Source organism: Caulobacter sp. AP07 (assembly GCF_000281955.1).
Classification (GTDB): Bacteria; Pseudomonadota; Alphaproteobacteria; order Caulobacterales; family Caulobacteraceae; genus Caulobacter.
Window position 1 is genome coordinate 1 of record NZ_AKKF01000206.1, and the last position, 40,739, is coordinate 40,739.

The window sequence follows — 40,739 nt, forward strand, 5'->3', positions numbered from 1 at the left end:
CCCTTCGGCTCGTTCGGCGGCCTGCCGGTCAAGATCGCCTACGGGCTGCTGGGGATCGCCCTGTGCGTTGTGACCAGCAGCGGCGTGACCATCTGGCTGACCCGCCGCCGCGATCGCGGGCGTCCCGCGCCGCGCCTGGAGAAGGCCTGGACGGCGATCGCCTGGGGCGCGCCCGCGACCCTGGCCCTGTCGGCCGCCCTGTGGCTGGCGGTCAAGGCTCCGCCGGTCTGGGTGTTCTGGGCGCCGCTGGCCGTCGCGATCGCCGCCGCCGTGGCGGTCAAGGACGCGCGGTTCTGGACGGTGGGCCTGCGGACGGCGACCAGCCTGGCGCTGGCGGCGGTCGTGGCCGTTCACGCCGCGCGGTTCGGCGCGCTGGCGGTCAGCGCGACGGCGCTGGGGGTGAACCTGACGCTGCTGGCGCTGGCGGCGGTGATCGCGCCGTGGAGGGTCCGGACGGGGACACACACTCACTCCCACCACCTCGCCACCTAGACAAGGGCCTGGGGATGAGTGTGTGTCCCCAGCTCATCCACAGACCTACCCGTCGATCCAGTCCGTCAGCCCCTCGCGCGCATGCGCCTCGCGCAGCGACGGCATCGCCCGCATCCGCGACAGGTAGCGGGCGATATGCGGCCACGCCGTGGCGGGCCTGGGCATGTTGCGCGACCAGCGCATCAGCATGGTCGCCAGGAAATCGACGGCCGACAGCCGCTCGCCCAGCATGTAGGGACCCCGTCCGGCCAGTTGCGCGTCGAGGCGGTCCCAGACGGCCTCGATCCGCGCCTGGGCCACGGCCTGAACGGCCTGGGCCCCGGCCTCGCCGGCCGGCTCGTGCGAATAGAACCAGGCCCGGAAGCTCGGCAGCAGGGTGTTGGCCAGATAGACCATCCCCTGCAGATAGGCCGCGCGTTCAGGCGCGCCGACCGACGGGGCCAGGCCCTTGTCGGCGTGACGCTCGGCCAGCAGCATCAGGATCGCCGTGCTCTCGCACACCGGCGCGCCGTCGACGATCAGGGTGGGAACCACGCCGGCCGGATTGAGCTTGAGGTAGTCCGGCTGCTTGTGAGCGCCGGTCTTCGTATCGGTCAGCACCAGTTCGAACGGCGCGCCGATCTCGATCAGCATCCAGTGCACGGCCAGGCTGGCCGTGCTGGGGCTGTAGTAAAGCTGGTACATGGGAATCCCTCGCCCGCGATGGGCGAGGGATCGGTCGGCGAGGCCTGGCTGTCAATCGGCGTGCGACGAACGTCAGTGCTTCTCGCGCCAGCCCGCCTTGGCGGCGTCCCTGGTCAGGGTCAGGTGCACGCCCTCGTCGTCGACGTGGTCGACCCAGGTCATCGGGATCAGGTGATGCTTGAGGCCGCCGCCCAGGTCGAGCTTGGTCAGTTCGATCTCGCCGCCGACCACATGGTCCACGCGGCCGACATGGCCGCCGTCCGAACCGACCACTTCGAGGTGTTCCTGAATTCGCGAGGCGTCGATCATGATGTTCCTCCGGGTGTTGGTGACCGCCCGAAGGGCTAACGGGCGGGCGCCCGGCGCAGTTTCCGGAGCGCTTGCGCACGGCGAATGTTCGCTATATGTTCCCGTCAAGGTTGCGACTTTGCCGAGGCCGCGATCCTGGCTATCACTCACGGGTCGGACGCGTTCGCCGCAAGGGCGCGTCGATGGGGCCCGTCGATGGGGGAAAGACCGATGATCAAGCCGCTCGCCGCCGCCCTGTGCCTGCTGATCGGCGGGGCGACTTCGGCGGCCTGGGCCCAGCCCGCGCCGGCGACCGCCGAGACGCCAGCGCCGGCCGTCGCGCCCCCTCCCCCGGTCGCGCCCGCCGTTACGCCTCCCGTTACGCCCCTGGCCCGTGTCGACGCGGTGTTCGCCGACGACGGCGTCACCCTCACCGACGGCGGCAAGAGCGTGCTGTTCTACCGCACCGCCCCCGCCGATCCCCACGAGCCGGGCCGGCTGAACTATGTCCACCCGATCTACGCCCCCGACGGCACGGTGCTGACGCAGGACCGCCCGGCCGACCACCCGCACCAGCGCGGAGCCTTCTGGAGCTGGCACCAGGTGATCGTCGACGGCAAGACCGTCGCCGACGGCTGGTTCATGAAGGGCCTGACCTTCCATGTCCGCGAGAAACGCTTCAAGGGCGACAGCGCCGGCGGCGGGACCCTGGTGGTCAACGCCGACTGGATCGTCAATTCCGGACCGGAAGTGGCCTATGTGGCCCGCGAGACCACCAAGGTCCGGGTGTATCCGCTGAAGGCCGGCGCGCGGCGCATCGATTTCGACACCGTGATCACCGCCCGCGCGGGCGCCCTGTCCCTGGGCGGCAGCGACGACGTCAAGGGCTATGGCGGCTTCTCGGTGCGGCTGGTCATGCCCGACCGCCTGGCGTTCGGCTCGGACGGCAAGGCCGTGACCCCCGCGGTCGGACCGGTGGACGCCGGCAAGGCCATGGGCTTCGCCTGGCCGCAGGGCGTCGGCGCCCCGGCCTGGACCGTAGGCCTGGCCTGCAAGGCCAACGGAACGCCGATCACCCGCTGGATCCTGCGCAAGGAGCTGTCGATGCAGAACTGCGTGTTCCCCGGCCGCGCGCCGTTCGTGCTCAAGAAGGACCAGACCCTGCGCCTGCAATCGACCCTGATCCTCCGCCCGGCCACGCCGCCGAAACTGAAGAAGGGCTAGGCCGTGGCCGAGATCCTCAACCTCAACCGGGCCCGCAAGGCCAAGACCAAGGCGGACGCCAAGGTCCAGGCTGTCGAGAACCGCGCCAAGTTCGGCCGCACCAAGGGCGACAAGGCCCTGGAGACGGCGCGGGCGGAAAAGCTGAAGCGCGAGCTGGACGGCGCCCGACGGGAAAGCCAGGACGAGACCGGGGAGTAGAGGTGCCTATTTCGCCTCGGGTCCAAAGGCGTAGAGCGTGCCGTTCTCGGCCCCGACATAGGCGACGCCGCCCTCCAGCCAGGCCGTGCCGATCAGCCGCCCGTCGCTGCCGGCTCCGGAGACGATCTTTCCGTCGCCGAGCGCCAGTTGCTCGAGCAGGCCGCCCAGGGTGCCGATGACCAGGACATCCCCGGCCACGGCCGGCGAGGCGAAGGCCGCGCCGTTCAGCGTGGTCCGCCACAGTTCCTGCCCGGTCTTCAGGTCCACGCACTGGGCGATCTTCAGGTCCGAGCTGCCGACGCAGGCCTTGCCGGCGACGATCGCCGGCGAGCCGACCACCCACGAGCCCTTGTGCGGCGCGATCCAGGCCGGCTTGCCGGTCGCCGCGTCCAGGGCGTAGACGCGATAGTCCCGGCTGCCGAACACCACCAGGCCCTCCGCCACGGCGGCCGAGGACTGGATCGCGCCGATCTTGAAGTCGCTGTTGCCCTGGGTCTGGAACGACCAGGCCAACGTCCCGTCCGCCCGGTTCAGGGCGTACATCGCGCCGTCGAAGCTGCCGACATAGATCCGCGCGCCGTCGCTGGCCGGACTGGCCCGCACGCGGCCGCCGGTGGCATGGGTCCAGATCACCGCGCCCGTCCTGGCGTTCAGCGCCCGCACCACACCGTCCCCGCCGCCGACATAGATCACCCCGTCCAGATAGAGCGGCGACGAGGCCCAGTAGTCCCAGAAGTCCACGCCCGGCTTGTAGTTCATGAACGGCAGGTCCGGCCCGGTCGCGCGCTTCCAGGCCAGTCGCCCATCGGCGACACGGACGGCATGGATCGTGCCGGCGTCCGACTGGAAATAGGCCAGGCCCTCGGCGACCGCGGCGCTGGCGGTGATCGGCCCGTCGGCCTGGAAGCGCCAGCGCTGGCGGCCGTCGGCCGAATCCAGGGCGCGGAACCCGCCGTCCTTGGCGCCCAGATAGATCACCCCGTCACAGAGGACCGGGCTGGCGATCGCCGGCCCGCCCAGGGCGACCTTCCAGACCAGGCCGTCGACGCCGGCCGGCGCGGGGCCGGGATAGACGCCCAGATGCCGCGGCCCGGCCCGGAACTGGCAACCCTCGGTCCCGACCGGAGCCGCGCTCGACCTCGTCACGCCGACGCCCAAGGCCAGGGCCAAGCCGACCGCCACGACGGACAGGCCGGCGCGGCGGCGCGCGAAGATCGCGGTGCGTGTCATGATGCTTCCCCCGAGAGCCGGCGCGTCGTCAGTGGATTCGCGCCACGTCCGTCTCTCGGACCAAGCTATAGCAGACGCGCCTCACCGGGGCGCCAGATACCGCATGGGCTTGGCGAGCGTCGCGTCACGGATCACCGCCAGCCGGACCTCGTCCGCCAGGCGCCGAGCCGCCCGCCTGGCGGCCTGACGCTGACGAAACTCCTGCCACATCAGCATCCAGCCGAACGTGGTTTCCTTATGGGTCTTGATTGCTTCGTCCATCATCGTCGCCTTCCGTCCGCTGCGATGACGCGAAAATCCTCCTTTCGTCCCCGGGTGACAAACGCGGCCTCCTTGGCTATACATAAGTCACCCTTATGCCAGACATCCTCGCCACCCTGCCGCTCAGCGCCATCCGGATCTTCGAAGCGGCCGCGCGCCTGAAGAGCTTCACCCGGGCCGCCGACGAGCTGGGCGTCAGCCAGGCCGCCGTCAGCTGGCAGGTCAAGGCGCTGGAGCAGCGCCTTGACCAGTTGCTGTTCGTGCGCCGGCCACGCGAGGTGGACCTGACCCCGGCCGGGGAGCGCCTGTCGCGGGCGGCCACCGAGGCCATGGCCATCCTGCGCGCCGCCGTCTCCGACCTGGTCGAGGCCGAAGAGGGCGTGCTGTCGATCACCACCGTCCAGAGCCTCGGGGCCCAATGGCTGGCCCCGCGCCTGGGCGGTTTCCAGGTGGCCCACCCCCGGATCGCCGTGCGGCTGGAGACCTCCAGCCGCGTGGTCGACCTGACGCGCGAGACCTACGACCTGGCCCTGCGCGGCGGCCAGGGCCATTGGCCGGGCCTGGAAAGCCACTACCTGGCTCCCTCGATCCAGACCGCCCTGTGCACCCCGGCCTTCCTGGCGCGGATCGGCGGCCTGGCCACGCCCGCCGACCTGGTCGACGCGCCGCGCATCGGCTCGGCGGCCGAATGGGCGACCTGGTTCGACGCGGCCGGGGTCGCGCCCTGCGACGACCGCGCCGTGCCGCGCCTGATGGCCGACGCCCAGGCGCTGGAGGTGGCCTCGGCCCTGGCCGAACAGGGCGTGGCCCTGGGCTCGCCGATCTTCTACGCCCAGGACCTGGCCCAGGGCCGGCTGGTCGCGCCGTTCGACGTGGTCGCCCACTACGGCGGCGGCTACTGGATCACCTATCCGGCCGAACGTCGCCGCGTGCGCAAGATCGCCGCCTTCCGCGACTGGATCCTGGCCCAGGCGGCGGCCGATCCGCTGATCGCCCGCCATCGGACGTCATGAGGGATCAGGCCCCACCCCGCCTGGCCGGGCGGCCGCCGGCGCTGGCCCCTTCGCCCGATTTGGCGTAACGTCGTTCTCCCTGAAGGAGATCCGAAATGACACCTTGGGAATTCAAGGGTCGGGAACTCGTCAACTGCACGTGCGAGTACGGCTGCAACTGCCAGTTCAACGCCCTGCCCGACAAGGGACATTGCCACGCGGTCGCCGGGATCGTCATCGACGAGGGGCGTTTCGGCGACGCGCGCCTCGACGGCCTGAAGATCGCGGCGGTCTTCAAATGGCCCGGGCCGATCCACGAAGGCAACGGCGAGGCCATGGCCTTCGTCGATGAGCGAGCGGACGCGGCCCAGCGTGACGGCCTCCTGCGGATCATGAGCGGCCAGGACACCGCGCCGTTCGCCACGATGTTCGCGGTGTTCGCCTCGACGCTCTCCAAGATGCACGATCCGGTGTTCGCCAAGATCGACATCGACATCGACGTCGACGGGCGCCAGGGCCGCGTGCTCGTCCAGGACCATATCGACCTGACCGGCCGCCCGATCCGCAATCCCGTGACGGGGGCCGACACCCGCGCGCAGATCGTTCTGCCCGACGGCTTCGAGTACGAACTGGCGGAGATCGGCAGCGCCTCGAGCCGGACCGGCGGTCCCGTCCTGGTGCAGATCGACGACAAGTACGCGCAGTTCGCGCGGCTGCACCTGAACAACAACGGCGTCGTACGCTCACGGACGGCGTCCGCGGCCGCCTGACATGGCGGATGAGCGCGAAACGGCGGTGCTGGAGCGCGTGCTGAAGCATGAGCGCGTGATCACGTTGGTGGGGCTGGCCCTGCTCTGCGCGCTGGCGTGGGTCTACCTGCTGACCGGCGCCGGGCTCGGCATGAGCGTGTCGGATATGACCTCGCTCTCGCTCTTTCCGCACAAGGCGGCGCAGGCCTCGGCCGCGATGTCGATGTCGATGCCGATGTCCGCGGCGGAGATGCGGGACATGGCGATGGGGCCGCCGGCCTGGAGCCCCGGCCTTTGGGCGCTGACCACCGCCATGTGGTGGACCATGATGGTCGCGATGATGACGCCCAGCGCCGCCCCGACCATCCTGCTCTACGGACGCACTCACCGGCACGCGCTGGCCCATGGCCAGGCGACGGGCCTGGCGCCCGCGTGGGCGTTCGCGGCGGGCTACCTGCTGGTCTGGCTCGGCTTCTCGCTCGCGGCCGCGGGGCTGCACTGGGGCCTGGAGCGCGCCAGCCTGGTTTCGGCCGCGACAATGGGCTCGCGAAGCCGGTGGCTGTCCGGGGCGGTACTGATGGCCTCCGGGGCCTACCAGCTCTCGCCGCTGCAGCAGGCCTGCCTTGGTCATTGCCGCTCGCCCGCGGCGTTCCTCTCGCGCCACTGGCGGCCGGGAGCCCTGGGCGCCGTCCGGCTGGGCGTCCTGCACGGGACCTACTGCGTCGGCTGCTGCTGGATGCTGATGGCGCTGCTGTTCGTCGGCGGGGTGATGAACCTGGCCTGGATCGCCGCCCTGACACTGCTGGTCATGGCCGAAAAGGTGCTCCCAGGCGGGCCATGGGTCGCCCGTGTTTGCGGAGTCGTGATGCTTGCATGGGGCGCGGCCACGCTCCTGGTGTGACGCCGACGCCCCTACCCCCGCAGGAACTCGTCCACCAGCGCCTGGTCGCCGTCATAGACCCAGCACTCGGCCAGCAGGTCGCCCTCGATCCTGTAGACCAGCACCCGGTCCAGTTCGGTGACCACGCCGTCGCGCTCGAAGGCCTCGCGGGCGATGACCACCGCGCGTTCGGGGCCCGCCGTGACGTCGACGATCTTCACCAGCCTGCGGCGCGTGCGGCGGCTGACCTCGGCCAGGGTCGCCAGGGCCGCGGCCAGGCCGACATGGTCGCCGGTCAGCGGATGGTCGCCGAAATAGTGCAGGGTGAAGCCCGGATGGTAGCAGGCGCGCAGGGCCGTCAGGTCGCCGGCGGCCCAGGCGCCGGCGTAGCGCTGGGCGACGGCGCGGTTGGCGGCCGTCCGGTCGTCGGCGGTCATCGGGCCACGAACCGGTCGCGAAGGCTCTCCGGAATGCTCTGATAGACCGTGGCGGGCGGGATCTTCAGCCGGCGCCGGGCCTCGTCCAGCGGCAAGGCGAACAGGGCCGGATAGTCGACCTCGGGCAGCCAGGCCGCCTTGCGGCCGTTGCGCCAGGCCTGCCGGGCGGCCTGGTTGTAGGGCTGGCCGTTCTTCTGCTTGGCGAACTGGCTGGCCCCGGCCATGGCGATCACCGCGAAACCCAGGCTGCGGGTCTGGGCGTAGGAGAAGGCCACCACGCAGACCTCGCCCAGGGCGTCGGTGCCGTAGCCGGTCAGCACGTGCCAGACGTCGTGGATGTCGCGCATTCGCCGCGCGTACCAGGCCAGCGGGTGGGCGGCGTCGACGTCGGCTTCCGGAACCTTGCGGCTCTCCTCGGCCAATCCCTCGGCCGACAGGCCGCGCGGGGCGATGAAGTCGCGATAGGCCGCGCCCACCGTGCCGGGCGCGAAGCCGGCCAGCCAAGCGGGATCGGACAGCCGCTCGGCGAACTCGTCGCGCTCATAGGCGATGCGGCCGCCCTCCGGCGTGCTCAGCAGCCGGCGATAACCCTTGGGGATGGCCCTGCCCGACAGCGCCCGCATGATCTCGAACACCTGGCGGGTGTCCTCCTTGTCGGCGATCAGGCGCCGGACGGCCCGAAGCGCCCGCAAAGGCTGCAGATTGAACGCGTCGCGCTGGCGACGCATCGGCTGGCGGAGGTTTTGTTCGCCGAAGACTTGCGTGGCCGCGATCATAGGGCATTCTCCTGCTGGACCCCACAAAGATGACATCGCGTCATTTTTATTCAAGAGGGTTCAGCGACCCCTGCTATGTGAAAATGGGGACGACGAGATGGGCAGTCTTAAAAAACGTTCGATCAACCTGGCCGGCCACGCCACCTCGCTGGCCCTGGAGCCCGAATTCTGGGCCGTGCTGCAGCACGCCGCGACGGCCGACGCGATCAGCGTCGCCGGCCTGATCCAGCGCATCGACGCCGGGCGCGGCGACCGGCCGCTGGCCTCGGCCTGCCGGGTGTTCGCGCTACAGCACAATCAGGCGCGTTAGCTCTCGACGCCAGGCCCCGGCCTGGGGAGCGGCGGCGGCTGAGGATTGGGCGTAGGGCTCCGCGGCAGGGCCGGCGCGGCCGGCAGCCGCATCGCGAAATCGTCGGGCCGCACCGCCAGCAGGCCCGAACGCCAGCTGCCCCACACCAGGGCCCCGACGAACAGCAGAACGACCAGCAGGGCCAGTCCCACAAGTCCGATGTGCTGGGGATGCATGTCGTGACGGTACGCCACCTTGTCTCTCCCATGCGTTTCGTCCCGTCAGGAAAACGGCGGGGCGTGGTCGAGGTTCCTGTTTCGCGCAATCGGGCGCGAGGGCTTAAGCCCGGCGAACTTTGTGCTACATATGTTCCATGTCTCAAGGCTTCGACTCGACTGATTTCCCCGGCGACCTCCCCGCCCCGCGCATCTCCGACCTGGCCCGCCCGCGCGGACCGGAAGGCCCGACTCCGAACTATCTGGAGGGCCTGAACCCCGAACAGCGCGCCGCCGTCGAGGCGACCGAGGGCCCGGTCCTGGTGCTGGCCGGGGCCGGCACCGGCAAGACCCGGGTGCTGACCACCCGCCTGGCCCACATCCTGGCCACCGGCCGCGCCCGGCCGTGGGAGCTGCTGGTCGTCACCTTCACCAACAAGGCCGCGCGCGAGATGCGCGAGCGGATCACCCACATCATCGGCGACGAAGCCGAGGGCCTGCGCTGGCTGGGCACCTTCCACTCGGTGGCCGCCCAGATCCTGCGCCGCCACGCCGAGCTGGTGGGCCTGAAGTCCAGCTACACGATCATCGACACCGACGACCAGGAGCGGCTGCTCAAGCAGTTGATCGAGGCCGCCGACATCGACGCCAAGCGCTGGACGCCGCGCATCCTCGCCGGGCTGATCGACACCTGGAAGAACCGCGGCTGGACGCCCGACCGCGTCCCCGGCTCGGAGGCCGGCGAGTTCGCCAACGGTCGTGGGATCACCCTCTACCGCCAGTACCAGGAGCGCTTGCGCATCCTCAACGCCTGCGACTTCGGCGACCTGCTGCTGCACAACATCACCATCTTCACCGGCCATCCGGACGTGCTGGCCGACTTCCAGCGGCGCTTCCAGTACGTGATGGTCGACGAGTACCAGGACACCAACGTCGCCCAGTACCTGTGGCTGCGGCTGCTGGCCCAGGGTCGCCAGAACGTCTGCTGCGTGGGCGACGACGACCAGTCGATCTATGGCTGGCGCGGGGCCGAGGTCGACAACATCCTGCGCTTCGAGCGCGACTTCCCGGGCGCCAAGGTCATCAAGCTGGAGCGCAACTACCGCTCCACCGAGCACATCCTGGCCGCCGCCTCGGGCCTGATCGACGCCAACAAGAGCCGGCTGGGCAAGACCCTGTGGACCGAGATCACCGGCGGCGAGAAGGTCAAGGTCAGCGGCGTCTGGGACGGCGAGGCCGAGAGCCGGATGGTCGCCGACGAGATCGAGAAGGCCAAGCGGGCCGGCCGCAAATACAGCCACATGGCCATCCTGGTCCGCGCCTCGTTCCAGATGCGGGCCTTCGAAGAACGCTTCGTGATGCTGCAGATCCCCTACAAGGTGGTCGGCGGCCCGCGGTTCTTCGAGCGGGCCGAGATCCGCGACGCCCACGCCTACCTGCGCCTCATCCAGTCGCCGGACGACGACCTGGCCTTCGAGCGGATCGTCAACACCCCCAAGCGCGGCATCGGCGACACCTCGGTGCAGAAGCTGCTGCAGATCGCCCGGCTGGAGGGCATCTCCACGGTCGACGCGGCCCGGGTGATCATCGGCGGCGACGACCTGCCGGCCCGCACCCGCACGGCGCTGAGCAACTTCCTGCGCGACCTGGACCGCTGGCGCGCCCTGGCCGCCAACACCCCGCACCAGCGGGTGATGGAGGCGGTGCTGGAGGAGAGCGGCTATACCGACGCCCTGCGCCTCGACAAGGGTCCGACCAGCCAGACGCGGCTGGAGAACCTGAAGGAACTGGTCCAGTCGATGAGCGCCTTCGACACGCTGGAGGCCTATCTGGAGCACGTGTCGCTGGTCATGGACCTCGACAAGGGCGCCGGCGACGACGCCGTCTGGATCATGACCCTGCACTCGGCCAAGGGGCTGGAGTTCCCGCTGGTGTTCCTGCCCGGCTGGGAGGAAGGCGTGTTCCCCAGCCAGCGCAGCATGGACGACAAGGGCGAGAAGGGTCTCGAGGAAGAGCGCCGCCTGGCCTATGTGGGCATCACCCGGGCCCGCGAGGAGGCCCGGATCAGCTTCGTGGCCAACCGCCAGGTCTATGGCCGCTGGACCAGCCAGCTGCCCAGCCGCTTCGTCGACGAACTGCCCCTGGCCCACGTCGATGCGGCCTCCGAGACCGGCTATTACGGCGGCGGCCCCGGCATGCAGCAGACCGTCGCCTCGCGCTGGGACGACCCCGGGACCAGCACCTTCACCGCCGGCAGCTACGACAGCCCCGGCTGGAAGCGGGCCCAGGACCGGGCGTCGGGCTTCGGCGAGCGCGCGACGCCCAGCTGGCGCGCCGGCGGCTCGGCGTCCCGCTCGGCCCCGATCGAGGGCGAGGGCCGGCTGGTGGCGGTCTCGGCCAGTTCGGCGGCCGGCGCCCACAAGCGCGGCGACCGGGTGTTCCACGTCAAGTTCGGCTACGGCAAGATCACCGCCGTCGAGGGCAACAAGCTTTCGGTGTCGTTCGACAAGGCCGGCGACAAGAAGGTGATCGACAGCTTCGTGGAGAAGGCGTGAGGCCCTGATCCGCTGATCCCGGCGAATGCCAGGATGCGCGGATCAGGGGTCGCCCTTGGCCTTCCTCAGCAATCCCGATCAAATGCCCTTCTGACGAGCAGGCTATCCAAGCCCCACGCTTCGTCACGAGACCCGCCATGAACCCCGTCCAGAAAGCCATCTGGTTCATCGAAGGCCATTCCGCCCAGGACCTGGACCTGGACGCGATCGCCGAGGCCGGCGGGGTTTCGCGCTTCCACATGTCCCGCGCCTTCGTGGTCGCCACCGGCCTGCCGGTGATCGGCTATCTGCGCGCGCGGCGGCTGACGGAAGCGGCCCGGACCCTGGCCGACGGCGCGCCCGACATCCTGTCGGTGGCGCTGGAGGCCGGCTACGGCTCGCACGAGGCGTTCACCCGCGCGTTCCGCGACCAGTTCGGGATCACCCCCGAGCAGGTGCGGGCGGCGCGCGACCTCGAACCCCTCAAGCTCGTGGAGCCCCTCATGCTGGACTCATCGCCTCGAACCGACCTCGCCCCGCCGCGCATCGAACAGGGCCGCGCCCTGCTGATCGCCGGTCTCAGCGGCCGCTACGGCTGCGAAGGCCCCGGCGGCATCCCCGCCCAATGGCAGCGCTTCAACGAACATGCCGGCCACATCCCCGGCCAGATCGGCGACGTCGCCTACGGCCTGTGCCTGAACAGCGACGAGCTGGGCAATTTCGACTATGTCAGCGGCGTCGAAGTGGCCGACTTCTCCGACCTGCCGGAGGGCTTCGTCTCGGCGCGCGTCCCGGCCCACCTGTACGCGGTGTTCCGCCATGCCGAGCACATCTCGACCATTCGCCAGACCATGCACGCCATCTACACCGCGTGGCTGCCCAACTCGGACTACGAGGCCGCCGACGCCCCGTTCTTCGAGCGCTACGGGCCGGAGTTCGACCCGCGCACGGGCGAAGGCGGGCTGGAGGCGTGGATTCCGGTGACGCCGAAGAACTGATCGAGATCAGGAAACCCAAAACCGTTGTCATCCCGGAAGCCTCGCAGAGGCTGTCCGGGACCCAGGGGCCGGCGCACTACGGTTGCCCTGGGTCCTGGCTCTTCGCTTCGCTGCGGCCGGGATGACAACCGATGGGGAAGACTGAGGGCGGTCGCCCTACCCTCGCACCCGCGCCGGATTGCCCACCACCGTCGCGCCCGCCGGCACGTCGCGGGTGACCACGCTGCCGGCCCCGATGATAGCGTCGTCGCCGACCGTCACCCCCGGCACGATGATCGCCCCGCCGCCGATCCAGACGTTCGAGCCGATGACGACCGGCCGGGAGTATTCGATCCCCGTCCGGCGCTCCGCGTGGTCGCGCGGGTGCTCGGCGGTGTAGATCTGGACGTGCGGCCCGATCGTCGTCCGCGCCCCGATGGTGACGGTGGTCACGTCGAGGATCACGCAGTTGAAGTTGAGGAACACGCCCTCGCCGATGCTGATGTTGTAGCCGTAGTCGCAATGGAACGGCGGCCGGATGCTGGCGCGGTCGCCGACGCTGGCCAGCAGCTGGCGCAGCAGGGCGTGCCGCGCGCCGACCGGCAGGTCCAGGGCGTTGTAGCGCCCCATCCAGGCCACCGCCGCCTCGTGGTCGGCCTGGATCTCGGGATCGACGGGATCATAGAGGTCGCCGGCCAGCATGCGCTGCTTCTGGGTGCGGGCGTCGGTCACGCGAGGAGGCTCCTAACTGCGCCCCCTCCATGCCAGACGCGGCGGTGATCTCAAACCTTCCGGGGGAGCCTCTAGGTCAGCCGTCCCAGGCCTGGACGTTCGTCTGGTCGGTGATGAGACCGTTCGCCAGGGTGAGCATCGCCGTGGAGAACACGCGGGCGCCGTCGGGATAGGCGCACGCCTGGGTGAACGCCAGGTGCTCGTTGTCGGCGACCACGGAATCGACGTGGTGGGTCATCGCCCGGCCGCAGACGTCTTCATAGAAGGACCGGATCTCGCCCTTGCCGTGAAGTTCCAGGGGAGAGCTTGGCGGGTGGTCGCGGTCGATGATCCTCATCACCGCGTCGTCGGCGTAGAACCCCGTCAGGGCGCGCGCGTCGCGGCCTTCGATGGCCTGCTTCAGTTGGCTGGTCGTCACGGAGGTCATGGGACGGTCCTCCTCCAAGCCGGCGCCTCCCGGCGCCGCGAACGCGTGGCAGGCCGACGATCGGTCGCCTCATGGCTTGGCGACGGCAGTCTACGCTCGCGGGGACGAAAGGCGAACCGACTAAAAAACAGGCACATGGCGACACACGCTCCGTCGCCGCCCCTCGGGCCATGCGCGTCTCGCCGGCGGCGGACGACCAGGACCGCGCGACTCCGGACTGAGTCGGCCTTCACGCCCCTTGCGCACCGCCCATACCCCCCCTATTTCCGCGCCTCGCCCGACAACAGCCTTAACGCGGCCCTCGGGCGGATCACCGCTATCCCAAGCGGGAAGCCACTTTGCGCGGCGCCCCTGTGTTAAAGCGGCGCAGCGGCGCGTCAGCCTCTTCCAAAGCTGCCGCGTTTCCATATCTAATCTAACAAGGCGGGTGGTTCGGCTCGCCGGGAGAGAGTGGTCGATGGCCGAGCGAAAGCAAGGCGGACAAAACAACGGCGCGGGCTCTTCGGTCATCACGGAAGTGAAGCCGAAGACGCAGAAGCCTTCGCTGTATCGCGTACTGATCTTGAACGACGACTACACCCCTATGGAGTTCGTCGTTTACGTACTTGAACGTTTCTTCAACAAGTCGCGCGAAGATGCGACCCGGATCATGCTGCACGTTCATCAGCATGGCGTCGGCGTTTGCGGCGTTTTCACCTACGAAGTTGCCGAGACCAAGGTCGCGCAAGTGATCGACTCGGCGCGCAGGCATCAGCACCCACTGCAGTGCACCATGGAAAAGGATTGAGGAGCCTCCCCTTGCCCTCTTTTTCGCGCCCACTTGAAGAATCCCTGCATCGCGCCGTCGCTTACGCCAATCAGCGCAAGCACGAATACGCCACGCTTGAACACCTGCTGCTGTCGCTTACCGATGACGACGACGCGGCCGGGGTCATGCGGGCCTGCGATGTCGACCTCAACGCTCTGAAGAAGAGCCTCGTGAACTATCTCGACGTCGAACTGGCCTCGCTGGTCGTCGACGACGAGGATGACGCCAAGCCCACGGCGGGCTTCCAGCGCGTGATCCAGCGCGCCGTCATTCACGTGCAATCCTCCGGCCGCGAGGAAGTCACCGGCGCCAACGTGCTGGTGGCAATCTTCTCGGAACGGGAAAGCCACGCCGCCTACTTCCTGCAAGAGCAGGACATGACCCGCTACGACGCGGTGAACTTCATCGCCCACGGCATCGCCAAGAAGGCGGGCGCCTCCGAGCCGAAGACGGCCAAGGGCGCCACGGTCGAGGAAGACGTCGAGAAGCCCAACGCCAAGACCGGCGGCGAGGCCCTCGAAGCCTATTGCGTCGACCTCAACGAGAAGGCGCGCCAGGGCAAGGTCGATCCGCTGATCGGCCGCGCCAACGAGGTCGAGCGGGCGATCCAGATTCTCTGCCGCCGGACCAAGAACAACCCGCTGCTGGTCGGCGAGCCCGGCGTCGGCAAGACCGCCATCGCCGAAGGCCTGGCCCGCAAGATCATCACCAACCAGGTCCCCGAAGTCCTGGCCGGCGCCACCATCTTCTCGCTCGACATGGGCGCGCTGCTGGCCGGCACCCGCTATCGCGGCGACTTCGAGGAACGCGTCAAGCAGGTGGTCAAGGAACTGGAGAACCACCCCAACGCGGTGCTGTTCATCGACGAGATCCACACGGTGATCGGCGCGGGCGCCACCTCGGGCGGGGCCATGGACGCCTCCAACCTGCTCAAGCCGGCCCTGGCCTCGGGCACCCTGCGGTGCATGGGGTCGACCACCTACAAGGAGTTCCGTCAGCACTTCGAGAAGGATCGGGCCCTGGTCCGGCGCTTCCAGAAGATCGACGTCAACGAACCGACGGTGGAAGACACCATCAAGATCCTCAAGGGCCTGAAGACCTATTACGAGGACTTCCACAAGCTGAAGTACACCAACGAGGCCTTGAAGGTCGCGGTGGAGCTGTCGGCCAAGTACATCACCGACCGCAAGCTGCCCGACAAGGCGATCGACGTGATCGACGAGGCGGGCGCCGGCCAGATGCTGCTGCCCGAGAGCCGTCGCAAGAAGGTCCTGGGCGTCAAGGAGATCGAGGCCGTCGTGGCCAAGATCGCCCGCATCCCGCCCAAGTCGGTCAGCAAGTCGGACACCGAGTCGCTGCGTGAACTGGAACGCGACCTGAAGCGGGCGGTGTTCGGTCAGGAAGAGGCGCTGATGCAGCTGTCCTCGGCCATGAAGCTGGCCCGGGCCGGTCTGCGCGACCCGGAAAAGCCGATCGGCAGCTACCTGTTCAGCGGCCCGACCGGCGTCGGCAAGACCGAAGCCGCCAAGCAGCTGGCCTCGACCCTCGGGATCGAGATGATCCGCTTCGACATGTCGGAATACATGGAACGCCACACCGTCAGCCGGCTGATCGGGGCTCCCCCCGGCTATGTCGGCTACGACCAGGGCGGCCAGCTGACCGACGCGGTCGACCAGCACCCGCACGCCGTGGTGCTGCTGGACGAGATCGAGAAGGCCCACGCCGACGTCTACAACATCCTGCTCCAGGTCATGGATCACGGGGTGCTGACCGACAGCAACGGCAAGAAGGTCGACTTCAGGAACGTCATCCTGATCATGACCACCAACGCCGGGGCTTCGGACGCTCAACGCCAGGCGATCGGCTTTGGCCGTGACAAGGTGCAGGGCGAGGAAGAGGCCGCGCTCAAGCGCCTGTTCACCCCGGAGTTCCGCAACCGCCTCGACGCGGTGGTGGCCTTCAAGCCGCTGACGCCGGACATCATCCGCCAGGTCGTGCAGAAGTTCGTCATGCAGATGGAGGCCCAGCTGGCCGACCGGAACGTGACGATCTCGCTGAGCGACGACGCGGCCGACTGGCTGGCCAAGAACGGCTTCGACGAGCTCTACGGCGCCCGCCCCCTGGCGCGGGTGATCCAGGAGCACATCAAGAAGCCGCTGGCCGACGACATCCTGTTCGGACGCCTCGTCCGCGGCGGGCACGTCAAGGTCATCCTCAAGGACAGCAAGATCGACTTCGAGATCGAGAGCGCGCCCGAAAAGCCGGGCAAGGCTCCCAAGGAAGACGAAGCCGAACCGGCCCTGGCCGGCTAGGCGAGCAGACAGCGGGAGGCCCGGAGCGATCCGGGCCTCTTTGCTTTTGGGACTCGCGGGCGACGCTGGACAAAACAGGAACACGCGGATAGCTTGAGTTCATGAACCCGGCCTTCGACACGCTCAGCGCCTCCAAACGCCTCCGCGACGCAGGCGTCGAGGAACGTGCGGCCGACGCGATCGTCGAGCTGGTGCAGTCGGCCACGCACTTCCCGGATATAGGCGGCCTGGCGACGAAGGATGACGTCGCCGACATGGCCACGAAACGGGACATCGCCGACATGGCCACAAAGCGTGACGTCGCCGACATGGCCACGAAGCGTGACGTCGCCGACTTGGCGGCGGCGGTCAAACGGGACATGGCCGAATTGGCGGCGACCACAAAACGCGACATCGCCGATTTGGCGGCGGCGACAAAACGCGACGTGGCCGAACTGGCGGCGGCGACAAAACAGGACGTGGCCGAACTGGCGGCGGCGACAAAACAGGACGTGGCCGAACTGGCCACCAAGGCCGCTCTTCAGGATGTGAAGACGGATGTTCTTCTGCTCAAAACTGAACTCAAGAACACCGAGTATCGGATCATGGCCGACCTCAACGACAAGCTTCGGGTCCAGGGCATGGCGCTCATAGGCGGCATGGCCGCGATCGTCGGCCTGGCCACGGCGGTCATCAAGCTGGCGCCCTAGGTCGCGAAACGTCTCCCGGACGGGGACACGGCCGCTATAGTCGCTTCGATCCCGAACCTGCGGAGCGCCTCTTGGAAGCCATCGTCACGATCCTGACGCTGTTGCTGGCGGTCATCGTCAGCGGCTCCCTGGCGCGGTTCACGAGATTGCCGCTGCCCCTGGTCCAGATCGCGCTCGGCGTGGTCCTCGCGCTGTCGTTCGTCAAGACGGTGGAGCTGAAGCCCGAGATCTTCTTCCTGCTGTTCCTGCCGCCCCTGCTGTTCCTCGACGGCTGGCGCATCCCCAAGACCGCGCTGTTTCGCGATCGGACGGTCATTCTCGAACTGTCGCTGGGCCTGGTGGTCATGACCGTCATCGGGGCGGGTTTCCTGATCCATTGGCTGATCCCGGCCATGCCCCTGCCGGTGGCCTTCGCCCTGGCCGCCGTGGTCTCGCCCACCGACCCCATCGCGGTCTCGGCCATCGCCGACCGCACCCCGATCCCCAAGCGGATGCTGCACATCCTGGAGGGCGAATCCCTGCTCAACGACGCCTCGGGCCTGGTCTGCATGCGCTTCGCCGTGGCGGCGATGCTGACCGGCTCGTTCTCGCTGTCCGAAGCCTTCCTGACCTTCCTCTGGATGGCGCTGGGCGGGGTGGCGATCGGCGTCTGCGTCACCTGGGCCGTGACCCGGGTCAAGCAATGGGTGACCGACAGCCTGGGCGAGGACACCAGCGCCCAGATCCTGATCAGCCTGCTGATGCCGTTCGGCGCCTATCTGGTCGCCGAGCATTTCCACTGCTCCGGCATCCTGGCCGCGGTGGCCGCGGGGGTGACCATGGGCCTGGCCGAACAGGCCGGACTGGCCCTGGGCGTCACCCGGGTCCACCGCGCCGCCGTCTGGGACACCGTGCAGTTCGCGGCCAACGGGGTGATCTTCGTCCTGCTGGGCGAGCAATTGCCGGGCATCGTCGCCGGGGCGTCCAAGACCGTGCTGCTGACCGGCCACCACGGGCCGTGGTGGCTGGCGGTCTATGTGCTGCTGATCAATGTCGGCCTGGCCGCCCTGCGCTTCGCCTGGGTCTGGACCTCGCTGCGCTGGACCCTGTTCCGCGCCGCGCGCCGGGGCGAGCGGCCGCTCAAGATGGGCTGGCGGCTGGTCATGGCCATGTCGCTGGCCGGCGTGCGGGGCGCGATCACCCTGGCCGGCGTCCTGACCTTGCCGTTCACCCTGAACAACGGCGCCGCCTTCCCCGCCCGCGACCTGGCGATCTTCCTGGCCGCCGGGGTGATCGTCGTTTCGCTGGTGGTCGCCAGCGTCGCCCTCCCCGGCGTGTTGAAGGGCCTGGCCCTGCCGCCGGAGCCTTCGCGCCAGGCCGAGGAGGACAGCGCGCGCGGCGCGGCCGCCGAAGCCGCGATCCGCGCCATCGAGGCCGCCCAGCACGCCATGGCCGAGGGACGCGCCGATGCGGACGTCTATACCGAGACCGCCGCCCGGATCATGGCCCTCTATCGCCAGCGGATCGAAGGCCGCCCGGAAAGCCCGGAAGCCAAGGCGATCAGCCGCGAAGTCGAACGGATCGAGCGACAGCTACGCCTGGCCGGCGTGCGGGCCGAACGCGACGAGGTCTTCCGCCTGGGCCGCGACCGCGCCCTCGACGAGGAGGCCGCGGCCCGGATCATCCGCGAACTCGACCTGCTCGAGGCCCGCTACAGCGCCTGACCGCGGAGCTGGAGCATCGTGCGGAAAAGTGGGCACCGGTTTTCCGCAAAAACGATGCGAAAACAAAAATCTAGAGCAAGTCGCGCGGCTTGCTCTAGAGCGCGGCTGAGATCTTCTCCGCCAGGGCCTTCAGGTCCTCGACGTCCGCCATGCCCTCGCCGTGCCGCCCCAAGGCGACGCCCTCGTAGCGGGGGATGATGTGGAAATGCAGGTGGAACACGGTCTGGCCGGCCGGCGTGCCGTTGAATTGGGTGACCACCACGCCGTCGGGCTTCAGGGCGGTCGTCACCGCCTGGGTCACCTTCTGCACCGCGCCGATCAGCCGGCCCAGGGTCTTGGTCTCGGCCTCCAGCAGGTTGCGGGCCTGGCTGGTCTTGGAGACCACCAGCACGTGGCCGCGCGACTGCGGAAAGACGTCCATGAAGGCCAGGACCTGGTCGTCCTCGAACACCTTCACCGCCGGGATCTCGCCACGGATGATCTTGGCGAAGATGTTGTCGGCGTCGTAGCTTCCGTGAAGGCTCATGATCGTCTCCAATTGATCGGCCCTGTACCTAGCAAACCGGGAGGGACGCGCAAATGACGACGAGCCTGACGCGTCGCGGCATGTTGGCGGCCACGGCCGCGCTTGGGGCCGCCGGACCGGCGTCCGCCGAGGCCGGCGCGCTCCGCCGCGAGGACCTGTCCGCCACCACCGACGACGGCGTCCGCCTGCATGTGCGCGAGGTCAGCCCGGCCTCGCCACGGGGCGCGCCGCTGATCCTGCTGCACGGGGCCCGGGCGCCCGGCGTGGCGTCGTTCGACCTGCCCGTGGCCGGCGGATCCCTGGCCGGCGACCTGGCGCTGCGCCTGAACCGCCGGGTCTATCTGCTGGACGCCCGCGGCTATGGCGCCTCGCAGCGACCGGCGGCCATGTCCCGGCCGCCCGGCGAAAGCCGTCCCCTGACCCGCGCCTACGAGGTGGCGCGCGACATCGACGCCGCCCGCGCGCTGGCCAGCCGGCGGGCCGGCGGCGACCGCGTCGGACTGGTCGGCTGGGCGACCGGCGGCCTGTGGGCGGGGTTCTACGCGGCGCTGCGGCCGGAGACCGTCAGCGGCCTGGCGATCCTCAACGGCCTCTATGGCGGCGCCGACACCCATCCGATGCTGGGGCCCGGATCGCCGGTCGCCCAGCCGGGCCAGCCGCGACGCTTCGATCCGGCGACCGGCGGCTACGCGCTCTATCCGGCGGCCTCGCTGCTGGGCGCCTGGGAGCGCGGCATCCCCTCGGCCGACAAGGATGCGTGGCGCGACCCGGCGATCGCCCAGGCCCTGGCGGCGGCCGTGCTGGCCAGCGATCCGGAGAGCGGAGCCCATGCGCCGCCCCAGTTCCGCGCCCCGCTGGGCGCGCTGGAGGACAGCTTCTACCAGGCCTGCGGACGACGGCTGTACGACGCCGGCTCGATCACCGCCCCGACCCTGCTCCTGCGCGCCGAACACGACTTCTGGAGCCGCCAGGCCGATCTCGACGCCTTCGTGGCCGACGCCGCCCGCGCGCCCTCGGTCAAGGTCGTGAGCCTGCCCGGCGCGACCCACTTCGCCCACCTGGACCGGCCGGAGCGCGGCCGCGACCGCCTGCTGGCCGAACTGGCGGACCATTTCCAAGGGACCCGCGCATGACCGAGCAACTCACCGAGCGCCAGGCGAAGTGGTTCGCCTCGGTCCAGGCCAGCCTGGAGCGCGACACCGGCAAGACCCTGGCGCAATGGGTCGAGATCGTTCGCCGCAACTGCCCGGAGACCCGGCCCCGGGCGCGGACCCAATGGCTGAAGGAGGTCCACGGCCTGGGCGTCAACCGCGCGGCCCACATCCTGTCGGCGGCCTTCCCCGAGGGGCCGGGCTGGGACGACGCCGACGCCCTGCGCGCGGCGCTGTGGACCGACCCGACCGCGACCGCGATCCTGCGGGCGCTGGAAGCGGCGGTCGCCGACTTCCCGGGCCTGGTCACCGGCCAGCGCAAGGCCTTCACCGCCTGGTCCAACAAGGTGCAGTTCGCCGCCGCCAAGCCGATCAGGGGCGGGACCGCGGTGCTGGGCCTGGCGCTGGCGCCCGACGCCTCCCCTCGCCTCTCGCCGCCGAGGAACGAAAGCTGGTCGGAACGCCTGAAGGCCAAGCTCGCCCTGGCCTCGCCGAGCGACGTGGACGACGAGGTCCGCGCGCTGCTGAAGGCGGCCTGGGAACGTTCCTAGAGTTCGCTCCCCAGGTCGGAACGCGACGGTTCGCCCCTTCGTTTAAGTCGCGTACGGAGGAACCCGCCATGTCCAAGGACGCCGATCTCGTCGCCAGGTTCTGGAAGGCCTTGAAGTCCGACCGCACCGTGATGCTGGCCCTCCCCGGGAGCGCGGACGGGCACGCCCAGCCGATGACCGCCCTGTTCGAGGGCGACCACAGCGGGCCGCTATGGATCTTCACCTCGGCCGACAACCACATCGTCGCGGCGGCCGGTACGGGTCGCGAGGCGCTGATCCATTTCGCCTCGAAGGGCCACGACCTGTTCGCCACCGTGGACGGCGAGCTGAAGGTCGACACCGACCACACGACCGTCGAACGCCTGTGGAATCCGTTCGTCGCCGCCTGGTTCGACGGCAAGGACGACCCCAAGCTGCGCCTGCTGCGGTTCGATCCGCGCCACGCCCATATCTGGCTGAACGAGAACAGCCTGTTCGCCGGCGTCCGCATGCTGCTCGGCAGCGACCCGAAGAAGGCCTACAAGGACAAGGTGGGCGAGGTGGAGTTGGGTTAGCGCTCCTCGCGGAACGGCGAGAATTCCTCGGTCAGCATCTCGATCTCGGCGCTGACCGCCTCGCGCTCACGCTCCAGGTAACGGGCCACCGGTTCGCGCAAGGCGGGGTCGGCGATCCAGTGGGCCGAATAGACCGGGCTGGGCAGATAGCCGCGGGCGATCTTGTGCTGGCCCTGGGCGCCGGCCTCGACGCGCGGCAGGCCCAGGCGGATGGCGTGCTCGATGGCCTGGTAGTAGCAGAGCTCGAAGTGCAGGAACGGCACGTCCTCGGTGCAGCCCCAGTGGCGGCCGTAGAGGCAGTCGCCGCCGATCAGGTTCAGGGCTCCGGCGATCCACGGGCCGCCCGGGCGGCGGGCCAGGATCAGCAGCACCTTGTCGGCCATCCGCTCGCCCAGCAGCGAATAGAAGGCGCGGTTCAGGTAGGGCCGCCCCCACTTGCGGCCGCCGGTGTCCATGTAGAAGCCGAAGAAGGCGTCCCAGTGGTCCTCGGTCAGTTGGTCGCCGGTCAGGGCGACGATCTCCAGCCCGGCCTGGGCGTCACGCCGCTCGCGGCGGATGGTCTTGCGGCGGTTGGACGACAGGGCGGCCAGGAAGTCGTCGAAGGTGGCGTAGCCGGCGTTGTGCCAGTGGTACTGCTGGTCCTGCCGCGGCAGCATGCCGCGCTGGCCCATCCAGGCCCATTCCTCGGCCCTCGGGAAGGTGACGTGCAGCGACGAGGCGCCCAGCCGCTCGCACAGGGTCAGGGCCCCGCCCAGCAGGGCCATGCGACCCTCGTCGACATCGATGTCGGGGCGGACGATCAGCCGGGGGCCCGTGACCGGCGAGAACGGCGCCGAACATTGCAGCTTGGGATAATAGGCCCCGCCGGCCCGCTCATAGGCGTCGGCCCAGCTGTGGTCGAAGACGTATTCGCCCTGGCTGTGGGACTTCAGGTACAGCGGCATGACCGCCGCGACCTCGCCGTTCTCGTCCTGGACCGACAGGTGATGCGGCGCCCAGCCGGTGCGCGGGGCGGCGCAGCCGCTCTCCTCCAGTGCGTCGAGGAAGTCGAAGCTGACGAAGGGGTCGCCCGAGGGCCCGGCGCAGGCGTCCCAGGCCTGGCGACCGATCTCGGCGATGCGCCGGTGGACGCGCACCTCCGCCTTGACGGCTGTCACGCGGCGAAGCCCTCGAAGATCAGGTTGTCGCAATGGTCGCTGACGCTGTCCCACTGTTCGGCCGAGCGCACCGTCCAGGCGATCACCGGCATGCCCTTGGCGCGCAGCAGGTCGGCGCGTGGGCTGGGCAGCATGTCCAGTCCCAGGGCCAGGAAGTCGGGCCGGGCGATCTCGACGTGCTCCAGCGCCGCCAGCGACTTGCGCAGCTCCGGCGCCAGCTTGCGGGCGTTCTCGTCGGCCCAGCCGTAGCTGTCCAGGCCGCGCAGAATCTGCGGCTGGTGCTCGGCGAACCAGGCGTGGGAATAGGGGTTGAAGCCGATCACCGCGGTCGGGCCGTTGTGGTCGAGCAGGATCTCGGAGACCTGCTTCTCCAGCTCGCCCACCTCGCCGAACGGCGTCTTCAGCTCGATATAGACCATGGCCCGGTGACCGATCACGGTCAGGGCGTCGGCCAGGGTCGGGATGGTCTCCTCGGTGCCCGACAGGGACAGCCGCGCCAGGTCGGCGGCCGTGTGGTCCCGCAGTTTGCCGGGAGCGCCGGTCAGGCGCTCGAGGTGATCGTCATGAAAGACCACCACATGGTTGTCGGCGGTCAGTTGCACGTCCAGTTCGATGGCGTAGCCGCCGGCGCAGGCGGCCTGGAAGGCGGCCAGGGAGTTCTCGGGCGCGCCGCCCGGCGACCACAGGCCGCGATGCGCCACGGCCGGCTCGAACAGGCGCTCCCACGCCTCGCCGAACACTTCGGTTCCGGGCCGGGCGCGGGCGCGCATCAGAACACCTCGACCACGGCGTCGACCTCGACCGAGAAGCCGAGCGGCAGGCGATAGACCCCCACCGCCGAACGGGCGTGGCGGCCGGCGTCGCCGAACACCTCGACCATCAGGTCCGAACAGCCGTTGATGACCTTGGGGATGTCGGTGAAGTCCTGGCTGACCTGGACGAAGCCGCCCAGCTTGACCACCCGCTTGACCCGGTCGAGGTCGCCCGTGGCGGCCTTCATCTGGGCCAGCAGGTTGATCCCGCAGAGGCGCGCGCCCTGCTGGGCGGTTTCCAGGTCGACCTCGGTCCCGACCGTGCCCTTGAGGCCGCCGTTGGCGTCGAGCGAGATCTGGCCGGAAATATGGATCAGGTTCCCGGCCTGGACGAAGGGAACATAGTTGGCGACCGGCGCCACCGGTTGCGGCAGCACGATTCCAAGACCCGCCAGACGCTCTTCGACCTTCGACATCATACGCTCCCAAAACTTGAGCCCATGCTTAGCGCGGCGTGATCACAGGACAAGAAAAAAGGCCCGGACCGTTCCCGGTCCGGGCCTTCAAACTGTGTCGCGGCTGTGTCGCCCGAGGACCGAAAGGTCCGGAAGGCTTAGCGCGCGGCTTGGAACTTCTCGACGGTGGCGCTGACGCGCTCGTTCAGCGGCTTGACCGAGTCCTTGATCGAGGCCGAGACGATCTCCGAAGCCTTGCTCACCTGGGCGATGTAGGCTTCCAGGGCCGACTTGGCCCAGGCGGTCTGCAGTTCGACGGCTTCCTGGACGCTCTTGGCGCCGGCCAGCGACTTGGCGGCGGCGACCTGGTCTTCAGCGGCCTTCTTCGAATAGGCGAACGCCTGGGCGCCCAGGGCTTCGGCGCCCTTGGTCGCGGCGGTCACCGAGGCGACGACGGCTTCCAGGTTCTTCTTCGAATGGGTGTTGGCCTCGGCCAGAGCGGCCAGGGACTTTTCGACGCCGTCCTTGAACGCTTGGTTCGAGGCGGTGCTGAACTGCTCGACGGTGTTCTTCAGGGTTTCGGTAGCGGCCATGGGGTGGCTCCTGGCTAAAGCGGGGCATGGCGCGGGACTGACGATCCTGCTCATGCGGTTGGGACAACGTCGGTGTCTCATGTTGCAGTGCAGCAGTCAAGAATTTTGTGCAGCGCACCATAACCTAAGGGAAAGTGCGCTCGCCTGATGCGCGAGAACCGAAGCTTCGCCGCAACGCCTTGAAATTATCCATGTCCGCGGCGAAACCACTCACCACTTGTTTACTTTGGCGTAAGGCGGCGACGCGCATGCTAAGGTCACGCGTGTGGCGGTGCGGAACCGCTCAGTTCAAATGACGGACGCATTTGTCATGTTCGCCAAGTTTATGTCCGCCCGTTTCGTTCTGGCCGCCGCAGGCCTGGCTAGCGCGCTGATGTGCGGCCTGGCCGCGCCGACGACGGCCGCCGCGCAGATCCCGTACCTGCAGATGAACAGCGCCGAGCCCAAGTACGCGGCGATCGTGATCGACGCCAATTCGGGCGAAATGCTTTACGACAAAAGGGCCGACAGCCCGCGCTACCCGGCGTCGGTCACCAAGGTGATGACGCTGTACCTCACCTTCGAGGCGCTCAGCGAAGGCCGGTTGAAGCTGACCGATCGCGTGCCGTTCTCGTCCCGCGCCGCCGCCCAGGCCCCGACCAAGCTGGGCCTGCCGGCCGGCGACAGCATCAGCGTCGACGAGGCGATCCGCGCCATGACCGTGAAGTCGGCCAACGACGCCGCCGTGGCCATGGCCGAGCGACTCGGCGGCAGCGAGAGCCGCTTCGCCGCCCTGATGACCCTGCGCGGTCAAGAATTGGGCATGCGCAACAGCCGCTTCGTTAACGCTTCCGGCCTGCCCGACAGCCGCCAGATCAGCACCGCCCGCGACCTGGCCATCCTGTCGCGCGCCACCATGCGCGACTTCCCGCAGTACTATTCCTACTTCAGCATCACCGGCTTCAATTTCCGCGGCAACTACGTCCGCGGCCACAACCGCCTGCTGACCAACATGCCCGGCTTCGACGGACTGAAGACCGGCTACACCAACGCCTCGGGCTACAACCTCGCCGGCTCGGCCGTGCGCGACGGCCGTCGCCTGATCGCCGTGGTCCTGGGCGGCTCGTCCACCGCCTGGCGCGACAACAACATGGAAGACCTGCTGACCACCGGCTTCGACGTGCTCAAGCGCCGCTCGCACGGCGAGCGCACGACCATCGCCTCCAACCTGTACGAAGACGAGCCGACCGGCCCGATCATGCGTCCCTCGTCCGAGGAAGGCGACGGCGACCAGGCCGGCCTGAAGATCGTGCTGACCGACAATCCCCGGCCGCCGCCGTCACTCAAGGTCTCGCCGACCCTGAAGGCCGCCCAAGTTCCGGTGAAGGGCGCCAAGCCCGCGCCGAAGGCCAAGGGCGAATGGGGCGTGCAGGTGGGAGCGTTCAAGTCCAAGGGCCTGGCCCGGGACCAACTGATGATCGTGCGCTCGCGCTTTTCCAAGTTCGTGTCCGACGCCGAGGGCGCGGTCGAGGGCGCGGCCGGCGGCAGCTTCCGGGCCCAGTTCCAGGGCCTGACCGCCGAGGCGGCCCGCGGCGCCTGCCAGGCGATCACCGCCAAGCGTCAGCCCTGCATGGTCCTGGCGCCGCGCTAGGGCGCTTCAGTTCGCTGATCCAAGCTCGCGAACGTTCTTCCAACTCACAAATAGTCGTCATCCCCCGCTTTATGCGGGGGACCCAAGCCGCCGTTGACATGGGGGCAGACCCCGCTTGGGTCCCCCGAACAAGTCGGGGGATGACGAACGTGGTGGACGCGGGCGCGTCGGAATAACACTCCCCGACACGAAAGCCGTTCACTTCCCGCTTAAAAGACGATCCCGCGCGGCGTTGAGCTGTGCGGCCAAGCCCGTCGTGCCGCCCTTGTCGGGATGGGCCAGGCGGATCAGGCGCGCATGGGCCGCCTGGATCTCGGCCTTGGTGGCCTGGGGCCCCACGCCGAGGATCGCGCGGGCTTCTGAGAGGCCAACCTCGGCGTTCGCGCCCCCCGCCCTGCGCACGACGGGCCGCTGCCGCGCCGTCACCGCCGTCCACAGCCCGATCACGAACAGCACGACGCCCGGCTCCCAGGCCCCGCGAATGCTGGCATAGGCCGCGCCGGCGAAGGCCACGACAGCCGTCACGCCGGCGCCGATGCGCCAGCCGTCGCCCTTCAGGAACGGTTTGCGTCGGCCCCACAGCAAGAAGACGACGACCACCGCGCCGATCAGCAGATAGAACATTCAGCGTCCCTGACGCCGCCGGACGCCTATTCGGCGGCGAGCAGAGTTTCCCCGGAAAAGGCGGCCAGGCCAAGGGAATGCATCAGGGCCCGAAGTTCCTGACGCGCGGCCAGGTGCTGTAGCGACACCGGCACCGGCCGCACCTGCGGCGACAGGTCGGCGATGGTCAGGCCGAACGGGAACAGTTCGCGATAGATCACCCGGTCGCGCAGACCCGGACCCATGCGGAAACCGACCCGCTTCGACAGGGCCGTGAGGCGGTCCTCGACGCGCTTGCGGTTGCGAGCCTCGGTGGTGGCCAGGCGGTTGCGCAGCACCACCCAGTCCAGAGCCTGGCGCTGGCCCGACAGGGCGCGGGCCTTGCGGGCCTCCCACACGGTCAGGGAATAGAGGCTGGGCTTCTGCAGCTCCATGGTGACCGGATCGACGTGGCCCAGCATGTCGAAGTCGACGAAGCTGTCGTTCATCGGCGTGACGATCAGGTCGGCCAGGCCGTGGGCCATGCGCGAGATGGCGGTGTCGCCGCCAGGGGTGTCGATCAGCACGAAGTCGGCGGCCTCGCGCGCGGCGACGAAAGCGATCTCGAACTTCTCGACCTGACCGGCTTCCGGTCCCGCCGCCAGGGCGATGTCGTCGTCGCTGAGGCGCTGCTGGATCGGCATGGGCAGGGTCACGCCGTTGGCGGCGACCCAGGCCTGGCGGTTCTCGAAGAACCGCATCGACGAGCACTGGCGCAGATCCAGGTCCAGCAGCGCCACCTTGGCGCCGCCGTACAGCAGGGCGGTGGCCAGGTGCACGGCGATCGTGGACTTGCCCGCTCCGCCCTTTTCGTTGCCGACGACGATGACGCGCGGCTCGGCCATGGTTGCCTTCCTTCTTTTCGCCCGACTCGGCGACTCTCACTGAAAGATTAACATGAACGACCTAACCTGAGAGGGTTAGGCGTCAATCCGGGGTTCCTTCCCTGTGGACCCATTGTCGCAGGTGGACGCCCGGGGTGGTCTCCGTCATAAGCCAACGCCTGTTCGACGCAGGAGTTCGCCGTGTCCCACCCGGCCCCCCATCCGGCTCTGAAGATCGTCCGCACGGTCGCCGACCTGCGCGCCCAGGTGCGCGACTGGAAGGCCGCCGGCGAGCGCGTCGCCCTGATCCCGACCATGGGCGCCCTGCACGAAGGCCATCTGTCGCTGATCAAGTTGGGGCAGGTCCACGCCCAACGGACGGTGGCCAGCATCTTCGTCAATCCCCGGCAGTTCGCCCCGCACGAGGATTTCGACTCCTATCCGCGCGGCGAGGCCCGTGACGTCGAACTGTTGGCCGAGGTCGGCTGCGACCTGCTGTTCGCCCCCAATGTCGCCGAGATGTACGCCCCGGGTTTCTCGACCGCGATCGAGGTCTCCGGCGTCTCGGAACCGCTGGAAGGCGCGGCGCGGCCGCAATTCTTCGGCGGCGTCGCCACCGTGGTCACCAAGCTGCTGATCCAGGCGCAGGCCCAGGTCGCCCTGTTCGGCGAGAAGGACTACCAGCAGCTTCAGGTCATCAAGCGCGTGGTCCGCGACCTGGACCTGCCGGTCGAGATCATCGGCGCCCCGACCGCGCGGGCCCCGGACGGTCTCGCCCTCTCCTCGCGCAACGCCTATCTCAGCGCCGAGGAACGCGCCGCCGCCGTCGCCCTGCCGACCGCGCTGAAGACCGCCGCCCAGGCCGTGGCGGCCGGCGGCCGGGTCGACGAGGCCGAGGCCGCCGGCAAGGCCGCCCTGACGGCCGCGGGGTTCGGGCGGATCGACTATTTCGACGTTCGCGAGGCCGGCGACCTGTCGCGCCTGGGCCCCGGCCCGATCAGCGGAGCCAACGCCCGCATCCTGGTCGCCGCGTGGCTGGGCAGGACCCGGCTGATCGACAACATGGCGGTGTAGGGCGCTGTTGCCGCGTGGCGCGGTGGAGCGATGTCAGGTCGGCGAAGTTCTGAGCGCCCCCACGTTCGTCATCCCCCGACTTGTTCGGGGGACCCAAGCCGAGCCAACCCGGCCATCCCTGGAAACGCCGTTTGGGTCCCCCGCATAAAGCGGGGGATGACGGAGTTGTTGAGTTGAAGAAGCGCTCGCGGGCTAATCGTCCGCGCCGTCTAGACTACCAGGCGCCCAGTTCGCGCAGCTGCCGGGCCAGGTCCGCCGGCATCTCGGCGGCCTCGGCTTCGGTCAGGTCCGGCGGCGCGTCCTCGGCCCTGAGGTAGCGCCAGCCCTGGAACGGACGGCGCGGGGTCGGCGCCACCCGCACGATGGTTGGATCGACGGTCACCTCGCAGCGCGACGCCTGGCCCTCGCCGATCGTGTCGATGGCCAGGATGGTCTGGCGGCACAGGATCTGGCCCTTCATCACCCGGTACAGCGAACCGCCGGCCAGCACCTCGTCGACGCGCTTGGGCGTCATGCGGGTGTGCATGATCCAGGGGCGGTCGGCCTCGGCGTGCCAGGCGACCAGTTCCTCGATGTTGTCGCAGCCGACGACCAGCTTGATGATGTGCAGGGGCATAGACGCGTACTTAGGGCCAGCGCCCCGCCGAGGAAAGAGCCGCGAGATTCAGGGTGTCGCGACGGCGGTCTTCCGCGTCCCCCGGGCATTTTCCGCTCGACATGACAGCGTAGTCATCTTCTATTGTCGGACAAACGACCGATGTTCGGTCGGCGGGGTTCATGCGATCGCGGTCAACGCGACGCGGATTTGGGGGGCGACATGACGCCAGCACAGCTTAGCGTAGCTTTCTTTCTGCAGATGTTCGTGATCATCGCCACCTGTCGCGCGGTCGGCTGGGTGGCGAAGAAATATCTGGGCCAGCCCCAGGTCGTGGGCGAGATGATCGCCGGCGTGATCCTCGGCCCGTCCCTGTTCGGGCTGCTGGCTCCCGACATCCAGCACATGCTGTTCCCCAAGGAGTCCAAGACGGTCCTCTATGTCGGCGCCCAGCTGGGCGTGGGCCTCTACATGTTCCTGGTCGGCCTGGGCTTCCGCAGCGAGCACTTCAAGAGCAACGCCAAGAGCGCCGCCGCCGTCTCGATCTCGGGCATGGCCGCGCCGTTCCTGGTGGCCGTGGCCATCGCGCCCTGGCTGCTGAGCCTGAACCTGTTCGGCAAGGGCATCGACACCTTCCAGGCCACTCTGTTCATGGGCGCGGCGATCTCGATCACCGCCTTCCCGATGCTGGCCCGGATCATCTACGAGCGCGGCCTGACCAACACGCCGCTGGGCACCCTGTCGCTGTCGGCCGGAGCCATCGACGACGCCGGGGCCTGGACGGTGCTGGCCATCGTGCTGGCCAGCTTCGGCGGCGGCCCGATGATCGCGGTCAAGGCCATCGTCGGCGGCGTCGCCTTCGTGGTCCTGATGCTGACCCTGGGTCCCAAGCTGCTGGCTCCGCTGGGCCGCTGGGCCGAGCGCGAGGGCAAGGTCAGCCCCAGCCTGCTGGGCGTGGTGCTGATGCTGTTCATGCTGAGCGCCTTCGCCATGGACGCCATCGGCATCCACGCGGTGTTCGGCGGCTTCATCCTGGGCACGGTTATGCCGCGCGGCGTGCTGAGCCGGGAGATCAAGAAGCAGCTGGAGCCGTTCGCGGTGATCGTGCTGCTGCCGATGTTCTTCACCTTCTCGGGCCTCAACACCCAGCTGAACATGGTCAACAATGTCGGCCTGCTGCTGGTCGCCGCCGTGATCCTGCTGGGCTCGATCCTGGCCAAGGGCGGGGCCTGCTGGGCCGCCGCCCGCCTGACCGGCCAGGACAACCCGACCGCCCTGGGCATCGGCGCGCTGATGAACTCGCGGGGCCTGATGGAGCTGATCATCATCAATATCGGCCTGCAGCGCGGGATCATCGGCCCGGCCCTGTTCTCGATGCTGGTGCTGATGGCGATCCTCACCACCCTGATGGCCTCGCCGCTGTTCGAGCTGGTCTACGGCAAGAAGGCCCGCGAGCGCGGCGAGCTGGGCGCGCTGAACGAGGACGAGGACGACGCGCCGCCGGTGCTGGCGTCGGTTCGGCCGTAAGGACGATCCCCTCTCCCCTTGCGGGAGAGGGTGGCCTCCGAAGGAGGTCGGGTGAAGGGTCGAAAGACGCCAGACGCCGCGATCAGCCGAAAGGCCGGTCGCGGCGTTTCCCATTTGAGAGACCCCTCATCCGTCGGCGACACCGACACCTTCTCCCCCAAGGGGAGAAGGGTTTTCAGGACGCGATGTCGAGCGCCGGCTCCAGCCGCGCCAGCACCACGCCTTCGCTGACCTGGCCGCCGGCGGTCGCCGACAGCTCGGCCACCACGCCGTCGAACGGCGCGGCCAGGGCGTGCTCCATCTTCATGGCTTCCAGGGTCAGCAAGGTCTGGCCCTTAGTCACCGCCTGCCCCGCCTCGACCGCCACCGAGACGATCTTGCCCGGCATCGGCGACAGCACCACCCCGTCCGAAACCGAGACATGGGCCGCGCCGACCTTGGACGCGAAGTCGAACTCACGGACGTCGCCGCCTTCGAACACATAGAGCGGATCACCGCCGAAGGCCGCGGGCAGCACGTCGACGTCGTCCAGCGGCCGGCCGTCCTCGACGGTGATGTCCCACGACCAGTCGTCGCCCAGGCTTCCTGAGGGCGCCCCGCCGGCCAGGGCCACGCGCAGCGGCACGGTCTTGCCGTCCACGCTCATCGGCAGGTGCATCGCGGCCCGGGGCCCGTTCATCCGGAAGCCCAGCAGCCGCGACGGCCCGCCGTTCCAGACGTCGGCCTTGGGGGTGTCGGCCTCCATGAAGGCCTCCAGCCGCTGACCGATGGCCGCCAGGGTCGGGGCGTCGGAGAAGTCTCGCGCCGTCAGCTGGTCCAGCCGCGCCTCGATGAAGCCGGTGTCGATCGCGCCGTCGATGAAGTCGGGATGGCTGGCGCATTTGGCCAGGAAGGCGGCGTTGGTCTTGACCGGATACACTTCGACCAGGCGGCAAGCCTGCGCCAGGCGCGCGGCGGCGTCCTCGCGGTCGACGCCGTGGGCGATCAGCTTGGCGATCATCGGGTCGTAGAACGGGGTGACCTCACCGCCCTCCTCCACCGCGCTGTCGACCCGCACGTCGCCCTCGGGCAGCCGGAAGTGGGTCAGCGGCCCGGTGCTGGGCAGGAAGCCGGTGGCGGGGTTCTCGGCGTAGAGGCGGGCCTCCATGGCCCAGCCGTCCAGCGTGATCTCGTCCTGGCTCAGCGGCAGCGGCTCGCCGGAGGCCACCAGCAGCTGCCATTCGACCAGGTCCTGGCCGGTGACCATCTCGGTGACCGGGTGCTCGACCTGCAGCCGGGTGTTCATCTCCATGAACCAGATGCGGTCGGCGCGCAGGCCCTCGGAAGCGTCGGCGATGAACTCCACCGTGCCGGCCCCGACATAGCCCACCGCCTGGGCCGCCTTGACCGCCGCGTCACAGACGGCGGCGCGGGTGGCGTCGTCCATGCCGGGGGCCGGAGCCTCCTCGATGACCTTCTGGTGGCGGCGTTGCAACGAGCAGTCGCGCTCGAACAGGTGGACGACGTTGCCGTGGCTGTCGCCGAACACCTGCACCTCGATGTGGCGCGGCCGGGTGACGTACTTCTCCAGCAGCACGCGGTCGTCGCCGAAGCTGGCGGCGGCCTCGCGCTGGCACGAGGCCAGCATGGCCGCGAAGTCCTCGGCCCGCTCGACCTTGCGCATGCCCTTGCCGCCGCCGCCGGCCACGGCCTTGATCAGCACCGGGAAGCCGATCTTGCCGGCCTCCTGGCTCAAGCGCTCCAGCGACTGGTCGTCGCCCAGATAGCCGGGGGTCGTCGGCACGCCGGCCGCGATCATCACTTTCTTGGCGGCGTCCTTCAGGCCCATGGCGCGGATCGCCGAGGGCGGCGGCCCGATCCACACCAGGCCGGCGTCGATCACCGCCTGGGCGAAGTCGGCGTTCTCGGACAGGAAGCCGTAGCCGGGGTGGATCGCCTCGGCCCCGGACTGGCGGGCGGCGGCCAGGATCTTCTCGGGAACCAGGTAGCTCTCCCGCGCCGGAGCCGGGCCGATCAGGATGGCCATGTCGGCCTCCATCACGAACGGCGCGTGGGCGTCCGCCTCGGAATAGACCGCGATCGTCCGCACGCCCAGCTCGCGGGCGGTGCGGATGATCCGACGGGCGATTTCGCCGCGATTGGCGATGAGGACGGAAGAGATCAAAACGAAAATCCTAGATCTGCGCCAGGGCCAGAAGCGCCAGGCCGGCGAGCAGGAGCGAGAAGGAGAACACGGTGGCCCACCAGACGATCAACGTCTTGAGCGTCGCGCCGACGATGCTGGAGCCGTAGGCGCCCCGCAGGGTCTGGAACAGGTTGATCGGCGTCCAGAGGATCAGCAGGCCGAACCACCAGGGCTTGAGCATGTCGGGAAGGACCAGGCCCAGGGCGTTGGTCAGGAACGCGAAGGACAGCAGGTTCATCGCCACCAGCAGGTGGTCGTAGATGAAGAATTTGGGCTTGTTGCGATAGACCAGCGTCAGGGCCAGGCCGACGATCGGCAGCAGCAGCACCGCCATGCGGTGGCCCCAGGTGAACAGCACCAGTTGATAGAACTCGGGGTTCTCCCGGGCCCTGGCGATGCCCTCCTTCAGCCAGTTGCGAGCGGCCTTGGACGGATCATGGCCGCCGCCCGCGGCCTCCTTGAGCGCCGTCTGGGCCTCGGGCGGCAGCGTGGTCGGACCGCGCTCGACGTGGCCGTCGTCGTGGATGGTCACCGCCGGAACCTCGCCGTCCAGCGACAGGCCGCGGATTCGCGCCGCGTCGGCCTTGCGGGCCTCTTCCGCGGTCAGTCCCATCCCCTCGGGCAACTTGCCGGCGGCGATCTGGTCGGCCTTGGCGACGGCCTCGGCGTAGTGGGTCTGCGCCTGGGCGACGGCCTCCTGATAGTCGGCGGGCGCCTTGGCGGCGGCCTTCTGATAGCGCGCCAGGGTCTTGGCCCGGTCCTCGTCGGGATCCTTCAGGTCGGCGTCGCGGTCCTTGGCGGCCTCGGCCAGGGTCGCATCGCGATCCGCCGCCGCTTCCTTCAGGCGGACGTCGCGATCCTGGACGGCGTCGGTGCGCAGCCGGGCGGCCTCGGCGGCCCGGCCCTGCGGCGTGGCCAGGGCTTCGGCGCGCTTGTGCGCCTTTTCCTCGGCATGGTGCTGGGCCGAGTGGATGGCGTGCTCGGCCGCGAAGATGAACAGCAGCAACGCGACCAGGAAGGTGCGGAACGGCGGCACGTGCCGCACGATCCGGCCTTCCATATAGTCCTTGGCCAGGCCTCCCGGCTTCAGGAACAGGGCCGGCAGGGTCAGGGCCAGGCGGCCGTCGAGGTGGAACATCCCCTCGATGGCTTCCCAGAGCAGATGGCCGATCGAGCGCTTGTGGTTGTCGGCGTTCTGGCCGCAGGCGTGGCAATAGGGACCTTCCAGCGTGGCCCCACAGTTGCCGCACGGTTTTCCCACGCCCTCGAAGGGCTGTTTCTTGCGTGGTTTGAAGAACTCGCTGAACGAGTCCGCCGCCGCCGCTTCCAGTTCACCCGTCATGTCGCCCCCGATCCCGACTCTAGTTCGTCCAGCTGGGTTTACGACGCGCGAGGAAGGCGCGCACGCCTTCTTGGCCTTCGTCCGACACCCGCCGGCGGGCGATGCGTTTTGCCGTTTCCTCGATCAGGCCACGGTCGATTTTCTGGTCGACCAGGTCGTTGACCAGGGCCTTGGCGTCGCCGATCGCGCCGGGCGCGCAGGCGGCGACCTCCTCGATCAGGGCGTCCTGGGCGGCCTCCAGGCCGGCGGCGTCCTCGAACACCTCGTCGACCAGGCCGTAGCTCCAGGCGGCGTCGGCGTCGAACACCCGGCCGGTGGCGAACAATAGCTTGGCGGTGCGCGGGCCGAGCGCCGCGATCACATAGGGACTGATGGTGGCCGGGGTCAGGCCCAGCTTGACCTCCGAGAAGGCGAACCTGGCGTCGGCCGTGGCCAGGGCGTGGTCGCAGGCGGCGACCAGGCCGGCCCCGCCGCCGAACGCCGGGCCTTCGACCAGGGCCACGGTCAGGGCCGGAACATCGTGCAGGGCCTTGAGCATGTGGGCCAGGCCCAGGGCGTCATCGCGGTTGTCGTCCTCGCTCCAGTCGGCGGCCGAGGCCATCCATTCCAGGTCGGCGCCGGCGCTGAACGCCCCGCCCACCCCGCGCAGGAAGACGATCCGCACACCCTCGGCCCCGTGCAGGGTCTCGAAGGCCTGATGCAGGGCGGCGATGGTGGCGGCGTCGAAGGCGTTCTTCTTGGCCGGACGGTTGATCCAGACGGTCACCGCGCCGCCTTCCGTGGAATCCATGTGGACCAGCGGGCTCATGGCGTCGGTGTCGGGAACCTCGGCGATCGGATTGGTCATCGGTCTTGGCCTTCCTGAAGCCTGCCTTCGGGGGGTCTGGGCAGGCGGTACATCACATGAGAACGCAGAGGATGACCCGGCGCGAGGGCCGGGTGGTCGAAGTCGCGCGTTTCGTCACGCAGGAAACCCAGCCGGCGCATCACCGCCTGGGAACGTGCGTTGGTCCGCGCCGTGTAGGCCAGCAGTTCGTCGTTCGGCAGGCGATCAAAACCGTCGGCCAGGACCGCCGGCATGACCGTCGAGATCAGGCCCCGGCCTTGAGCCTCCGACCGCAGCCGCCAGACCGCCTCGACGCCGAAGAACGGCAGGCCCTCACGCGTCGCCTGCAGGCCCGCCGCCCCGACCACCTGACCGTCGGCGTCGAGCACCGCCCAGACGCCCCAGCCGCGCTCGGCCACGTGGGCCGCCGCGCGTTCGAAGTTCCGCCGACTCGTCTCGGCCGACCAGGCGCCGCCCAGCCATTGAGCGACGCCGGGGTCCTGGTGCAGGGTCTCCCAGGCCGGGAATTCGACCTCCGTCCAGGCGCGCAGGCGCGGATGCGGCGCGACCACCGCCATCACATCCGGAACACGCCGAAGGTGGTGTCCGGGATCGGGGCGTTGAGGCTGGCGCTGATCGCCAGGCCCAGCACGTCGCGGGTCTGGACCGGGTCGATGATGCCGTCGTCCCACAGGCGGGCGGTGGCGTGGTAGGGGTCGCCCTCGGCCTCGTAGCGGGCGCGGATCGGGGCCTTGAAGGCCTCCTCGTCCTCGGCGGCCCAGGTCTCGCCCTTGGCCTCCAGGCCGTCGCGCTTGATCGTGGACAGCACGCTGGCCGCCTGCTCGCCGCCCATCACCGAGATGCGGCTGTTGGGCCAGGTGAACAGGAAGCGCGGGCTGTAGGCCCGGCCGCACATGCCGTAGTTGCCGGCCCCGAACGACCCGCCGATCAGCACCGTGAACTTCGGCACCTCGGCGCTGGCGACCGCCGTGACCAGCTTGGCGCCGTCCTTGGCGATGCCGCCGGCCTCGTACTTGCCGCCGACCATGAAGCCCGAGATGTTCTGCAGGAACACCAGCGGAATCTTGCGCTTGCAGGCCAACTCGATGAAGTGCGCGCCCTTCACGGCGCTTTCGCTGAACAGCACGCCGTTATTGGCCAGGATCGCCACCGGCTGGCCCCAGATGCGGGCGAAGCCGCAGACCAGGGTCGTGCCGTACAGCGCCTTGAACTCGTCGAACACGCTGCCGTCGACGATGCGGGCGATCACTTCGCGCACGTCGTAGGGCGCGCGCACGTCGGTGGGGACGATGCCGTACAGCTCGGCCGGGTCGTGGACCGGCGGCCTGGCCTCGTGGATCTCGGTCTCGACGCGCTTGGTGGTGTTGAGGTTGGCGACGATCAAGCGGACGATCTCCAGCGCGTGCTCGTCGTCATTGGCCACGTGGTCGACCACGCCCGAGCGCCGGCCGTGGGTGTCGGCCCCGCCCAGTTCCTCGGCCGAGATCACCTCGCCGGTGGCGGCCTTCACCAGCGGCGGGCCGGCCAGGAAGATGGTGCCCTGGTCGCGGACGATCACCGTCTCGTCGCTCATGGCCGGCACATAGGCCCCGCCGGCCGTGCACGAGCCCATGACGCAGGCGATCTGGGCGATGCCCGCCGCGCTCATCCGCGCCTGGTTGAAGAAGATGCGGCCGAAATGGTCGCGGTCGGGGAACACCTCGGCCTGGTGCGGCAGGTTCGCCCCGCCGCTGTCGACCAGATAGACGCACGGCAGGCGATTCTGCTGAGCGATCTCCTGGGCGCGAAGGTGCTTCTTCACGGTCATCGGGAAATAGGCGCCGCCCTTCACCGTGGCGTCGTTGGCGACGATCATGACCTCGCGGCCCGACACCCGGCCGATGCCGGTGATCACGCCCGCCCCGGGGGCCTCGCCATTGTAGAGGTCGCAGGCCGCCAGCTGGCCGATCTCCAGGAACGGCGAGCCGGGGTCGAGCAGGCGCTCGACCCGCTGGCGCGGCAGCAGCTTGCCGCGCGCAGCATGGCGATGGCGGGCGGTTTCCGGACCGCCGAGGGCCGCGGTGGCGACCCTTTCGCGCAGCGCCTGGGCCAGGGCCCGGTTGTGCGCGGCGTTTTTGGCGAACGACTCGCCGTTTTTGTCGATACCCGTGTTCATCTTCGGCATTAGCGAGGCATAGCCTTTTCCGTTTCGTCCCGAAAGCCGCAGTTTTTGACCTTCGATGGCCAAGTTCAGCGGTTCAAGTTAGCGTTCCACCCGTGGTCACCCTGCCCGACTTCATGGCCGATACGGCCCTCGCCCGGCTCTTCGCGCAAGAACATCGCGAAGGCGACGCCGCCTGGTTCTCCTTGCCCGGCGGCGCGACACTCTACGCGCCCGGCGAGGCGGCGGACTATCTCTACTTCCTGCGCACCGGCCGGTTAGGCGCGTTTCGGCGGGAGGAAGGCCAGGAGCCGCAGTTTCTGGGGGTGATCCGCCCCGGCGAGCCGGCCGGCGAGATGGCGATGATCGCCGGCGCGCCGCATTCGGCCAACCTGGTGGCCCTGCGCGATTCGGAAATCCTCGCCCTGCCCCGCGCCGCCTTCTTCGAGGCGGTCGAGCGCGATCCGGCGGTGATGATCGAGCTGTCGCGGCTGATGATCCGCCGGGCCCGCCAGGCCGGGGCCCACGCCTCGATCGGCGACCCGTCGGTCTACGGCTTCATCGCCGTCGAGCCCGGCAAGCTGATCCGCCCGATCGTCGAGCGCATCGCCCACGCCATCCTGGCCCTGGGCTACTCAGTCACCGTCGAGGGGGCCGAGTCGCTGCTGGCCCCGACCGAATGGTTCAGCAATGTCGAGCGCCGCCACGACTTCGTGCTGTACGTGGCCGAGGCCAGCGAGACCGCCTGGAAGCACGTGGTCGGGCGGCAGGTGGACCGCCTGTTCCGCGTCGGCCAGGGCGACCGCAAGCCGCCGCCGGTCATCCCGTCCTACGCCTCGGGCCCGTTGCAGGACCAGCGCCTGGTCGACCTGATCCTGCTGCAGCCGGCCAGCGTGACCCATCCCAAGGGCTCGGCCGAGTGGCTGAACGCCACCCAGGCCGCCCGCCTGTTCCACCTGCGCGAGAACGGCATGGCCGATGTCGAGCGCCTGGCCCGGGTGTTGACCGGCCAGTCGGTCGGGCTGGTGCTGTCGGGCGGCGGGGCCCGCGCCTACGCCCATGTCGGCGCCATCCAGGCCCTGCGCGAGCGCGGCGTGCCGATCGACTTCGTCGGCGGCTCGTCGATGGGCGCCGTGGTCGCCGCCGGCCTGGCCATGGGCTGGGACGACGGCGAGATGGAGACCCGCATCCGCAAGGCCTTCGTGGATTCCAGCCCGCTGGACGACATCGCCTTCCCGCTGGTGGCCATGACCCGGGGCCTGAAGGTCAAGGCGCGGCTGGAGGAGCATTTCGACGACATCGAGATCGCCGACCTGTGGCTGCCGTTCTTCTGCGTCTCGTCGAACCTGACCTCGGGGGCCTATCACCTGCACCGCCAGGGCGTGCTGCAGGACGCCCTGCGGGCCTCGATCTCGCTGCCCGGCGTGCTGCCGCCAGTCGCCGACGGCAATTCGGTGCTGGTCGACGGCGCGGTGATGAAGAACTTCCCGGCCGACGTGATGCGTGCCTTCCAGCTGGGCCCGATCGTCGGGGTCGACGTCACGCGCGGCCGCAGCATCACCGCCGAGGACGTCGATCGCCCAGCCTCGCTGTGGACCTGGTTCTGGTCGGGCGAATGGCGCAAGGGTCCGCCGATCGTCGCCCTGCTGATGCGGGCCGCCACGGTGTCGACCGGCCGCGATCTGGCGGCCAGCCGCGAGGCCTCGGACGTGCTGATCACCCCCAAGCTCAACGAGATCGACATCCGCGACTGGAAGGCCTTCGAACCCGCGGTCGCGGCCGGACGCACCGCCGCGGCGCTGGCGCTGGACAGCCTGGGCAAGCCGGTCACCGAGCTGCGGCGCCGCCCCAGCCTCGCCGACCTGGCCCGCGCCGCCGTCAGTAGCGTTGGGCGACCATGAACATCCGGGTGAACGGAAACAGCGTCACCCCATCGGCGCGACGCGGATAGTCGATCGCCAGCCGGGCCCGCCAGGCCGTCAGGAAGGCCGCCCGTTCGGCGGGGTCCTCCAACGCTTCCAGATAGGGCTTGAGGCTGGTCCCCGAAGTCCAGTCGACGATCGGGTCCTCGCCGCCCAGGGCGTGGACATAGGTCGTGACCCAGATGTCGAGCTCGGCGCTGAGCGGCGACAGCCAGTCGTGATAGGGCCGAGGATCGACGCCGGACCGCACGCGCTCCAGATCGACCAGGCGCGGCGCCCAGGGGCCGTCCTGGGCCACCTCGCGCAGGCTGCGCCGCCAGCCGTCGTCGGCCACCACCGGGATCTGGCAGGCCAGGACCCCGCCGGGCGCCAGCAGGCCCATCAGGCGCGGGAACAGCGTCTCGTGATGGTCCAGCCACTGCAAGGCGGCGTTGGTGAAGATCAGGTCGGGCGGAATCTCGGGCGCAAAGCCGGCGATGTCGCCCAGCACCCAGTCGATGTCGCCGCGCATCGCCCGGCCGCGGGCCAGCATCTCGGGGCTGGAGTCCAGGCCGTGCACCCGGGCTTCCGGATGGCGGGCGGCCAGCAGGGCGGCGTGCTCCCCCGTGCCGCAGCCCAGGTCCCAGATCTCGCGAGGGTCCAGGCCCCGCGGAATCTGCAGCATCAGGTCGAGCGCCGGGCGGTCGCGATAGGCCTTGTAGCGCTGGTAGACGTCTGGGTCCCAGGTCGGCATCGGCCCTCCACGGTCAAGCTGCGACAATCAGTCCGCCTATTTGGCCCGACCCGTCGCTTTTGTCGCATGGGTCAACGGCCGGACAGCGTCTAAGTTGTGGTCAAGGCGCTCATCCAACGCGCCACAGGAAGGAAACCACCGTGAACCGCGCCGTCGCCATCGCCGCCAAGGTCCCGACTTTGAACGTGCACCGCGCGGGCATGCTGGTTCTCAACACCGGTTTCTGGATCCTCATCATCCTGGCCGGGCGAGCCCTCTACGCCTGACGACGATGATGCGGCCCCGGGTCGCGCTTATTCCCCCTTTGCGCGACCCGGGAATGCCCGGCTTTCGCGCGGCTCGGCCGGATTGCGGGGCAAATGCCCACCGCGACCTACTGTCGCTGTATTACCCTCTTTGCAGAACCACCGATCGGCGCCCATATTCCTCTTGTGTTGTTCAACAACTGAAAGGAGGTGACCAGTGTCTCATTGTCTCCAACCGAGGTCGCGAGTGACCTGGAGCCTGAAGAACGAGGTTTCCAACTGAGGGCGTTGAACGCCTAAGGTTCAAGTCACGCCGCGACGCGGCTACGACGATGGAGGGCCGCCCCGAGCAATCGGGGCGGCCCTTTTCATTTAATGCTCCCCCTCTGGGGGAGCT

General features: G+C 69.2%; 43 protein-coding genes and 1 pseudogene. 21 read left to right on the forward strand and 23 right to left on the reverse strand.

From position 1 onward, the window contains the following. Nucleotides 1–492 (forward strand): annotated as a pseudogene (locus PMI01_RS27685) (PepSY domain-containing protein); the annotation flags it as partial. 45 nt (nt 493–537) lie between these two features. Here PMI01_RS27685 and PMI01_RS18645 read toward each other — a convergent pair. After that, a complete protein-coding gene (locus PMI01_RS18645) occupies nt 538–1,176 on the reverse strand; it encodes a glutathione S-transferase family protein (protein ID WP_007672450.1) in 639 nt (212 codons plus the stop codon). A gap of 72 nt (nt 1,177–1,248) precedes the next feature. Further along, entirely contained in the window at nt 1,249–1,485 is a 237-nt protein-coding gene (locus PMI01_RS18650; RefSeq protein WP_007672452.1) for a DUF2171 domain-containing protein, read from the reverse strand. A 210-nt stretch (nt 1,486–1,695) separates the two neighbouring features. Between PMI01_RS18650 and PMI01_RS18655 the strand changes: the two genes are divergently transcribed. Then, nucleotides 1,696–2,688, forward strand: coding sequence for a DUF6807 family protein (locus tag PMI01_RS18655; RefSeq protein WP_007672454.1), 993 nt, complete (start codon nt 1,696–1,698; stop codon nt 2,686–2,688). Nucleotides 2,689–2,691: 3 nt separating this feature from the next. Continuing rightward, nucleotides 2,692–2,886 (forward strand): DUF4169 family protein, encoded by a 195-nt coding sequence (locus PMI01_RS18660; protein ID WP_007672456.1) that lies wholly within the window; start codon nt 2,692–2,694, stop codon nt 2,884–2,886. Between the two features lie 6 nt (nt 2,887–2,892). Here the strand turns inward: PMI01_RS18660 and PMI01_RS18665 are convergent, their stop codons facing one another. Together PMI01_RS18665 and PMI01_RS18670 are read right to left on the reverse strand one after the other, a co-directional pair. Further along, entirely contained in the window at nt 2,893–4,116 is a 1,224-nt protein-coding gene (locus PMI01_RS18665; RefSeq protein WP_007672458.1) for an outer membrane protein assembly factor BamB family protein, read from the reverse strand. 81 nt (nt 4,117–4,197) lie between these two features. Beyond that, entirely contained in the window at nt 4,198–4,377 is a 180-nt protein-coding gene (locus PMI01_RS18670) for a hypothetical protein (protein WP_157223821.1), read from the reverse strand. 95 nt (nt 4,378–4,472) lie between these two features. On the opposite strand from PMI01_RS18670, the gene PMI01_RS18675 reads away from it, so the two are divergent. The 3 genes from PMI01_RS18675 to PMI01_RS18685 all read left to right on the forward strand — a co-directional run bounded on the left by PMI01_RS18675 (nt 4,473) and on the right by PMI01_RS18685 (nt 7,019). Beyond that, entirely contained in the window at nt 4,473–5,390 is a 918-nt protein-coding gene (locus PMI01_RS18675; RefSeq protein ID WP_007672463.1) for a LysR substrate-binding domain-containing protein, read from the forward strand. A 95-nt stretch (nt 5,391–5,485) separates the two neighbouring features. After that, nucleotides 5,486–6,139 (forward strand): DUF1326 domain-containing protein, encoded by a 654-nt coding sequence (locus tag PMI01_RS18680; protein WP_007672465.1) that lies wholly within the window; start codon nt 5,486–5,488, stop codon nt 6,137–6,139. 1 nt (nt 6,140) lies between these two features. Then, a complete protein-coding gene (locus PMI01_RS18685; RefSeq protein ID WP_007672467.1) occupies nt 6,141–7,019 on the forward strand; it encodes a DUF2182 domain-containing protein in 879 nt (292 codons plus the stop codon). Between the two features lie 11 nt (nt 7,020–7,030). Here PMI01_RS18685 and PMI01_RS18690 read toward each other — a convergent pair whose 3' ends face one another. Continuing rightward, nucleotides 7,031–7,435, reverse strand: a complete 405-nt coding sequence (locus PMI01_RS18690; RefSeq protein WP_007672469.1) for a nuclear transport factor 2 family protein — start codon at nt 7,433–7,435, stop codon at nt 7,031–7,033. Continuing rightward, nucleotides 7,432–8,211 carry a Coq4 family protein gene (locus PMI01_RS18695; RefSeq protein WP_007672472.1) on the reverse strand — a complete coding sequence of 260 codons (780 nt, stop codon included), beginning with the start codon at nt 8,209–8,211 and terminating at the stop codon, nt 7,432–7,434. The genes PMI01_RS18690 and PMI01_RS18695 overlap by 4 nt, the downstream gene beginning before the upstream one ends. Nucleotides 8,212–8,308: 97 nt before the next feature. Here PMI01_RS18695 and PMI01_RS18700 point away from each other — a divergent pair, with 97 nt between their 5' ends. Further along, nucleotides 8,309–8,521, forward strand: a complete 213-nt coding sequence (locus tag PMI01_RS18700) for a ribbon-helix-helix domain-containing protein (RefSeq protein WP_007672474.1) — start codon at nt 8,309–8,311, stop codon at nt 8,519–8,521. On the opposite strand, the gene PMI01_RS18705 is transcribed toward PMI01_RS18700, so the two are convergent. Continuing rightward, nucleotides 8,518–8,754, reverse strand: coding sequence for a hypothetical protein (locus PMI01_RS18705; RefSeq protein WP_007672476.1), 237 nt, complete (start codon nt 8,752–8,754; stop codon nt 8,518–8,520). The two genes, PMI01_RS18700 and PMI01_RS18705, sit on opposite strands and share 4 nt — an antisense overlap. A gap of 119 nt (nt 8,755–8,873) precedes the next feature. Here PMI01_RS18705 and PMI01_RS18710 point away from each other — a divergent pair, with 119 nt between their 5' ends. Together PMI01_RS18710 and PMI01_RS18715 are read left to right on the forward strand one after the other, a co-directional pair. Then, entirely contained in the window at nt 8,874–11,270 is a 2,397-nt protein-coding gene (locus PMI01_RS18710; RefSeq protein ID WP_007672478.1) for an ATP-dependent helicase, read from the forward strand. 137 nt (nt 11,271–11,407) lie between these two features. Continuing rightward, a complete protein-coding gene (locus PMI01_RS18715) occupies nt 11,408–12,247 on the forward strand; it encodes an AraC family transcriptional regulator (protein WP_007672480.1) in 840 nt (279 codons plus the stop codon). Nucleotides 12,248–12,403: 156 nt separating this feature from the next. On the opposite strand, the gene PMI01_RS18720 is transcribed toward PMI01_RS18715, so the two are convergent. Next, a complete protein-coding gene (locus PMI01_RS18720; RefSeq protein ID WP_007672481.1) occupies nt 12,404–12,958 on the reverse strand; it encodes a sugar O-acetyltransferase in 555 nt (184 codons plus the stop codon). A 76-nt stretch (nt 12,959–13,034) separates the two neighbouring features. Further along, entirely contained in the window at nt 13,035–13,385 is a 351-nt protein-coding gene (locus tag PMI01_RS18725) for a nuclear transport factor 2 family protein (RefSeq protein WP_007672482.1), read from the reverse strand. A 457-nt stretch (nt 13,386–13,842) separates the two neighbouring features. On the opposite strand from PMI01_RS18725, the gene clpS reads away from it, so the two are divergent. From clpS to PMI01_RS18745, 4 genes are all read left to right on the forward strand, one after another. Beyond that, nucleotides 13,843–14,172, forward strand: coding sequence for an ATP-dependent Clp protease adapter ClpS (gene clpS / locus PMI01_RS18730; RefSeq protein WP_007672483.1), 330 nt, complete (start codon nt 13,843–13,845; stop codon nt 14,170–14,172). A gap of 11 nt (nt 14,173–14,183) precedes the next feature. After that, nucleotides 14,184–16,505 carry an ATP-dependent Clp protease ATP-binding subunit ClpA gene (gene clpA, locus PMI01_RS18735; protein ID WP_007672485.1) on the forward strand — a complete coding sequence of 774 codons (2,322 nt, stop codon included), beginning with the start codon at nt 14,184–14,186 and terminating at the stop codon, nt 16,503–16,505. Between the two features lie 101 nt (nt 16,506–16,606). Then, nucleotides 16,607–17,194: a hypothetical protein gene (locus PMI01_RS18740; protein ID WP_007672488.1), complete on the forward strand. Its 588-nt coding sequence runs from the start codon at nt 16,607–16,609 to the stop codon at nt 17,192–17,194. 71 nt (nt 17,195–17,265) lie between these two features. Further along, nucleotides 17,266–18,897, forward strand: coding sequence for a Na+/H+ antiporter (locus PMI01_RS18745; RefSeq protein WP_007672491.1), 1,632 nt, complete (start codon nt 17,266–17,268; stop codon nt 18,895–18,897). Nucleotides 18,898–18,991: 94 nt separating this feature from the next. On the opposite strand, the gene PMI01_RS18750 is transcribed toward PMI01_RS18745, so the two are convergent. Continuing rightward, nucleotides 18,992–19,423, reverse strand: a complete 432-nt coding sequence (locus PMI01_RS18750) for an HIT family protein (RefSeq protein WP_007672492.1) — start codon at nt 19,421–19,423, stop codon at nt 18,992–18,994. A 53-nt stretch (nt 19,424–19,476) separates the two neighbouring features. Between PMI01_RS18750 and PMI01_RS18755 the strand changes: the two genes are divergently transcribed. The 3 genes from PMI01_RS18755 to PMI01_RS18765 all read left to right on the forward strand — a co-directional run bounded on the left by PMI01_RS18755 (nt 19,477) and on the right by PMI01_RS18765 (nt 21,679). After that, nucleotides 19,477–20,556: an alpha/beta fold hydrolase gene (locus PMI01_RS18755; protein WP_007672494.1), complete on the forward strand. Its 1,080-nt coding sequence runs from the start codon at nt 19,477–19,479 to the stop codon at nt 20,554–20,556. Then, nucleotides 20,553–21,125 carry a DUF4287 domain-containing protein gene (locus PMI01_RS18760; RefSeq protein WP_007672496.1) on the forward strand — a complete coding sequence of 191 codons (573 nt, stop codon included), beginning with the start codon at nt 20,553–20,555 and terminating at the stop codon, nt 21,123–21,125. The genes PMI01_RS18755 and PMI01_RS18760 overlap by 4 nt, the downstream gene beginning before the upstream one ends. Before the next feature lie 68 nt (nt 21,126–21,193). Further along, a complete protein-coding gene (locus tag PMI01_RS18765; RefSeq protein ID WP_007672498.1) occupies nt 21,194–21,679 on the forward strand; it encodes a pyridoxamine 5'-phosphate oxidase family protein in 486 nt (161 codons plus the stop codon). On the opposite strand, the gene PMI01_RS18770 is transcribed toward PMI01_RS18765, so the two are convergent. From PMI01_RS18770 to PMI01_RS18785, 4 genes are all read right to left on the reverse strand, one after another. Further along, entirely contained in the window at nt 21,676–22,836 is a 1,161-nt protein-coding gene (locus tag PMI01_RS18770) for a GNAT family N-acetyltransferase (RefSeq protein WP_007672499.1), read from the reverse strand. The two genes, PMI01_RS18765 and PMI01_RS18770, sit on opposite strands and share 4 nt — an antisense overlap. Beyond that, nucleotides 22,833–23,606, reverse strand: coding sequence for a glycerophosphodiester phosphodiesterase (locus PMI01_RS18775; RefSeq protein WP_007672500.1), 774 nt, complete (start codon nt 23,604–23,606; stop codon nt 22,833–22,835). Before PMI01_RS18775 ends, PMI01_RS18770 begins: the two co-directional genes overlap by 4 nt. After that, the gene (locus PMI01_RS18780) at nt 23,606–24,064 is read right to left on the reverse strand and encodes a RidA family protein (RefSeq protein ID WP_007672502.1); all 459 of its coding nucleotides are present in this window, start codon (nt 24,062–24,064) and stop codon (nt 23,606–23,608) included. Before PMI01_RS18780 ends, PMI01_RS18775 begins: the two co-directional genes overlap by 1 nt. A 137-nt stretch (nt 24,065–24,201) precedes the next feature. Further along, nucleotides 24,202–24,636, reverse strand: a complete 435-nt coding sequence (locus PMI01_RS18785; RefSeq protein WP_007672504.1) for a phasin family protein — start codon at nt 24,634–24,636, stop codon at nt 24,202–24,204. Between the two features lie 310 nt (nt 24,637–24,946). Here PMI01_RS18785 and PMI01_RS18790 point away from each other — a divergent pair, with 310 nt between their 5' ends. After that, nucleotides 24,947–26,266, forward strand: a complete 1,320-nt coding sequence (locus PMI01_RS18790; protein WP_007672505.1) for a D-alanyl-D-alanine carboxypeptidase family protein — start codon at nt 24,947–24,949, stop codon at nt 26,264–26,266. 198 nt (nt 26,267–26,464) lie between these two features. On the opposite strand, the gene PMI01_RS18795 is transcribed toward PMI01_RS18790, so the two are convergent. Together PMI01_RS18795 and PMI01_RS18800 are read right to left on the reverse strand one after the other, a co-directional pair. Then, nucleotides 26,465–26,890 carry a J domain-containing protein gene (locus PMI01_RS18795; protein ID WP_007672508.1) on the reverse strand — a complete coding sequence of 142 codons (426 nt, stop codon included), beginning with the start codon at nt 26,888–26,890 and terminating at the stop codon, nt 26,465–26,467. Between the two features lie 26 nt (nt 26,891–26,916). After that, a complete protein-coding gene (locus PMI01_RS18800) occupies nt 26,917–27,753 on the reverse strand; it encodes a division plane-positioning ATPase MipZ (RefSeq protein ID WP_007672511.1) in 837 nt (278 codons plus the stop codon). Nucleotides 27,754–27,960: 207 nt separating this feature from the next. Here PMI01_RS18800 and panC point away from each other — a divergent pair, with 207 nt between their 5' ends. Beyond that, nucleotides 27,961–28,806, forward strand: a complete 846-nt coding sequence (gene panC / locus PMI01_RS18805; RefSeq protein WP_193352456.1) for a pantoate--beta-alanine ligase — start codon at nt 27,961–27,963, stop codon at nt 28,804–28,806. A 214-nt stretch (nt 28,807–29,020) separates the two neighbouring features. On the opposite strand, the gene PMI01_RS18810 is transcribed toward panC, so the two are convergent. Then, the gene (locus PMI01_RS18810) at nt 29,021–29,422 is read right to left on the reverse strand and encodes a DUF1489 family protein (protein ID WP_007672520.1); all 402 of its coding nucleotides are present in this window, start codon (nt 29,420–29,422) and stop codon (nt 29,021–29,023) included. Between the two features lie 141 nt (nt 29,423–29,563). On the opposite strand from PMI01_RS18810, the gene PMI01_RS18815 reads away from it, so the two are divergent. Then, entirely contained in the window at nt 29,564–30,928 is a 1,365-nt protein-coding gene (locus PMI01_RS18815; protein ID WP_369744058.1) for a cation:proton antiporter, read from the forward strand. A 175-nt stretch (nt 30,929–31,103) separates the two neighbouring features. On the opposite strand, the gene PMI01_RS18820 is transcribed toward PMI01_RS18815, so the two are convergent. From PMI01_RS18820 to PMI01_RS18840, 5 genes are read right to left on the reverse strand one after another with little or no spacing between them, the layout of a single operon-like run. Further along, nucleotides 31,104–33,092: an acetyl-CoA carboxylase biotin carboxylase subunit gene (locus PMI01_RS18820; protein ID WP_007672529.1), complete on the reverse strand. Its 1,989-nt coding sequence runs from the start codon at nt 33,090–33,092 to the stop codon at nt 31,104–31,106. Between the two features lie 10 nt (nt 33,093–33,102). Further along, entirely contained in the window at nt 33,103–34,455 is a 1,353-nt protein-coding gene (locus PMI01_RS18825) for a DUF3667 domain-containing protein (RefSeq protein ID WP_007672530.1), read from the reverse strand. Between the two features lie 19 nt (nt 34,456–34,474). Continuing rightward, a complete protein-coding gene (locus PMI01_RS18830) occupies nt 34,475–35,302 on the reverse strand; it encodes an enoyl-CoA hydratase-related protein (RefSeq protein ID WP_007672531.1) in 828 nt (275 codons plus the stop codon). Beyond that, nucleotides 35,299–35,859 carry a GNAT family N-acetyltransferase gene (locus PMI01_RS18835; protein WP_007672532.1) on the reverse strand — a complete coding sequence of 187 codons (561 nt, stop codon included), beginning with the start codon at nt 35,857–35,859 and terminating at the stop codon, nt 35,299–35,301. Before PMI01_RS18835 ends, PMI01_RS18830 begins: the two co-directional genes overlap by 4 nt. Next, nucleotides 35,859–37,466 (reverse strand): carboxyl transferase domain-containing protein, encoded by a 1,608-nt coding sequence (locus tag PMI01_RS18840; protein WP_007672533.1) that lies wholly within the window; start codon nt 37,464–37,466, stop codon nt 35,859–35,861. The genes PMI01_RS18835 and PMI01_RS18840 overlap by 1 nt, the downstream gene beginning before the upstream one ends. Before the next feature lie 113 nt (nt 37,467–37,579). On the opposite strand from PMI01_RS18840, the gene PMI01_RS18845 reads away from it, so the two are divergent. Continuing rightward, a complete protein-coding gene (locus PMI01_RS18845; protein ID WP_162136403.1) occupies nt 37,580–39,343 on the forward strand; it encodes a patatin-like phospholipase family protein in 1,764 nt (587 codons plus the stop codon). On the opposite strand, the gene PMI01_RS18850 is transcribed toward PMI01_RS18845, so the two are convergent. Then, nucleotides 39,321–40,097, reverse strand: a complete 777-nt coding sequence (locus PMI01_RS18850) for a methyltransferase domain-containing protein (protein WP_007672535.1) — start codon at nt 40,095–40,097, stop codon at nt 39,321–39,323. The two genes, PMI01_RS18845 and PMI01_RS18850, sit on opposite strands and share 23 nt — an antisense overlap. A 140-nt stretch (nt 40,098–40,237) precedes the next feature. Here PMI01_RS18850 and PMI01_RS28080 point away from each other — a divergent pair, with 140 nt between their 5' ends. After that, on the forward strand, nt 40,238–40,363 hold the full coding sequence (locus tag PMI01_RS28080; protein WP_007672537.1) for a hypothetical protein: 126 nt from the start codon (nt 40,238–40,240) through the stop codon (nt 40,361–40,363). Nucleotides 40,364–40,739 lie beyond the last annotated feature (376 nt).

Bases quoted from the DNA above. Each gene is read 5' to 3' on its own strand.
- PMI01_RS18725 (WP_007672482.1), bottom strand. From the start codon at position 13,385: ATGACCTCCGTGACGACCAGCCAACTGAAGCAGGCCATCGAAGGCCGC.
- PMI01_RS18830 (WP_007672531.1), bottom strand. From the start codon at position 35,302: ATGACCAATCCGATCGCCGAGGTTCCCGACACCGACGCCATGAGCCCG.
- PMI01_RS18740 (WP_007672488.1), top strand. From the start codon at position 16,607: ATGAACCCGGCCTTCGACACGCTCAGCGCCTCCAAACGCCTCCGCGAC.
- PMI01_RS18780 (WP_007672502.1), bottom strand. From the start codon at position 24,064: ATGTCGAAGGTCGAAGAGCGTCTGGCGGGTCTTGGAATCGTGCTGCCG.
- PMI01_RS18815 (WP_369744058.1), top strand. From the start codon at position 29,564: ATGTTCGGTCGGCGGGGTTCATGCGATCGCGGTCAACGCGACGCGGAT.
- PMI01_RS18685 (WP_007672467.1), top strand. From the start codon at position 6,141: ATGGCGGATGAGCGCGAAACGGCGGTGCTGGAGCGCGTGCTGAAGCAT.
- PMI01_RS18710 (WP_007672478.1), top strand. From the start codon at position 8,874: ATGTCTCAAGGCTTCGACTCGACTGATTTCCCCGGCGACCTCCCCGCC.
- PMI01_RS18755 (WP_007672494.1), top strand. From the start codon at position 19,477: ATGACGACGAGCCTGACGCGTCGCGGCATGTTGGCGGCCACGGCCGCG.
- PMI01_RS18665 (WP_007672458.1), bottom strand. From the start codon at position 4,116: ATGACACGCACCGCGATCTTCGCGCGCCGCCGCGCCGGCCTGTCCGTC.
- PMI01_RS18845 (WP_162136403.1), top strand. From the start codon at position 37,580: ATGGCCGATACGGCCCTCGCCCGGCTCTTCGCGCAAGAACATCGCGAA.
- PMI01_RS18775 (WP_007672500.1), bottom strand. From the start codon at position 23,606: ATGCGCGCCCGCGCCCGGCCCGGAACCGAAGTGTTCGGCGAGGCGTGG.
- PMI01_RS18785 (WP_007672504.1), bottom strand. From the start codon at position 24,636: ATGGCCGCTACCGAAACCCTGAAGAACACCGTCGAGCAGTTCAGCACC.
- PMI01_RS18765 (WP_007672498.1), top strand. From the start codon at position 21,194: ATGTCCAAGGACGCCGATCTCGTCGCCAGGTTCTGGAAGGCCTTGAAG.
- PMI01_RS18760 (WP_007672496.1), top strand. From the start codon at position 20,553: ATGACCGAGCAACTCACCGAGCGCCAGGCGAAGTGGTTCGCCTCGGTC.
- PMI01_RS18690 (WP_007672469.1), bottom strand. From the start codon at position 7,435: ATGACCGCCGACGACCGGACGGCCGCCAACCGCGCCGTCGCCCAGCGC.
- PMI01_RS18835 (WP_007672532.1), bottom strand. From the start codon at position 35,859: ATGGCGGTGGTCGCGCCGCATCCGCGCCTGCGCGCCTGGACGGAGGTC.
- PMI01_RS18650 (WP_007672452.1), bottom strand. From the start codon at position 1,485: ATGATCGACGCCTCGCGAATTCAGGAACACCTCGAAGTGGTCGGTTCG.
- PMI01_RS18810 (WP_007672520.1), bottom strand. From the start codon at position 29,422: ATGCCCCTGCACATCATCAAGCTGGTCGTCGGCTGCGACAACATCGAG.
- PMI01_RS18645 (WP_007672450.1), bottom strand. From the start codon at position 1,176: ATGTACCAGCTTTACTACAGCCCCAGCACGGCCAGCCTGGCCGTGCAC.
- PMI01_RS18800 (WP_007672511.1), bottom strand. From the start codon at position 27,753: ATGGCCGAGCCGCGCGTCATCGTCGTCGGCAACGAAAAGGGCGGAGCG.
- PMI01_RS18825 (WP_007672530.1), bottom strand. From the start codon at position 34,455: ATGACGGGTGAACTGGAAGCGGCGGCGGCGGACTCGTTCAGCGAGTTC.
- PMI01_RS18695 (WP_007672472.1), bottom strand. From the start codon at position 8,211: ATGATCGCGGCCACGCAAGTCTTCGGCGAACAAAACCTCCGCCAGCCG.
- PMI01_RS18680 (WP_007672465.1), top strand. From the start codon at position 5,486: ATGACACCTTGGGAATTCAAGGGTCGGGAACTCGTCAACTGCACGTGC.
- PMI01_RS18850 (WP_007672535.1), bottom strand. From the start codon at position 40,097: ATGCCGACCTGGGACCCAGACGTCTACCAGCGCTACAAGGCCTATCGC.
- PMI01_RS18670 (WP_157223821.1), bottom strand. From the start codon at position 4,377: ATGGACGAAGCAATCAAGACCCATAAGGAAACCACGTTCGGCTGGATG.
- PMI01_RS18715 (WP_007672480.1), top strand. From the start codon at position 11,408: ATGAACCCCGTCCAGAAAGCCATCTGGTTCATCGAAGGCCATTCCGCC.
- PMI01_RS18700 (WP_007672474.1), top strand. From the start codon at position 8,309: ATGGGCAGTCTTAAAAAACGTTCGATCAACCTGGCCGGCCACGCCACC.
- PMI01_RS18750 (WP_007672492.1), bottom strand. From the start codon at position 19,423: ATGAGCCTTCACGGAAGCTACGACGCCGACAACATCTTCGCCAAGATC.
- clpS (WP_007672483.1), top strand. From the start codon at position 13,843: ATGGCCGAGCGAAAGCAAGGCGGACAAAACAACGGCGCGGGCTCTTCG.
- PMI01_RS18655 (WP_007672454.1), top strand. From the start codon at position 1,696: ATGATCAAGCCGCTCGCCGCCGCCCTGTGCCTGCTGATCGGCGGGGCG.
- PMI01_RS18790 (WP_007672505.1), top strand. From the start codon at position 24,947: ATGTTCGCCAAGTTTATGTCCGCCCGTTTCGTTCTGGCCGCCGCAGGC.
- PMI01_RS18675 (WP_007672463.1), top strand. From the start codon at position 4,473: ATGCCAGACATCCTCGCCACCCTGCCGCTCAGCGCCATCCGGATCTTC.
- PMI01_RS18795 (WP_007672508.1), bottom strand. From the start codon at position 26,890: ATGTTCTATCTGCTGATCGGCGCGGTGGTCGTCGTCTTCTTGCTGTGG.
- PMI01_RS18840 (WP_007672533.1), bottom strand. From the start codon at position 37,466: ATGCCGAAGATGAACACGGGTATCGACAAAAACGGCGAGTCGTTCGCC.